We start from the raw sequence: 57,671 nt of genomic DNA, 5'->3' as shown, positions 1-57,671 counted from the left end.
CGCGATGCCCGTCACGCCCTCTTCCGGACGCCCGGGCAGGATCCGCACGCCCACCCGGCGCCCCGTGTGCAGCCCGTGACCGTCGATCACCAGCGGCCGTGCCAGCGTGCCCTGACGCGTCGCCCAGCCGGACGGCGCGCTCATCGCGCGACCTCCAGCGTCGGCGACGCCTGACCCGCCACGGGCGCCTGCCGCGCATCGAGCATCGCGCGCGCTTCGCCGTCGATCGCATGCTTCGCCGCGAGCGCCGCGACGGCCTCCTGCGCGGCATCCGTCGCGGAACCGGCATCCGCATCGGTCGACGCGCCGATCGAATCGACGATACGTCCGGCCAGCGTCGTCACCGACGCGCCTTCGGCAATCGCCATCACCGACAGCTTGACCTCGAACGCTTCCTCGACCGCGAGGCCGAGTTCCATCCCCATCAGCGAATCCATGCCCATGTCGAGCACCGACTTGTCGAGCGCGATGCGATCCGGCGTCATGTGCAAAATCCGCGCGATCTGCGCCTGCAGCGTCCGCGCCACCAGCGCGATCGCTTCGTCGCGCGGCAACGCCAGCACTTCTTCCCGCAACTGCGTGCCGCCGTCGCGCGCATCACCGCCGCTCGCGTGCGATTGCAGCAGCGAATACCGGCGCGCCTTCGCGGCCGGCATCCCGCGCGCTACCGCGTGCCAGTCGAGCCGGACCACGGCCTCGCCGGCCGCGCCCGCGACCAGCGTGCGTTCGAGCGCGACCATCGCTTCGTCGGACGTGATCGACGCACCGCCGATCCGCGACTGCAGCGCCTCGCGCGTATCCGCGTGGCGCGCGAGGAAGCCGACGTCCTCGAGCGGCCCCCAGGCCATGAACGTGCCCGGCAATCCCGCCGCGCGACGATGTTCGACGAGCGCCTCGAGGAAGGTGTTGGCCGCGACGTAGTTCGACTGCCCCGGATTGCCGAGATAGGTCGTCGCCGACGAATAGACCACGAACAGGTCGAGCGACAATGCGCGCGTCGCGCGATGCAGGTTCCACGCGCCGGCCACCTTCGGTGCGAGCACCGCGGCCATGCGCGCATCGTCGAGATTGCGCACGAGGCCGTCATCGATCGACATCGCGGAATGCAGCACGCCCTTGAGCGGGCTGCCGCGCCGGACGATCGCATCGATCATCGCGTCGACCGCCGCGGCGTCGGTCACGTCGCACGACACGACATCGACCGTGACGCCGAGCGTCGTGCGCCAGCGCTCGACTTCCTCGCGTGCGGCCGCAGCGAGCTCGCCGGAACGGCTCGCCAGCGTCAGCCGGCGTGCGCCGCGCTCGACCATCCAGCGCGCGCTCGCGAAACCGAGCCCGCCCGTGCCGCCGACCACCAGGTACGTGCCATGCGGATCGAGCGCGAGCGAGCCCGCGCGCGTAACGCCGCGCGTCGGGGCCGGCGTGCCGGACGGATAGGTCACGAGCACCTTGCCGATCTGGCGCGCCTGCTGCATGTAGCGGAACGCATCTTCCGCCCGTTCGGCCGGAAACGCGCGATACGGCAGCGGATGCAGCACGCCCGCCTCGAACAGCGCCATCACTTCGCCGAACAGGCGCGCGGTCAGTTCCGGCAACGCCCCCATCAGCTGGTCGGCGTCGATGCCGAAATAGCTGATGTTGTTGCGGAACGGCCGCAGCCCGATATGGCTGTTTTCATAGAAGTCGCGCTTGCCGAGCTCGAGGAAACGACCGAACGGCCGCAGCGTATCGATGCTGCGCACCATCGCTTCGCCAGCGAGCGAATTCAGCACGATGTCGATGCCCTGGCCGCCCGTCAGCGCGCGAATCTCGTCCGCGAACGCGAGGCTGCGCGAATCGAGCACGTGGTCCGCGCCGAGCAGGCGCACGAACTCGCGCTTCTCGTCGCTGCCCGCCGTCGCGAACACTTCCGCGCCGAAGTGGCGCGCGAGCTGGATCGCGGCGATCCCGACACCACCCGCGCCGCCGTGCACGAGCACGCGCTCGCCGCGACGCAGACGCGCGAGCTCGACGAGTGCGTAGTACGCGGTGAAGAACGTGGTCGGCACGGTCGCCGCTTCCTCGAACGACAGCCGCTCGGGTTTCAGTGCGATCGCTTGCGCGCGCGTCCTGACGCGCGTCGCGAACGAAGCCGGCGCGAAGCCGAGCATCGCATCGCCCGGCGCGAATGCCGTCACCGCGTTGCCCACCCGCACGACGCGGCCGGACAGTTCCATCCCGATCGTCGCGCCCGCGAAGCCGGTCTCGACCGCTTCATCGGACAAGAGCCCCATCGCATACATCACGTCGCGGAAATTGAGGCCGGTGGCAACGGGCTCGATCTCCACCTCATCGTCACCCAGCGGGCTTTCCGGCAACGCGAACCATTCGAGATTGCGCAACGAGCCCGGCGCGTCGAACGCGAGCACGGCCGCACGCGCGATCGCACCATCGTTGCGGGCCGCGGCCTGCGCGGCGGTCAGCATGCGCGGCACCTGCCGCCCGTGTGCGCCCAGGACGACCTCTTCCTCGACCGCCGCGCCGGTCAGCTCGCGAATCAGCGCGTCGGGGATCCGGTCCGCAGCCCGATCGACGTCGATCAGGCGACACGCGAGTTCGGGATGCTCGTTCGCCAGCACGCGACCGAGGCCCCACAGCGTGGCCTGTTCCGGATGCGCATTCGCGGTCCCGGCGAATGGCGCGCCGCCGCGCGTGACGACGGTCAGCCGCGTGGCCGCGTTCGGCTGCGCACCGAGCGCGCGAACGAGTTCCGCAAGAGCGATCACGCCGTTACGCTGCGCGGCCATCAGGCCATCCCCCGTCGCCGATTCGGCGAGCGGCGTTTCCGGCGCGCAGAAGACGACATGCGCCGGCCGCCCGGCCGGCAACGACGCGATCGCATCGGCCGCGTGCGTGACGTCGACGATATCGGCCGGATAGCCCGCGCGCGCCAGTGCATCGGCCAGCCGCCCGCCGAAACTGCCGGCGGCATCCGGTGCGTGCACGACGAGCCATTGCTCGCTGCGTGCAAGCGTATCGAGATCGCTCGGTTCCTCGCCGCGTTGCGCGACAACGGCGCTCGCGGGGTTGCGCGCGATGACGAACGTCGGCGTGCCGTCCAGATCGAGCGATTGCTCGACATGCCGCACGACATCGACGAAACCCGCGCGTTCGAGCGCCGCATCGAGATCCGCCGGCGCCAGCGGCACGGGCGCATCGGCTTCCGTCGACGAAGCCTGCGCGCCGAATACGATGTCGGAGAAACGGCCGCGACGCGACTCGGCCAGCAGCAGCAATCCGCCCGGCGCCAGCCATGACCGCATTGCATTCAGCGCGTCGGCCACATCGTGCCGGCCGCTCAACGCGCGGTTCGCGACGATCAGGTCGTAGGGGCCGGCTTCGTCGGCCGCCAGCGACAATCGCTCGCCCGACTGCAACGCAACCGTGCGCACCGCCGCTTCCGCATCGGCGTCGAACCCGGCGAGTTGACCGGCAGTCGCCGCAATTGTGTGATCGCAGCGCGCGGCCGCGAGATGCATGCCGAGCGTCTGCAGCACGTCGCCGTCCGTCGCGCCCAGCTCGAGCACACGCAACCGGCGTGCGGGTTGCCATTCATCGACTGCCTGCTCAACGCTTGCGGTCAGCAACGCGTGCACGTGCTGCCACGTCGGCGATGCGGCCAGGAGTTGTTCGACCAGGCTGTGCCCGGTCGGCGACAGCAGGCGGGCGCCGTCCTTCGCGCCATTCAGCACGTCCGGCAACGCCGCGCCGCAATGCGCGAGCAGCGTCAGCTCGGCCACGTGCCCCGGCGATTCGGCCAGCAGCCCGCGCCACAGCTCGTCGAGCGGCGGCAACGCCGCGCACGCCGCGTCGTCGCGCACGAGCAGCGCGCCATCGCGATGAGCGAGACCGTCCTCGACCAGCATGTCGGCAAGACGTGCGGCCAGTGCCTCACGCCCGGCCGCCGGCTGCCATGTGCCGCGGAATGCGCCGAGCGCATCGAACGCGCGGAGCGCGTAGAGGCTCGTTAGCACGTCGAGCAGCGGCAGGATTTCGGTCAGATGCTGCGTCCGGCGGCCGGCGTGCCCCGCCGCATCGAGCCGCGCGACAGCATGCGCGAGCAACGCGTCGGGGGCCGGCAAACCGGCTGCATTGACGTCACCCGGCAGCGGCACTTCTTCAAGGCGGTAGACGAAGCGCGCGGGCAGGTTCTGCCGGCGGCCGACGAGGTCGACACGCCGGAACCGGCATGCGCCGAGCCGCGCGACGATCGCGCCGCGCGCGTCGAGGAATTCGAAATGCGCGACGATCGAATGCGGGCTGTGCCGGTCGATCCGCACGAGCACCCGCTCGACCGTGTCGCCGCGCAGATAGTCGACCCGGCCGATCTGCACCGGCACGTAAGCCGGATGCTCGCCTTCGCGCGCGCGCGCCGCCAGCAGTGCGAACAGCGGATGAAACCCGCTGTCCATCAGCGCCGGATGCAGCAGATAGGCGGACAATGCCCGCGCGTCGCCGCATGCTGCCGGCGCGGCAACGTCGGCCAGCGCCGCACCGTCATCCGCGGCGACCCGCACGGTGCGGACCCAGCGGAATGCCGGCCCGTAGCTGAGGCCGATGGCCGCCGTGTTTGCATACAGCGTGTCGCCGTCGGCCGCGGGCACCGTGAGCAGACGATCGAGCGCGTCGGACGGCACGACGCTCGCATCGCCGAGCGTGTTGCCGCTTTCCAGCATCCGCCCCGTCACGTTCAGCGTCCATGCACCGTCGGACATCCGGTCGCGCGTCTCGATCGTGAAGGTCGCGGTACGCGGCTCGATCACGAGCCGGAACAGCTTCGCATGCTGCGGCTGGAATACCACCGGCGTGCGGATCTCGACGTTTTCGAGCGCCGCATCCGGCGTATCAAAGAAGGTGCGTGCCGCGGCGAGCGCCATCTCCACGTACCCGGCACCCGGGAACGCCACGCCCCCGTCGACGACGTGATCGGCCAGCATCGGCAGCTTCGCCGGATCGAGCTGGTTTTCCCACGCGAATGCGTGCTCGTGCAGGCGATAGCCGAGCAGCGGATGCTCGCGGCGACGATTGACGAGGCCGTAGCCTTCGACGGTCGGCGTCAGCCAGAAATGGTCGCGCTGCCATGGATAGGACGGCAATGCAGCACGCGCTTCGCCCGGCGCGAAGCGGTCGGGATCGACGCTCGCACCGTGCGCGATCGCCGCGAGAACCGCTTGCCGCAGCGTCGCCGCACTGCCGTGATCGCGCTTGAGCGTCGGCAGCGCCACGCCCGTCGCGCCGGCGGCCGCGAATGCCTGCTTCACGTACGTGCGCAGGATCGAATGCGGCGAGACCTCGACGAACAGCCGGACGCCCTGCTCGATCAGATGCGCGATGCCGTCGCCGAAGCGCACCGGCTCGCGAATGTTGCGCCACCAGTAGCGCGCATCGAGCTCGGTGCCGGCCAACGCGCCGCCGGTCACGGTCGACACGAACGTGCCGTTGCCCGGCTGCGGCCGCAGGCTCGCCAGTTCGGCCAGCACGACCGGCTCGATGCGGTCCATGTGGCTGCTGTGGAACGCGTAGTCGAGATCCAGCATCTGGAAGAACTTGCCGCTGCCGCGCAACGCGGCCTCCAGTGCCTGCAAGCCCTGCAGCTCGCCCGCGAGCGTCACCGCGTCAGGGCTGTTGATGCCCGCGATCTCGACGCGCCGCGCCAGCCCGTGGCGCGCGATCAGTTCACGCGCCGCCGCATCGCCGATGCCGACGGCCGCCATCCGGCCGCTGCCGCGCGTCATCGCCTGCGCGCGGCTGCGGATCTTGATCACGCGAACCGCGTCGGCGAGCGACAGCGCACCCGTCACCCACGCCGCGGCAATCTCGCCGACGCTATGGCCGATCGCCGCGTCGTAACGCATCCCGCGCGCGTCGATCACGCGAATCATGCCGACCTGGATCGCGAACAGCAGCGGCTGCGCGTTCTCCGTCGCGGCGAGCCATTCGGCACCCGCGCCGGCCAGCCATTCCGCGCTCGGGCCGCCGCGCATCACGTCGACGAGCGACGGGCTGCCATCGGCGCACCACAGCGCGTCGACTTCGTCGAGCGCCGCGCGGAACACGGCGTTCTCCGCATAGAGTTCGTTGCCCATCCCGACCCACTGGCAGCCGTTGCCCGAGAAGACGAGCGCGGTGCGGACCGCGTCGGCCGGGGCCTGGCCGGTTGCCACGCAGGCCGGCAGCCCTTCCGCTGCCGGCTGGGCCAGTGCCGCAAGCGCGGCGCGGCCTTCGGCTTGGTCGGCCGGGGCGACGATTGCGCGATGCTCCAGCCACTGGCGCCGACGTGCGGCTGCAGCGGCCAGCGCCTGCCAGTCGCCGCCGTTGTCGAGCATCGCCAGATAGCGGCCCGCGAGCGCGCCGAGCGCATTCGCGCTGCGCGCGGTCAGGACGAGCGGAGACAGTTGCGCGTGCATCGGCTCGGGCGCGGCCGTCGATGGCTCGTTTGCAGCCGGCGCCTCCGTCAGCACGACGTGTGCGTTCGTTCCGCCGAAGCCGAACGAGTTGACGCCGATCGTCAGCGGCGTGTCGCCCGCGTCGAGCGGCATGTAGCGATCGACGACGCGCAGACGCCCGCCGTCGAAATCGATCCCGGGATTGGGCGTGACGAAATGCAGCGAGCGCGGTACCGCACGGTGCTTCAGGCACAGCACGGCCTTCAGCAGCCCGGCCATGCCGGATGCGGTCTCGAGATGGCCGATGTTGGTCTTGACCGAGCCGATGAGCAGCGGACGATCTGCCGGGCGTTCGCCCGACACGACGTCGATCAGCGCACGCGCCTCGATCGGATCGCCGACCGCCGTGCCGGTGCCGTGCGCTTCGAGATACGCCAGCGACTGCGGATCGATGCCCGCGCGCGCGTACACGCTGCGCAGCAGCGACGCCTGCGCGGCCGCGCCCGGCACGCTGATGCCGCCCGGCGTGTGGCCGACCGAGTTCACGCCGGAGCCGGCAATCACCGCGTGGATCGTGTCGCCGTCGGCGAGCGCGCGATCGAGCGGCTTGAGCAGCACGAACGCGCCGCCTTCCGAGCGGACATAGCCGTCGCCGGTTGCATCGAACGTGCGGCAACGGCCGCGCGGCGACAGCATCGACGCCTTGGAGAAGCTGACGAAACCGAACGGGTGCAGCAGCAGGTTGACGCCGCCTGCGAGCGCCACGTCGGCTTCGCCGGACTGCAGCGCCTTGACGGCCTGGTGGAGGGCAACGAGCGACGACGAGCAAGCCGTGTCGACGGACATGCTCGGGCCGCGCAGGTCGAACAGGTAGGACACGCGGTTCGACGCGATGCTCAGGGTGTTGCCGGTCGCCGAATATGGATCGATCACGTTCAGGTCGTCCATGTTGCGGTTGCCGTAATCCATGCTGGCGGCGCCGACGAAGACGCCGCAGTTGCTGCCGCGCATGTCGGCCGGGCGCACGCCCGCGTCCTCGAACGCTTCCCATGCGAGTTCGAGCAGCAGGCGCTGCTGGGGGTCCATCTGGGCCGCTTCGCGCGGGGAAATGCCGAAGAACGCGGCATCGAAGCCGGCGACGTTGTCGACGACGCCGGCCGAGAACGTGTAGCTCTTGCCCGGCTCGCGCTTGGACGGGTGCTGGTAGAAATCGGTGCCGAAGCGGTCGGCGGGGATTTCGGTGACTGCGTCGCGTTCGTCGCGCAGCAGTTGCCAGAAGTCGCCGAGATTGTTCGCGCTTCCGGGAAACCGACAAGCCACCCCAATTATTGCAATCTTACTGTTCATCTTTTATGTCGCTTTCTCGGATGCGTGCGGCTGTTCCGCGCGATTTCCGTCATCTTGTACCACATGCAGCAGCGCCACCCCAAGCTCTTCGGCTGCCAAATTCCGGCATTCGGGAGCATCTGTGCCGTAATTTCGCCAAATGAAGTAGTCGCTGGTCTGTGGAGAAACGCCCAGCTTTTCGAATACGTGAGGTAACGCGGGAACATGGTCGCCGTAAAAGCAAACGACTGTTTCACGATCGCTGGCGCGCAAATGATCGAGCAAGCGGCCGATCATTGTGTCGGCGTTTTCAATATGGCGAAGGTATGCAGTCAGGTCGCGCCAGGAAGTGCCCTCGCCCAGAGTATGCCTTGAAGACGATTCCCCAGGCAAAACCTGCTCCAGATGCAGCGGGCCGTGATTTTCCATCGTCATCGCGAACACGAATTGCGGCTTGTCGCGTGCGGCTTCCAGCTCGGCAAGCACGGCGTCCAGCACAGCGGCGTCGGAGATATACGGGCCCGCTCGCGGCGCATCGGCGAAGTGTTCTATATCGAGAAACTTGTCGAATCCGAGTAACGGGAATACGCGGTTACGCCCGAAGAAATCAGCGTAGTACGGATGAATCGCAACCGTGTTGTAACCAGCCTGTCCGAACCACCGTGCAATCGATGCGCACGCGCGACGCACAAAAGCATAGGGATAAAAGCGCGCGTAGCCCAGCTGCTCATACGCCAGGCCGGTCAGCATCGCGAATTCGGTGCGCATCGTGTTTGCGCCCCACGCCGGCACCGAAAGCTCGCCGTAACAGACCGCCTCGTTCCTTGCCCGATCAAAATGGGAAAGCACGGTGAGGGGGATCGCTGGTGAAATACGTCGTACATCGAACAGCGATTCACTCTGGATCACGATGACGTCAGGGCGCAGCGCCGGCGTGCCGGTCGCGAACGGTCCCGCTTCGACCACGTGCCGGAACGCTTCGAACGTCGCGGGCCGCATGCCGTTCAGCAAGTATGCGATGAATACTGCGAAAAAACCGTGACGGCGCTGATCTTCCTCTGCGTCGAGCACCAATGGCAGGCGAGCTGCAATGTATCGCGCCAGTAAGAATGTGAACGCAACCACGACCGCCAGCGCGAGCACCGGACGCGGCGTGACGGGCGCCTCGGCGAGATAGCCGGCGACGACCAGCACGATCCCTACGCCGATCGCAACTATCTTGCCGGCGCTCAGGAACGGCAGATAGAGCCGCGGATGCGAGAACAACTGGCTGAAGAGGCTGAGGTCGGTAAAAACGAACGGTTCGCGCAGGGATTCATATTTTGCGTTGCTCACGACCGCAACGAGCCCGACCAGCGCAACCGCGACGGACGACGAGAAGATTGGACGCGCAGTGACGAGCAATATCAGCGACGCAAGGAACACGACCGAAAGCACATGCAAAAGCAGCGCATCGGCGCGACGCCGCAATGGCGCGCGCGGAACTGCGATCCGGTCCGGCAGAAACGACGCGCCGGCCGCAGCGGCGAACGCGAGCCAGATTGCGCCCGTCAATTTGCGTCTTCCTTGCCGGGCAGATACGAAAGCTTGTCGAGGATCGCATCGGCCAGCGTGATGGGCAGCACAGTCAGGATGCGCATGCCGAATGCAAGCAGGCTGGGGAACGCGATTTCCGCACGTCCGATATCGAGCTTTCTGCGAATATATGCGGCAGCCTGATCAGCAGTCCACATGAAAGGCTTGTCACCCGGAAACACGTCGCTCATCGACGTTTTGACGAAGCCGGGAAGAATGACCGAGACACTGACACCATCGCGCTTCAGAAGCGGACGGACGGAATCGGCGTAGGCCTTGATCGCCGATTTGCTCGCGCAGTATGCGGGCGATATAGCCATGCCGCGAAGGGCTGCCAGAGAGCTGACTGCGGCGATGCGGCCATGCTTGCGGATGCGCATGCGTTCGACAATCGGGAGGACGGTGTGCATCGCACCGTAGAAATTCGTGTCGACGACACTGGTAATACGGTCGAGATCTTCCCAGTCGGATGCGGAGGACAGCGTACTCGCGACGCCGGCGTTGGCGATGAGCAGGTCGATCGGATACTGATCGTCGAAGCGATGCAGCCAGGCGCGAATCGGGCCGGACTCCCGGACGTCGACGATACCGACGATCACGGTCGCACCGCGCGCCCTGCAAGCCGCGGCAGTCGATTCGAGCTGCGCTTCGTTCCGGCCAACGATGCCGAGTACGGCACCAGGCTGCGCGTATGCGAGCGCAAGAGCGCGACCGATACCCGAGCTCGCGCCGGTGACAACAACGTGCCGAACCGACGCCTTAGCCATCCGCACGCTCTAGCCGGGCGACCGCGCCGGCAATGGCCATCGCAATACCGGTTCGGGTGTAGAAATCGCCGTTGATCTGGGTGTGATGCATCACGTAGTCAAGGAACGCGTGATAGAGATCCATATCTGGCGGCACGCCTTCAAGCCAAAAGTCATCGAGATCACCTTGCCAGGTCAGGCCGCTGAAATTGTAGATAGCCGAGCCAAGTGCAACCAGCGGCCGCTTGTGATGCAGCGCGGACAAGCCGACCGTGCTGTTGATCACCACGACCCCGCGCGCATGTTCAAGCAATGTCGGAAGATGGCCGGCATCGATGAAACGAATCCGATTCTCCATGCCTGCGGCACGCGCAATTTTAAGCGAAAAATTCCGATACTCGATCAGGCCGGTATCCAGTGGGTGATTTTTGATCACCAACAACGCATCTTGCGGCGCGTGTCGCGCGAAAGACTCCACAACATGGCTGATCGCTGCTCGAATCCCATCGAAAGACGAATGCACGACGATTTGCGCATCCGAATTCAATTGCAGCGGAAACAGGTAGTAAGTCCGTCCGCTGTCGAGCAACTCGCGCGTAACGCTCTCTGCTTCGCGTCGATGTTTGCGCTGCAGAAGCATCCGAACGGCCAGGCCTGAATATTCGAAGAAGCCGTTTTTCGGTCGGTGGCTGCGATACTTCGGAAACCGGGGCCAGCATACCGTGTTCGCAAAACGATACGTAATGTCGTGGAAGGCACGCTCGTACAGGTTGTAGCCCGTGGCCTCCCACTGCTTGGCGGGGGGCGTTACGCCGCGTTGCTGCAGATACCATGCGGGGTCGCGCGGCAGCAACGAGCGCCCGTTGACACCGTGACGCTCCAGCGTGATCCAGTGCGGTCGAACGTAGCCTTCCTCGAACACGTGGACGCGCAGGCCGTGCGCGGTCGAGACGGCCAGCATCTCGCGATGAATGTCGCGACAGTCGCCGAACATGATGACGTCGGTGATCCCCTCCCGCCGCACGATATCGTCATACCATTGCGGCAAACCCTCGACCCCGCCGCTATAATTTAAAACAGTCCCGACTCCACCATACAGCATGTCTCCACCGCAAAAATTAACGCGGTAGACGGCAAATCCCCTGCTCCGTAGCGCACGCGAGAGTCGATAGAAAAAAAGCGAGGCAGTGCCTTGCAGCACGAGAAACGAGCGCGGCATCTAGGTTATTGAATGGAAGCCAGAAGAAGCACGGAATGTTTGCGCAATGTTATAGAAAGGCAAATGTAATGAACGCAATCTTTCCCGCCAGACTCTGTGGCTGAATGAGGCGACAATGACCGCCGGAGGTGTGGAGGATACCGCATTGCATTACAAACGAGAAATATCTGTCGTCGTCAAAAAAACGACATCTCTCGCCCGTCAAAAACGATTTCGTACGTGCGTCACATTCTTGCGGATGAGCCGCTCGACGTAGGGCCGGCATCCGCCCGCCAATCGCATGTCGTGCCCCCCCTTCGCCGCCTCGTGCATTACTGGACTGCGCAGATGCTGCCCTCACACCGTGGCGAATCCGACATGCCAATCAAGACCGCATCGATCACATGTCAACCGCTCCAGTTCAAGAGTCGGCGAACCACGACGCGCCGTAGGGCACCCCATCATAGGAACGCTTACACGCCGAAACATGTGACGGCACGCCACAAGATCAGCCATTGAAGCTCGACGCGCATGGCTTCACGCCCCCGTCATTCGCCTCAGCCTCATCGTCAAACCCAAGGGACCTTGGTCGGTTACGAGCCCCAACTCCAACTAGGCAATCTTAGAAACGGACTCAAAAGCGACGCATCCAGTTACGTAACCTTCCCGTGAGGGTTTGCGACTTCCTTGCACCCGAGGCCGGCGACACAATCTCCTCGCCCAGATACGAATTACGTTTTCGTGCGCCGTCGACCACGCTGACCAGATCGCGGAGCTGCAAGCGACCCAGGTATTCGTCGGAAAACGCCGGCGTATAGTAAACACAGTCGTCGAAGAAATAGTGCGTTACCTGCGACCAGCGTGACATCGCAGGGTCGATTTGCGGACTTCCCCCGTGCAACAGGTTGGCGCACCAGATCAACGCTTGCCCCTTGCGTGCCTCGAAAGTCTTAATGCTGGCGCCCTTTGCCTCCAACATGGCATCCCAGATTTCCTGATACGGCAACTGCGCCGACTCACTGGACACCCCAAACCCTCGTCGGCCTGCCGTCGCATTGTCGATCATGGGCCAGTTGTGCGATCCGGGAACCAGTTGAAGCGGCCCAGCTTCCGAAGAGATATCTTCGAGCGCGACCCACACCCCACACATGAAGCGTTGAGGAATTGACGAGAAATGCACCGCATCGGTGTGCAACTTTTGCTGAGTACCGACCCGGAAGTTGAGTGTCTGGAACGGGAAAGCAGCCCGACCATACAAGCGTCCGAGCAAATCCAGCATCTGCACGTTGGTGGCAATTGCCTTTACATCGGGGTCGTTTATCCACGCATCCTGGATGCGACCAGCAGCATGAAACACACCATCGTCACTCAGTCCGGTGTCAGCAAACAGCGGAGCCAGGCGTTCACGAATACGTGCAATCCGCGCATCCAGCTCAGGATCGGGAAAATCGATCACCGCGTAGCCGTTACGGTTCAGTGCGCCTGCAATCTCACGCTCTTCAGGTGTCAATTCCGCCTGGGAAATCTCGGTATCGAAAAGTGGCGACTCAATCAACGGAACGCCGGGCAGCAGACGTTTCTTTACATCCATGGATCTTCCTTCGACGTTACTTTATTCAATATACTCCGAGTCGCCATAGAGATGCGCTGGAGCAGCGAACCAAAAACAACCGCATGACACTCATCCCGAAGAAGGCCCTAGACGGCAGGCGGAAGGCACTCAACCCGCTCTCGCGCGCCAAGGCTCATATAATCTCGGAAAATCAGCAATAGTAAAATCCTCCCGATCGAGCGTCAGATTTTGATTGTAATACGGATCATTCAACAGGTCGGTTTTCCACCGGGAAAGCATAAAATTCTTCTCCCGATTGAATCTGGCACGCTTTTCAGGAGACATTTGATCATCCCCTCTACTGTAGGACTCGTAGTGATGCAAAATTGCGTACGGAGTCCACAAGACCCTATAGCCCGCCTCTCGGACACGGAGACACAAATCCACATCATTAAATGCAACCGGAAGATTGTCCTCATCAAAACCACCGATAGCACGGAACACACCTCGGCGCATTACGAGACACGCCCCGGTGACGGCCGAAAAATTTTGCACAAGAAGTGCTCGCCCAGCATATCCCGGATGCGTCGCGGGATATAACCGATGAGCGTGACTCGCGAACCCACCGATGCCCATCACGACACCCGCATGCTGAATAAATCCATCGGCATAAAGAAGTTTTGCTCCCACAGCGCCAATATCTGGACGCAGGGCATGCGAGACCATCTCGCTTAGCCATCCCGACTCGATTGCCTCAACGTCATCATTGAGAAAGCACAATACATCGCCGGAAGCATGCTTTTCTGCAAAATTATTTATCGAAGAATAGTTGAACGGAAAATCGTACCTCAACACGGAGACATTACCTTTCCTTGACAACGACCGAAGAAAATCGATCGTTTCCCGACTTCGACTCTGATTATCTACAACAATAACTTCCAAATTATCATAAACAGTCCCATCGAAGATACTACGCATGCATTTTTTCAACAGCGGACCACCGTCTCGAGTCGGCACGATCACAGTGACCTTGGGCGCGGGCGTTGGAATCGGATATCTCACCCGATAGGTTCCAGTCATCTCTCCGCGGGAAACACTCACCCCAGGCTGATCTCTGAAAAACTCGGAAAGCGCCCGTTCCCTCGCTAGGCATGAGTTACTTTCCACATTCGAATCGGCTGAGCCAGGCTCGCCACGCCGACGAAAATGATAGAGCACGCGTGGAATATGAAAAATCTGAGAAGACGTACTTTCTTTCACACACCTGAGCGCAAGGTCATAGTCCTGCCCGCCCTCGTACTCGGTCCTGAACCCACCTATTTCGCGCACGAGTGATGTTCTGTAAGTAGCCGAGCGAGAAATCTTGTCGGAAGAAAAGAACAAATCCGGATTCCATGAACTATTGAAGCAGACGTTACCACGAACCCCATCTTCATCAATTTCATCGGTATCTGAATAGATTAAATTCAGATTGTCAATGTCGTTGATTTTCTCGACTATGAAATATAGCGCAGCAGCGGAAATAGTGTCTTCCTGGTCAAGAATCGTAACAAACTCCCCCGCCGCCAACTCCAAGGCGCGATTCTTTACAGTCGACACGGACCCGCTCGCACTCAGAAAAGCAACCTTTATTCGACCGTCACTCTCGGAAAGAGACTTCAGATATGAAGCAGTTTTTGGATCGCCATCCTCGCCGACAGCGATACACAACTCCCATTCTTCATAAATCTGCTCAGCAACAGACTGAATGGCTGATTTCAGGCGGTCAACCGGCGCCCCACACACGGAAATCAGAATAGAAATCAGTGGTCGCTTTGCCAACGAGCCCATATGCTGCCGAATCGAAGCAACATCAGACTGACGCAGAGTATCAAACTTTCTTACGTACGCGTCGTAATCCAAAGGCACCGAATGGAATCGCAATTTGGCGCAATCCTCATACGCGCGCTTCAAATCAACCAACAAACGCACCCAGGTAATATTATATTTTTTTGCCCGATCAGTATTTTTGAATTTTATTATATCGCCAGCCACCCACCCCATCATTCGGACAATTCTTTCCGCGGCAGATATTTCTGTTATTCGCAGAAAATCCAACCGAACAACACCCTCACTCTGCATGGGAGCCAGACGCAAACGAAGGGTGTCACGCGGAATCTTGATGATATGTTTGATGTTTCCCGCGCGAGTTGCGGGAAGGACAATGGATTCCGCATCCGTAAAGCCCGCACCTGTATCGATGTAGAGTCGAGCCACCAGATGCGCTCCCCGTCGCATCATCCTGGCCTCGACATAGACCCAGCCCGATGGAACAGCTTCGCCCGCGCCATCCGGCTCAAGGTCAAAGACCGGATGATCACCGGTCGACGTCCAGTCGAAAGACGTCGTCCCTGACAAAGCCAGATCCCGAACTGGATTGACCTTGAATCGAACGGTTCGACGAACTATCGACAGGAAGAACTCTTTCATGTTGTCCAAAAGTAGATGAATCTGGGTCGACCATGTAGCAAGCCCGCACACGAAGCACACTCGGCCTGTGGAGGATTATTAATGAGGTGTGCGGCGCACCGCGCAAGCAGGCGCCGGCAGAGACGTGGAAGCCGCTGTCCAACTCAGCGAGACCACGGCGCCCCCGGGGCCAGCACTCGCTAGAGTACACACACTGTCATGCAATTGTTCCCCGCGCCCGACTTGTGCGAGCGGTCGAAGAACATTTGGATCAGTTCCGGGCAAGCATAAACAAGTCGCTTGCCCGGAATCTATACTCAAGTCGCGGTCACGCTAGGCGCATTGAGCGCGAGGCGCCTGAGCGACGCGACCCGCGGCGGCCACGCCAACTGACAGTCGAATCGGTCCAGGGACAGGTTCGGGTTATAGGCGGGGTCATTCGCGATCAAGTCCGGCCAGTGTTGGCGCATGTAATCGATCTCTCGATTAGCCCGAGCGATCTTCTCCACGGTATCGTCCCTGCCTCGTGTTGCGGACTCGTGGTGATACAACACAGCATGCGGCGTCCAGAGCACCGTATAGCCCGCCTGTCGAACGCGGAGGCAAAAATCGACGTCGTTGAATGCAACTGCGAGATCGTGCTCGTTCAATCCACCCAGTTGCAGATATAGCGATCGCCGGACGACGAGGCATGCACCGGTTACCGCGGACAGTGACTGCGTCGTTACCGCGCGCGCCTGATATCCCGGTTCATCTCGACCCAACCCGCGATGCAGATGATCGGCGCAGCCGCTGAGCCCGACTATGACCCCCGCATGCTGAACGGTTCCGTTCGAATAGAGAAGCTTGACGCCGACAACGCCGACTTCCGGACGCAGCGCGTGTCCCATCACTTCGTCGAGCCAATCGCCGTCGATGATCTCCACGTCATTATTGACCAGGGCGACGAACTCGCCCCGGGCAATATCTATTGCACGATTGTTGAGAGCGGAGTAATTGAACGGCCGATCGTCCCTGAGGATACGTACACCGTGGTCGATCGAAAGCCTCTCCATATAGTCGAGCGTTTCCGGGTCGTCGGAGCCATTGTCGACAATGATGATTTCGAAGGCACGATAGCGAGTTTTTTCGATAATCGAATTGACACAGCGACTAAGTAACTGGAGCCCGTTGCGCGTAGGAATGACGAGCGTGACGAGCGGCACCTTCTCCGGCAATGGATACTGTATGTGCCTGCCGTAATCCGTCGACGAAACCGTTGCTTGAACACCGGCCCGCGACAGGTGACGTACGACTGCCATCCGGCTTGCATCGCGCGCATTGCGCCGGACAACCGGATCTTGAATTGAATCGGATTCCGCACGGGAGTGATAAAGCACACGCGGAATGTGCAGGATCCTGTCTCGGCTCGTATGCGAAAGACAGCGAAGTGTCATGTCGTAATTCGACGCTGCCCCGTGGCGCTGATCCCGCCCGCCAGATGACACGAAAACTTCCGTTCGGTAAGCACCTAGACCGGTAAACAGATCCGAGGAGAGCATCAGATCCTCGTTCCAGTCGCTTTTGAAACGGGGGCTGTGTCGAACTCCGTCGACGTCAATACAGTCTTCATCCGAATAGATCAAGTCGACATCGGGGCGTCGGTTAATCGAGTCAGCCACGACATACAGGCCGTGCTGCGGAAGTACATCGCATTGCCCCAGAAACACGACCCAACTACCACTTTCGGCGAGTTTTCGATCAAGCGTCGAATGTGTCTCCGTCAATAACTGACCGGAAATTACGCGGATGCGAGAATCAGCACGAAGGTCGCGCGGAATCATTTCAGAGCGGTCGGAGCTAGGGCGTCGATCAACAACCAGCAGTTGCCAGTGCGGGTAAATCTGAGCCGAAACCGAACGAATTGCCGCCTCCAAATGCGGCAACGGTGCGTCGGACACCTCCATGCCAATCGCGAAGACCGGACAAGTCGCGAAGTAACGCAGATTGTCCTTCATGACACGATACGTGTCTGAGCTCGGCGTATCGAAGTGTCGAACCCAGTCTGGGTATCCAACCAGCAGTTCAGATTCATCGAACAGGCCGCAGTAGTCGCGCCATGCCCGTGCAAGATCGACCCGACTGTGACGAACCTCTGTCAGTTCGTAATCATCGCCGCATGGCTTGTACTTGGGGTGCAGCGCCTCCAGTTTGGTCATGATGCGCGAACGGGCAAACCGCGTCGTTACCCTGACAAGGCGAAACGTATCGATTCGGTCGACAGACGGATCATCGAGATCAAGCTCAATTTCGATCGTTCCACGCGCCGGGAGATATACAAGCCGCTTACTGACTTGCCGGGCGCTGAGCTCCATTGCAAGCACGGCAGAAAGCGACCCGGCGTTCAGCTTTAACCGGGCCGGCACCTGCGCCACCTGACCATTCACACGAAGCTCGATCATGTACCAACCTGGCAGCAATTGGACATTGATCAAATAAGCCCGGGATCTCGGCCGATTGTCCGGCACATGCGTTTCGGCATCCGGCAGATCGACCAAGAAAGGCATCCCCCACGTCAGGCGCAGGGCATTGAAGTCAAACATGAACTTGCGCAGAAAGCGACTCAAAAGTACTCAGCATCCTTGAAAGCAGGAGCCGCGCCGTCCTTGCCGGACACCATTGCCTCACCGGAGATGGGCCATTCGATCGCGAGCGTCGGATCGTCCCAGCGGATCGCTCGTTCAGCATCCGGATACCAGTAATCGGTGGTCTTGTACAAAAACTCAGCTGTGTCGGAAACGACAACAAAACCGTGCGCAAAACCTTCCGGAATCCACAGCTGCCGTTTGTTCTCCGCAGACAGCATGACACCCACCCATCGACCGAACATCGGCGAATCGCGACGAATATCGACCGCGACATCGAACACTTCCCCTGCCACTACTCGAACCAACTTTCCCTGCGCGTGATTGATTTGGTAGTGCAAGCCTCGTACGACGTTCTTCGCAGATTTCGAATGATTGTCTTGCACGAACTCAATGGAGCGCCCAATCGCTTCTTCGAACACGCGGTGATTGAAGCTCTCGAAGAAGAAGCCACGCGCATCACCGAATACTTTCGGCTCGAAAATCTTAACGTCCGGAATGGCAGTCGCTATTACATTCACCGGGCTTTTCCTTCTTTCAGGATATTCTTCAGGTAACGGCCATAGCCGTTTTTGCTGAGTGGTTGCGCCAGACGTTCAAGTTGCTCGTCGTCGATATAACCGAATCGATATGCAATCTCTTCGACGCACGCAATCTTCAATCCTTGCCGATGCTCCATCGTTGCAATGAAGTGCGAGGCCTCGAGCATCGAATCGTGCGTGCCGGTATCGAGCCATGCAAAACCACGCCCCATGGTCTGCACATTTAGCATGCCATCCCTCAAGTACAGAGCGTTAAGATCGGTAATTTCCAGTTCGCCGCGGTGCGACGGCTTCAACGATTTCGCAAAGTCCACCACCTGCTGATCGTAGAAATAGAGCCCAGTCACCGCGTAGTGCGATTTCGGAATCTCTGGCTTTTCTTCGATACTGATCGCTTTGCCGGACGAGTCGAACTCGACAACACCATACCGCTCCGGATCCTGGACATGATAGGCGAAGACCTGTGCGCCCGACGTTTGGTCGGTCGCCCCCTTCAAGAGACCACCGAGATCATGACCATAGAAAATGTTATCGCCAAGAATCAGCGCCGAAGAGTCGCCGTCGATGAAGGACTCACCCAGCAGGAACGCTTGGGCAAGCCCGTCCGGGCTGGGCTGTACCTTATATTGCAAACGGATCCCCCACTGCGATCCGTCACCCAACAATTGCTCGAAGCGAGGCGTATCTTGGGGTGTCGAGATGATCAGAATATCCTGAATTCCCGCTAGCATCAGCGTGCTCAATGGATAATAGATCATCGGTTTATCGTAAATTGGCAGCAGTTGCTTGCTGATCGCTTGTGTCGCCGGATAAAGACGGGTACCCGACCCTCCAGCGAGAATAATGCCTTTGCGCTTCATGCTTAGTTTTTTCCGAGTCAGCCATGCAGTTGTTCGAAGACGTGGTCAACGCCATTTCGCCAATCGGGAAGTGTCATTCCGAACGTGGACGTCAGTTTGCTGCAATCCAGACGAGAATTCATGGGTCGCTTTGCAGGAAGCGGATACTCATGCGTCGCGATTGGAACGATATCGGTCGAGCGCAACTTTAGATCAAGGCCTCGCGCTTCTGCAAGCGCCACGACGTGACGCGCGTACTCGCACCAGTTCGTTTCGCCAGATGCCGCAAGGTGGTATGTACCGAACGCAAAGTGTTCACGATCGGCAAAATAACGGGCAATGAGATGAGCCGTCACATCGGCGATCAACGCGGCCGAGGTCGGCGCGCCCGTCTGATCGGCCACGATGCGAAGCTGATCCCGCTCCCGAGCAAGGCGCAAGATCGTCTTGAGAAAATTTCCGCCATGCGCGCCCACTACCCAGCTCGTCCTAAGAATCAGGTGCTGCGCGAAGGCCTGCCGAACTGCATTTTCCCCTTCGCACTTGGTCGCCCCATAGATAGATTGGGGATTAACCGGTGCATCTTCGCGATACGACGCCGCACCGGTGCCTTCGAATACATAATCAGTCGAGTAGTGAACAAGAGGCACATTCCGCACTGCCCCCCATTGGGCCATCGCGCCGGGCGCTCCGGCATTGACTGCCCTGGCCAACTCCGGCTCGCTTTCGGCCTTGTCGACCGCCGTATAGGCGGCAGGATTGACGATCAGATCGGGTTGATGGAGATCCAGCGCCGCAACAAGATTCTCGGGATCGCCCAGGTCCACGTCACGCCGGGTCAACGCAATCACCTCTCCAAGCGGAGCAAGCGCACGTCGCAATTCGAAGCCGACCTGTCCATTCGAACCCGTAATCAAGATCCGCGGCATCATCATTCTCCGTAGTGGTGGTCGATCCAAGTGCGATACTGACCACTCGTGACGTTCTTCACCCACCCCTGATTCTCCAGGTACCACTCAACGGTCTTGCGGATACCGGTATCAAAGGTTTCAGCGGGCTTCCAGCCGAGTTCGCGTTCGAGTTTGCGAGCGTCGATTGCGTAACGGCGATCATGACCCGGTCGATCCTGTACATAGCTGATCTGCGTCGCATACGCCTGGCCGTCATCGCGAGGCTGCAGTTCATCGAGGATCGCGCAGATCGTATGCACAACTTCGATGTTCCGTTTCTCGTTCCAGCCACCAACGTTATAAGTCTCGCCGAGCGCACCATTGGCGAGAACGGTGCGAATTGCAGAGCAGTGGTCTTTGACATAGAGCCAGTCACGAATCTGCTCGCCATCGCCATAGATCGGCAACGGCTTGCCCGCGAGCGCATTCAGGATGACCAGCGGAATCAGCTTCTCGGGAAAATGGTACGGACCATAGTTGTTTGAGCAATTGGTGGTCACAACCGGCAAACCATACGTATGGTGCCAGGCGCGCACCAGATGATCTGATGCCGCCTTGCTCGCCGAATAGGGACTGTTCGGTTCGTACGAGTTAGTTTCAGCGAACGGCGGATCATCGGCTCCAAGTGTGCCGAACACCTCGTCGGTAGAGACATGCAGGAAGCGAAATGCCTGACGCTCGTCTGCTGCAAGGTCTGACCAGTAGGCACGTACCGATTCGAGAAGATTAAACGTACCGACAACGTTCGTCTGAATAAAATCGCCCGGGCCATGAATCGATCGATCCACATGCGACTCAGCCGCAAAATTGATCACAGCACGCGGCCGATATTCGGAAAGCAGCTTCGAAATAAGCTGACGATCACCGATGTCACCACGTGCAAAATGATACCGTGCATCACCATCCAACGATTTCAGCGTTTCAAGATTTCCGGCATAAGTCAATTTATCGAGGTTAACAATAGCCTCATCAGACTGAGCCAACCAGTCAATAACAAAATTCCCACCAATAAACCCTGCCCCACCCGTAACAAATAACACTCGCCGCACCCTTTTAAGTTCTATCGAACATTGGCACTCGAAAACTCAACATCAAGATCATGCAATCATCGCACATCCGCCATCAAGTTCACATGCAGCACCACATCGAATTCAAATCATCTGAAACGGAGAAAAATATCGCTACATTTCACAAATAGCATTACACCAAATCTCGCCACCGTCGCCAGAATAATCTCAGTCAACACACACCATCACAACCCGGCAACATACGAGTGACGGCCGCGTGACATTTAATACCGCCGCCCACATTCTCGCATCACCTCCCTATGCGCGTGGCCACGGCGTGACCACGCGGATTATCTAAAATATGCGAGACGTAGCCGGGTAACGTAGTGCGCTCTAGCTCACATCTCGAGATTGACTTTCCTTCCATCCATGCATTCTTCCTCGAACGAGGGCATCGATAGATTTGAGTCTTCGCTTCAGCACGCTCTCCACGATCCCGTTCTCCCTTGCGTAGCGACGATCTATATCGCACATTTGCGCAATCACAGAGGATGCATCGGTGTGCAATTTAATTCCAAACTCTGCTGCCCAAAACTTCCCCTCAGCCATCGCAACCTTGAACGTGTCCTTCTCAGACAGATCATGCGAATGGAAAACGACGGCATCGTCGACGTAGGCCTTTTGATATCCAGCCTTGATCGCGGACGCAGACCATACGTAATCCTCACCCCACTCAATATCCGGATAAGGCAAATCCTTCCACACGCGACGGGACATTGCCGAATTATTATCCGAGTAAAAATACGCCAGCATGCGCCACGTAATACTTCCTCGGAAATAATGACTAGGCAGACCAACCGACGAATCTATGACCGATGGCAATAATTTCAAATTATCAAAATGACCTTCGATATCCCTCGACACAAAAGGTCCATGTGTCGGATATGCCCGATGTCGCCCCGTGACACCAGCCACACGATCACCTTGTTTGAAACCTCGGACCAACGAGGCAAGCCACGCATCATTGGCCGGCATGGCATCTTGCGTCAAAATGGCAACATAGTCACCGTCGGTCATCGATATCCCGAGGTTTCTAGTACGTCCATGCTGGAAATCTCGCTTATCAATTTGATGAAGTCTCACCTTCTTCGAACCAAATTTTCCAACAAGCCCCGGAGTGCCATCGGTTGATGAACTATCAATAACCAGCACATCATATTCAAAATCCGCCTTCTGACTAACGACGGAGTTCAAAACCGCCTCGAATTCCTTACCGGCGTTATAAGTCGGAATAAATACCGAAACCTTCGGCTTCGAAATGAATGCCGGCGCGAAGATCTTCGACGAGACATCACCGAACCCAAGATCGCGCAACTTCTCAATTATCGACGCCTCGACCTTGCGAGCACTTCCTTCCCAAGATTTATCGCGAATAAACGTGAATCCATTTTCACGCTGGCGATTCATCTTATCAGGATTATTCAGCAACTCCTCAATCGTATCAGCAATACCATATGGAGTCGGCGGCGCAAAAGCCACCTCATCGTTCTTAAAAATCGCACGAGTGCTTGGAACATCCAATTCCACCACCGGCAATCCACAAGCAATCATCTCTAGAGGAATCAGAGAATAATTGGTTGCCGAGTAAACTAATCCAATATCCGAGGATTGATACAACACAGCAAGTTGTTCGTGAGACAAAACACCATGCTGCGTGCATGGAAAATCGTACGGAACGTCAATATTGTGCTCACCAAAAAGATGAACGTGGAATCGCCTACCGGATTTCTTGAGTCTTTCCAGTGCAGCAAACCCCAATTCGACTGCCCGCCTCGGCGTATACGGACGCGCATAGAAAGCAATTTGCACTTCCCGAGCCATCGGAAAAGCACCGCCACTCCCGGACGAAACCGGAAAATATATTTCGTGATCTGCAGCCAAATCCCAACTGCGAGACCAGCATCCCCGTTCCTTCATGAGGCCATCAAGCCAGTCGCCAGCGCACAAGGCCGAGAACCCTAAATCATAGGTGCTTTCTGCGACCAAGCGATTTGCACCAGCCGGATGAAAATCAGGCTCAAAATCCTGAATAAAATAAAATCTCTCTTTGAATTTCTGAGCTTGACTGACCGGGAATGCCGTCCAGCAATCAGTCGCAATAATCACATCTCCGGACAACTGTCGAACATCTTCAGGCAGATAAAGAACGGAGACATTTGATCCGATTTTTACATACCAATCAATAATTTGCTGCCGAGCCACTTCCTCATTTGGAATATGGTTAGCATTTTGAACCCATATTGTTTGTTGGTGCCCAAATTCCTCAAGATATTTAACCATTCGGAAAATGGTCATATGCCCGCCAGCCCCCTTGCCAAAGCTTGGGATGACCCAATGAATATCGAGGGACTTGCTATTGAAACTACGGCTAGGAGGAGCCAGCGGACGCGGAGGATGGACAGCGCGAACGCTGTCGCGTGGCCATGCATCCGTCACAAACGAACTGCCAAAATCCCGCCCAGGCCCTGGAAGGGGTTCTCCTACCGAAGTTCGAATCGGCGTTGAGTACGCACAGACAGAATACCCGTTGGCCCGCACTTGCGCGGGTATCACACGCTCCAGTGCGTGCGCGAATGTGCCATCAACTTGACCGTCTTCCGACTCAAAAAGCTCAACGTCATTAATTTTCTCGATCAATGAATCCAGTGAGCTCGTTCGATACCACGCCATCGAACCCGCAGCAAATTCCGCAGAGCAATATTCCTCGTCAATCTCGAGAAATCGAAGAGCGCTCTTTACACCTTCGGTATTAGCGTTGGTAATGATGAATTTTTTAATATCGTAATAATTCTCCGGGTATAACGCACCCAGATCTTCATTACGAGCAAAATTACCAAGCACCGCCGCGACTAAATCCTTGCTACCCATGGTTTGGTCGTAAATATATTTACGCCACGCATCACCCCAAGAAATATGCTTACTTCGCTTGGTGTGCAGATGCAAAACAACGTCGTACTTCTTCCATACGTCAGCGCATCCGACAATAAAAGGCGCTATATCACGCCCTCGATTCTGAACCAGGATAACGTCGTTACTAAAATGAGGAACGTATTGCGTCAAATATTTGGAGCAATACTGCCGGTCCGCCTCGGTACACACAGTTACAACAATATGACTCCCCTCAGGAAAATTCAAAATCCCGGCGCAAACTTCGCCAAGCAGCTCCGGATAGAAGCAATGAACGTGAACGCAAACCGACAGGCTGACAGCCTCATCGTGCGGCAGGCCAATAACTTTCGAATTCTCCGAGCGGGTCGTGAGATTTGTGCTACGCCCAACGCTCAGATAGTGAACAAGCGGATTTATATCATTCCGCCCTTCTAGATATGTATTCTTATAAAAAAATGCATCAAAATCGGGGCGAGGGTTTCTATCTTCCGCAAACCCGTGATTCATGTAATGGATGTACGGATCCATTCCCGATGCCTTTACATCGGGATACGTCGAAATATAATATTCTTGATCAAACTCGGAAGAACACAACTTTGCCACTGAGTCACTGGAATCCTCAGCAACCACTTCCGGCACCACAACCTCAGGCATAACAATCTCTGGCATCACAACATCGGGAATTGAAATCTCGGGAATCACAACTCCCGGCGTAACTTTCTTGTTTGTCGACTCAGATGCGACTGGAGGCAATGCACGCCTAGCCTTCCAATTGTAATCACCATACGCCCGGATGCAGAATTCGGCCAAGTCTACCGAACCAGCTTGCACATAAGGGTGTGCAGCCAAAAATTCATTTCGATCAAACAATGGTGACGGACTACGCCCTTCTTTCCAACCATTCGTCAAATAGTGAAGCAATGGATTTATTTTGTGCTCCGCAACATCACCATATAATTTCAGATAATAAGCGGCATCGAAAAATTTTGAAGGATTCGCCAATGAGTGTGCCCAATTCTCCAAATAATGTCGAACAGGATCCCTCGCCGCGGCCAACCCGAACTCCCTGGCATAATCATCCGCATCAAAAAGGGGGGATCCCTTTAAGACATCAATTTTCCATTTACTGACGCTTTTTCCAAAAAACATGGCACCCTCAAAAGACATTTAATTGAATGCTTTTATCAAAACGCATTACGCCATACAGCACGGACTGGAGAATGTAATTTTTATCATCGTCGGCGACCAAGCATACAAAAAAATTCACCATAATCACCAGACTCGTCACTCCGGCCTTCCACTTCCCCGAAGCATAAATATGCTACATATTTGCCAGAACACCCGACATTCAATTTTCGAAAAACGCCAGCATTAACGGGAACCCGCCAGTCCTGCGCCTCACCCCAATCGACCAACTTCAACGAACACCAATTTTTCGCTCGATCTCCACAACACAGATATATCTACGATGCGGAGTGACATCACTCAATCGACGCCCCCCCCAAAAAGATCAAAGGGAGTGGTACATATTGATTGCGTCTTCAACCGTATCGCAAACCTTAAGCACCCCACCATCCAAAACAGCAGCATGATTGCAATGATTTCGAATGAGATCTATCTGGTGGGCAACGATAATCATTGCACGGTCGCCACGCTTCTCAAATAACTCAACATTACATTTTTGCTGAAACCGATGATCCCCAACCGACATACCTTCATCAATCAGAAAGCAATCGAATTCAATAGACATTGATATTGCAAACGCCAATCGCGACGCCATACCAGACGAATACGATTTAAACGGCTCATTCAAATACGCCCCGAGCTCAGCAAAATCCTCAACCAGCGCAAGCGTTTTTTGATAATCAACATCGTACACGCGAGAAATCAATCGAACATTATCCTTACCGGTCAAACTACCCTGAAACGTGCCTCCAAACGCCAGCGGCCAGGAAACCGACATGTTTTTAATGATTTCACCGGAATGCGGATGATCCGAGCCGCTAATAATTCGAATTAACGTTGACTTCCCCGCACCATTTCGGCCGAGAATACCCCATCGCTCCCCCGCCTGGACACGCAGATTAACGCCTTTGAGTATTTCCCGATGCGATCGCCCGTGATGGATCGGATAACGTTTTGTTACATTCCGCAACTCAATCATATTATCCTTAATTCAACTGAACTCGCCGAATGGCAAGATGCATGATCGAAAGAGAAAAGAGCGTAAAAAACGACAGAACCGCCACCGTGTAGCCCAGATTATAAAATGTCGGCATCCTGTCACCATAATAGCCGTGATGGAAATATTCGACCGCATTAATCAATGGGAAGTACAACATCAAGTCAATCAATTTCGGAGGAAGCGCATACAGAGGAATAAACACCCCCGAGAACGGCACCATCAGGTAGAGGATAATGTGCGAAATTTTATCGATCGACTCACTCATCTCCGACAACGCCGCCATCGTTATGACAAAGCTGAACGAAAACCAAATTATTAGAAAATACCCAACGATCATCTCCAACACGTCCGCCGGAAACTGACAAATACCTATTACGATCAAAATTACAAACAAAACAATGAACGAAGCAGTGGCGCCGGCAAATTCAAGAATAATTCGCGAATACAATATATCAAACGGCCTAATCGGCTTGTGATGTAGCAGTGTGCGATTTGACTCAATCGCCTTCATCATTCTATTTGTCGCATTTCGCCAGAAAAGCACCGTCGGATAACTAACTGCCAAGAACTCCGCCACCGAATATTTGGTGCTTTTTTCGGCGTGGCTAAAAATCACCATCACCCCAACGACAAACATTGCGGGCTCGGCCATAATCCACAATACACCGAGCCCTTCCCGACCAAAGCGGGTGATCATTTCACGCATAACCAATGCCCAAATCACTCGGATTTGGATACGCAATTGATGCCGAAAGGTCGGAGGACGGTGCTCAGCGGTCATAGTGCTCTTTTACTCCACCAATAACGATGGTTAACACGCCCCACAAGATCAAACCAAACAAAAAAGTGGCGAGAATATTGCGCCCACGACGAGGGCTCATCGCATGGTCTGGCAAGCTGGGTTCAGAAATACGCTCGAGGTAGAGCTGCTTGCGCTCAGCCTCGACACGAGCTTGATCCAGCATCGTTATCGCCCCAGCGAGAATCTTATCGGCGACATCCTTTTCAAGCGTCAGACGTTGGAATTCGGCAGCCTTACTGGCCAAAGATCCGCCTCCTTGGCCCCCTGCAACGCGCTGATTTACTTGATCGATTGCCTCCTGCAGCAATTTGGCACGGTCACGCAAAGTCGGCAGCCCCGGATTCGCAGGTGACAACCGCTCCATTTGAGCAATCTGTACACGGGTTGCAATCAAATCATCCTGCAATTTTCCAACCTGTTGCAATGGAATAGTCGACTGACGTTCCGGGTCGATCACTCCTGCAGTGTTTCTATAACGCGCCAGCGCCAATGTGGCGATGCGATCGTATTCTTTGGCCTGATCCACATCGCGCTGGGCCGCATTGATCAGATCGGAGCGAGCGCGCACATTCATTTGATTGATGATCCTCTCGCTCAACTCCAACAAGCGTTTATTCATAGTCCACGCAAGATGTGCATCGTATGCATGAGTATTCAAGGTCACGATAGGCGAGTCGGTATCTACTTTTGCATCTACAATTTTATTGCCGTAGTAGAGATAAAACTCCTCCAAACTATCACCGAACCCAAGCACGGAGAACCGATTCATGAAATCAATAGACCCGCTTTGAAAGGCTGATTTTATGCGCTGCTCCTGATTCAGCACCGTCATCGCGTCGCGAGAAAGAATATACTTTTGAACCGTATATGCATCTCCCTCAGACTTAGAAAATCCACCAACCCCTTTCAGCAAGCCACCCAATCCGGATACGCTGCTCTGCTGCGGGCTACGAATCAAAAAACTACTGGTGGATGTATATTTATCGCTCGCAATAACTCCAAAATAAATAATTGCGACACCAGTAGGAATAACAACTGTCAGCCAAAATAAACGGTTAATGCGCTTCAGAAATTTCATAGTTATTTGAACGTCTGAACACCAGACACGATCGGATAGGCAACGGAGAACACCAGGTTCAGCACTTTCTGCAGCTCGGCCACCGGCGCATTGGAAACATAGAGGACGTCCTTGTTGTCCATCATGAAACTCTGCGCCACGAAGAACGAATCAGGGTCCTTCAGATTAATGTGGTAGATAACCGGGACTTTGCCATTTGCCGTCGTTCGTACCGGCTGATTAGGCCACTTCAGCGCCTGCTGATCTTCCAACCGGAAAATGAATACGCCCTGTGCATCCGAACGCGAGTCTTGCAGGCCACCCGCCCGCGCCAACGCCTGCGCCAGCGTAATGCCCTGCGCCTCGAAATTGATTTCCTCGTTCTTGCCGGTCGCACCAAACGCAGTAAAGCTGTAGGGCTGGAACAGTGCGGTGACAACGTCACCTGCCTTCAGCGGTACATTCTGGCGCGGGTCGCGGATCACCGTTTCGAGTGGCTCCAACGCGACGGTCTCGCCGCGCGTCACCTGAATCATGGTCTTGTTGATCGGCTGCTTCGTGCCGCCGGCCGCGGCGAGAGCGTCGAGCACGCGTTCGCCACGCGCACTCAGCTGCATGCGCGTGCTGCTCGATACGTCTCCCACCACGGTGACGTATGAGGTTTCGTTCCGCGCCAGTTGCACCAGAACCTGCGGGTCATGCGCGATATTCTTGAGACGCGCTGCGATATAGGCCTGCAATTGGCTTGGCGAACGGCCCGTTGCCTTGATGGCGCCAACGAACGGCACGTGGATGTTGCCGTTGCCGTCGATCACTTGCGTCGGCAACTTGGTCAGCCGCGCGCCAGTCGGTACACCACTGGGCGTCGGTGCGTCACTCGTACCACCGCCAAACAGAGTGGCAGGCGGCGCCTCCCAAATCGACACCTCGACCACGTCGCCCACACCCAACTGTTGCTGAAACGCCGAGTTGTCGCCTAGTGTTGCAGCAAAATCCGTACTTTTGCGGCCGGCATAGAGTTGCCGCGCCACCTGATCGGTCACATCAACAACCTGGATTCCTTGCGAACTGACTTGATTTGTGCCGGCACCACTGGCATTAATCTCGGAACGACTCGGCCCGGACGTGGGAATGGATCCACACGCAGCCAAGCCAATGGTGCCGCCGATGGCAGCAGCCAACCACACACTGCGATTTAAACTCTGCATTTAACAATCCAGTCATTCAAAGGCCGCCGGATTTTACCGCACAATGTAAGATGTACCGGTGAATTTACCGGCATGGCGCATCCGAAACACCGATGGGTACCCTTGGGGTTCCTCGAGTTTTCGCCGTCCAGCAGCCCTGGCTTACGCGCAGCCGAACCCTTTGCCCGCTAAGACGCGAGCCGGTCTGGCACAAACATGGGCGGTTCCAAAATTCCATTGCTGCTGCGCGCAAGGGCACGAGCAAATCGGTAAATCTGACCTCAAGCTTCCGTTGTGTTTGGCATACTCGGCGCTTGTGCTGATCAATCGACGTACACGCGCGAATTGTCCCGCCATCCGAGATGCCATAGAATTACCCGGCGGAATTGTTGCATGAGCCATCGGGCTTCGGCAAACGGAAACATTTTTCATTTCCGCACGCACAACCAAATTTCATCTGCGTGACAAAAATACTTCTAGACGTCACTCGTCTTGCCACCCGATTTTATGATGGCCTGATCCCCACCGGGGTAGACAGAGTGGGACTGGCTTACATCCGTCGATATGGGAACCGTGCACGCGCAGTCCTGAGTGAACGCGGTTTTTCCATCGTTTTAACGGAAAAAGCCTCGCAGAAGACGTTCTCCTTGCTGCTGTCGTCCGATCGAGACCGATGGGCAGTGCGCAGAATAGTTGCTTCCGCGTTGCTAAACGGGCTTCGATCGGCAACATTCGATCGCGCAATTTTGTTGCATACAAGTCACAACGGGATGGAGTTCACCCGATATTATCGAGCGATGGCGCAACGCAACGCGCGCTCGGTCTTCATGGTCCACGATCTGATTCCGCTGACGCATGCGGAATACTGCCGCCCTGGCGTGGACGCATCGCATCGTGCCCGCATCCATACAGCACTCCGACATGCGAGTGGCCTGATCAGCAATTCACAGGCGACCTACGACGAATTGGCGAACGAGGCCCGGCAAGCGTCGCTTCCGCTCCCGCCAGTCGTCGTCGCTCCACTCGCACCCGCCGTGGAACCTCATCCACCGAGCCCGGCTCCGATCGATGGCCCGTACTTCGTGATGCTCAGTACGATCGAGCCGCGCAAGAACCACTGGTTCATCTTGCATGTCTGGCGGCGCCTGGTCGAACAGTTGGGGGAAACCGCCCCCAAGCTCGTGGTCATCGGTCGGCGCGGCTGGGAATGCGAGAACGTCGTCGATATGCTGGAGCGCTGCACAACGATCCGCGGTGCGGTTATCGAAGAATCGGATTGCAGCGATGAACGACTGCACGCATGGTTGCAACATGCACGAGCGCTCATCTTCCCGTCGTTCGCCGAAGGCTACGGGATGCCGCTCGTCGAGGCACTGATGTTGAGCGTGCCGGTACTCGCCAGCGACTTGCCGGTCTTTCACGAGATTGCATCGGACATTCCCGATTATCTCGACCCGCTCGACGGGCCGGGATGGCTTGCACGGATTCGCGAGTACGCTCGCTCGGACAGCAGCGAGCGCGCGAATCAGCTCACGCGGATCGAGCGCTTTCGAGCGCCGACCTGGGCCGAGCACTTCGATCGCATCGATGGCTTCCTCGATTCGCTCCGGTAAATGATTCCGGCACCTACTGAGCACTCGATGACGTCCGAATCCCGGTCATTCGATGCAAGTGCAATCGCTCGCGGCAAACGCATGATCGGCTGGCTGACCGGAAAGTCACCATTCGTGTGGATCGATTCGTGGCTTGGCGTCGCGCTTGCCCGAACGTCCGCGTCGATCGGACGTACCGTGTACCCTGCATGCCCCGGTCCGATCTTCGCCCGGCACGCAACCCACGCACCGCCTCTTTCATGGTTCTGCGTTCCGTCGGATCTGGTTGCGCGCGGTGGACTGGTCGCCGCACTCGAACGTCTGCTCGAGGCCACGCCTGTCACCGACACGGACAAGCGATGCCGCGATCTGATGCGCCGCGTGCTCGATAGCGACGCGTTGCACGTTCGCCATCAGATAGCCGAATTACCGGATGCATGGCACGAATCCGGCGGTGGCAAGCGCATTGTGCTGATCGACGAACGCGAGACCTCGCATACCGACGTCTGCACACGGGCAGCGCTGCGCCAACGGAATTTCGCTGCGATGGCGGATGCGGCGTGTGCTGTGCACCCCGATGCAGCCCTATGGATCTTGCGCTCCGCCGATGCGGGTGCTGGCAACTGGCTTTCGACGAAAACCCAGCTGCACGGAAATGCAAGAGTTCTCGAAGTCGCGCACTCCTTGCGGGACGTACTGCGGCATGCCGACGCCGTCCATGTCGTGGGAGCGTCTGAGGGGATGGCGGCGCTTCTGGCCGGCGTCCCGGTTCACGTGTTCGGCACCCCCTACTACGCAGGCTGGGGACTGACGCAGGACCACACCGCGATGCCGGAACGCCGTGCGCGCCCCTCCGTAGACGCATTATTTGATGCCGTTTTCCTTCAGCGCGCGCGCTACCTTGACCCGGCACGCGGCACACAAGGCACGCTCGAAACCGCACTCGACTGTATCGAACTGCAGCATGCCGTCGCCGACCGATACAGGGATCTCGGACGGGTTGCCGGCGTGCGCTTCCAATGGTGGAAGCGGCCATACGCCACGCCCTACCTGTCGGCGGGAGGCGGAACGTTGCGTTGGATCGCGGATCCACGCGACACCCACACCGACGAACACGCGGCAATATGGGGGGGACGATCGGCCGAAGGCCTGCCCGCCGGCGTCGCCCATGTCCGGATCGAAGACGGCTTTATCCATTCGACCGGACTCGGCTCGGACATGTCGCCGCCGTGCAGCCAGGTCATTGACCGCCGCGGCCTGTATTTCGACGCGAGTCGTCCGAGCGATCTGACCGTCATCCTCAATCAGACCACGTTCGACGAAGCGGAATTGCGGCGCGCGGCAGCGCTCAGGCAGGAAATCGTTCGGCTCGGGCTCACGAAATACAATCTCGGCCGCCAGGCGCCGACATGGCACGTCCCTCATGACAAGCGTGTCGTACTCGTCGCCGGCCAGGTCGCGGACGACGCATCGATCCGCCTGGGAACCGGCACGATAGCTACATCGGAAGCATTGTTAAAGGAAGTACGTGCCCGCCGGCCGGACGCATTCATCATTTACAAACCGCATCCGGACGTACTGTCCGGCAATCGCGCCGGGCTCGTCGACGCGGAACACCTCGCGGACATCGTCGATGCGGCCGCGGATCTCATTTCGTTGATCGACGTGGCGGACGAGCTGCATACGCTCTCGTCGCTCGCCGGCTTCGATGCCCTGATGCGCGGGAAGGAAGTCCATACCTATGGCCTGCCCTTTTATGCTGGCTGGGGACTAACGCACGATGCGCTGGAACAGCCGTGGCGCGAACGCCGACTGTCGCTCGACATGCTGACGGCCGGAGTGTTGCTCCGTTATGCCATTTATTGGGACTGGCAGCTCTCGCTGTTCACGACACCCGAAGCAATCGCCCGGCAACTCGCGCCGAATGCGGCCCGGCCGCTCGAGAAAATACGCGGAAACCGCGCCCGACCACTCGTCAAGGCAATACGTTGGTCGCGCAACGCGATACGTTATGCCGGGTGGCAGGGGCGGCAATACGTTCGCGACTGAGCGATGCGCTGATTCCGTTCAAACCAATCTAGGTGCCAACTGCAAAGAAGGCCACCCTCCGACGGGCTGTACACTCATACGTATTGCCCGATTTGCACTGCGTCAAACTCCACAAAGCAGGTTGCCGGGCACGCACAGGTCAGGTTATAAAAATGCCATCCGGTGCATGCGCCGCCCTTTCTACCCCTGACTTCGGAGAACGCATGATCGATCTCGACACAGCCCAGCAATTCCTGATGACCCGCGGTCTCGACTTCGGCCTCAACCTCCTCGCCGCGATCGTGTTGTGGTTCATCGGCCGCTGGGCGATCCGCATCGGCACACGCCTGCTCGGCAAGGTCGTGCGCCGCAGCGGCAAGGTCGACCCGACACTGACCGACTACCTGACGTCCGTCGTCGGCGTGCTGCTGACTATCTTACTGATCCTCGCGATCCTGCAGATCTTCGGCGTGCAGACGACCTCGTTCGCCGCCCTGCTCGCCGGCCTCGGCCTCGCGATCGGTACCGCCTGGGGCGGCCTGCTCGCGCACTTCGCCGCCGGCGTGTTCATGCAGGTGCTGCGCCCGTTCAAGATCGGCGACGTGATCAGCGCAGGCGGCGTCACGGGCACAGTGAAGGAGCTCGGCCTGTTTGGCACGACGATCGTCACCGCCGACAACATCGTGACGATCGTCGGCAACAACAAGATCTTCTCGGACAACATCGCGAACTACAGTGCGACGCCGCACCGCCGCGTCGACCTGACCGCGAAGATCGCGAACGGCGTCGATGCGGTCGACGCGATCAATCGCCTGAAGACGTCGATCCAGCAGATCCCGAACGTGCTGACCACCCCAGCGCCGGACGTCGGTGTGCTGCAGTTCACGCCGGAAGGCCCGTTGCTGTTCGTACGCCCGTCCACGGCACCCGAGAACTACTGGCAGGTATATTGCGACACCAACCGCGTGATCATCGAGACGTTCCGCGACGCGCAGTATCCGACGCCCGAAACACCGGTCTCACATCGCACGGCTTGACGGTGCAATCCGTCGATGCATAAAAATTGCTCGACGCAGCCACTTCAGTTTGAGGTCAAACCCGTCGTTATCCGAGAGAAGGGGCGATACTTCCTCAGCCGCCCCTGAACCTTGTTCCCTGCCTTGTGAAATAAGACTCCGGTGCAAAAAATGACGTGGCAGTCGCCGCAAGGCGCTGGAAAACGACCGCAGCCGCAGACGTAGAGTTGGCTATCACCGCCTCACTTACGGTACCTTACAGAAATTGAAACACCACCTTCTCGTCGCCGGCACCGGTCGTGCCGGTACAAGCTTTCTGGTCGAATACCTCACGGCATGCGGCCTCGATACGCACCTCGCGAGAAATCCTGAAGATCGGCTCGACGAGAATGCCAATGCCGGACTTGAGGATTTCCCGACAGGCGACGCCAATCTTCCCTACGTCATCAAGTCTCCTTGGCTTTACGAATTTGTCGACGAACTGCTCGCGCGCGACGATATCCAAGTTGACGCCGTCATCATCCCCATGCGGGATCTTGTGGAAGCAGCCACGAGTAGAGTAGTAAACGAACTGCGTGCGCGTCTCGGGCGCGAAGACATTCCCGGTGAATTGACACGCTGGCACACGTGGGGGGTCGTGCCAGGGGGCACTGTCTATTCGTTGAACCCGATCGATCAGGCGCGCCTGCTGTCGATGGGATTCCACCAGGTCATTCATGCCTGTGTAAAGAAGCGCGTGCCGCTGATCTTCCTGGAGTTTCCGCGCTTCATCACTGACGGCAAATACCTCTATGATCAATTGCGACCGGTCCTTGCCGGGATCGATTCTTCTGCGGCAATACGCGCGCACGCCCAAACCGCCCAGCCCGACAAAGTGCGGATCGGCGGCGAACTCGCAAATTCAGCGAACATAGCAAAGGGTGACCTCTTTCCGAACTTCGATGCACTTGATCGGGTAGCGCTTCACCGAGAGATTACCAACGCGCGGCGCGATCGGGATATCCATCGCGCCGAAGCAGAACGCTTAAGATCCCTCATCATCGATGTAGAGCAAAGACTGGGGGAGGGAATCCTTTCGAGCGCGCGGATCCAGTTGTTTGTGGATAAAGGCAATGGCTTTTCCGAAGAGCACTCGTCAAGTCAAACTATCGATCAGAAAAAGCGATCCGCGAGATATGTCTTTAACGTCGATCGTGCCATCGACATCAAGACGTTGCGGCTCGATCCTATCGATGATTCTGCAGTCCTAGTCGTTGAAGATGCAATCCTCGTCGGGCCGAATGATTCGATCAGCTTGATGGGCAAGCTGACTTCCAATTGTTCATACAGCGCCGACGGCATTCTCTATTTTGAGAGTAAAGACCCCCAGATTATCTTCGACGACATCCCGGTTAATTCCTCAGACCAACACGTGGTCCGGTTTGAATTTCAGATTAACTTCCTCAAGACCGGCGTAGACGCGCAGCTTGCCTGTGCGAAGCTCGCAAACCAGCACGGTGAAACCCGGACACGAGAGCTGGAAGCCCAGGTAACGCAGTTACAGGGGGCATTACATGCGCACGTCAGCGCGCGCGAAGAACAGACCAGGTTGACGCAATCCCTTGAAGACGCTCATCGGCAAGCCTTGCAGACGATGCAACTGGAACTCGCGCGACGCGACACCGAGCATGCAGCGGCGATGGAACTGCTGAAAGCACAATTCGAGACTGCAACGCGCAGTTCGGACGAGCAGCATACCCGATTGACTCAATCTCTTGAGGATGCCCACCGGCAAACTTTGCAGGCATTGAAGCAGGATCTCGCACAACGCGACACTCAGCACAACGCGGCAATCGAATTGCTGAAAGCTCAGTTCGAAGCAGCAGCGCGCATTTCGGAAGAGCAGCAGACTGCGCTGGCGCAAGAATACAAAACGACAAACGCCGCCTTGACGGCATCCCATACAACCGCGCTTGAGCTCCAAGCGGAAAAGCAACGTGCTGCTCACGAATCGGCGATAGACTCCCTTCGCTCAGCCCATCAGAATGCCATTCGAGCAATTGAGGATCGGATTCGCGAGGTCATCGAACAGCAAATCGTTGAACTCGTCGCGTTCGATAGTACGATTTTGAGTTGGTTCGCGAGCGCGGAGTCCATGCTCGATCAATTCGACGGATTCACCGAATTGCAACGACTGCGGCCGATAGACGTAGCAGCAACCACTGAGCCGGATCTCCCTCAGCAGCCCGCCGTTCCCGAACTGTCAGACGCTCCGGCGACGCGTTCGCTAGGCTTCCATAACGAACATGCTTCGTGCAATCCGGATGCACTGTCAACCGCTCTCACCAAACTAGCATCGGAATTTGCCCAATACGAGCCGAGTTCTCGCGGTAGCCAATCGAGTCTCGGTAAACGCTACCTCGCAGCTCTTGCTTCGCTTCGACACGATCACGCGCATGCCGCGGAGCAGTTCGCGACTCGAAACCACCAACTGCTGACATGCCAACTGGAAAATCTTGCACAGGCAGAGCGGAAACACGGGAACGAGGTAAAGGACCTAATGGAACAGATCGAGGCACTTGAAGCAACCATTGAAACCATTCGGAAATGGAAGGGCTTCCGAACCGTCGCTTGGCTGAATGAGCGAAGCAATTAAGCTCCCCCGAACGCGTTGGCAGTCCGGCAGCCAACACGTCACTGAGCAGGCTAAAGTAAGACGCGGCGCGCCCGAGCCTCACGCCTCAAACAGCAGTGCTCTCAGTCGCCGCAGCCCGGAACGGCGATGCCCTTCCTTGCCCCCAGACAACCGTGTCAGTCCGTTCGGCACAACGATCTTCAACGCCGAATCCAGCAAATCTAGACCATGCTGATCAGCCGGCACCGGACGAAAAAAAAGCGTGGCACCCGCCACGCTTTTTCATTGAACCAAAAAGAAAACGAACCGCTCCCCGCTCAGCGCCCGCCCGTCTTCTGCGCGTTATCCGACCGCCGCCCCCGCACCAGCTTCCACACCGCGCCAAGCGCGACCGGCACGACCGCCGCCCCGATCCCGACCAGCACGATCACGTTCAGGTACTGGCGGATGAACGGGATGTTGCCGAAGAAATAGCCGAGCAGCACGAGCAGCAGCACCCACACCAGCGCACCGATCACGTTGAAGAGCTGGAAACGCGCGGCGCTCATCGACGACGCGCCCGCGACGAACGGCGCGAACGTGCGCACGACCGGAATGAAGCGTGCGAGCACGATCGTCTTGCCGCCGTGCTTGTCATAGAACGAGTGGGTCTTCTGCAGCGCGGCGCGATCGAGGAAGCGCTCGAGCACCGGGATATGCGTATTGAACACCTTCGGGCCGATCCAGCGGCCGATCATGTAGTTCACCGTGTTGCCGGAAATCGCCGCGACGAGCAGCAGCACGATCAGCAGGCCGACATTCATCTCGCCCGTCGCCGCGAACGCGCCGCCGATGAACAGCAGCGAATCGCCGGGCAGGAATGGGAACACCACGAGCCCCGTCTCGCAGAACACGATCAGGAACAGCACGAGGTAGACCCACGCGCCGTACTGCCGGATGAAATCGCCGAGGAAGGCGTCGATATGCAGGACAAGGTTGACGAAATGAAGCAGCGTATCCAAATGCGATTCCTCGAAGGCGATAGGGCCGGAACGGCCGAAAAAGGCTGAAGCGCCCACCGGTCAAGGCCGGGCGTGTTACGGACCCATGATACCGAAACTACCTTAAGGCTCCGTGAAAAAACGTAACCGCCGGTCGCCCCGGCACGCATTCGCCGCCTCGCTATAATTCGGCCATGTCCGATATCACCGAAACGGCCGCGGGCGCCGCGCCCGCCCCTGCTCCGCGCCCGCTGCGCGCGATCCAGCCCCTGCCCGACCAGCTGATCAGCCAGATCGCCGCCGGCGAGGTCGTCGAACGCCCGGCGTCGGTCGTCAAGGAGCTGCTCGAAAACGCGATGGACGCCGGCGCCAGCACGCTGCGCATCGTGCTGGAAGAAGGCGGCGTCAAGCGCATCTCGATCACCGACGACGGCTGCGGGATTCCGCCGGACGAGCTGGCGCTCGCGCTGATGCGCCATGCGACCAGCAAGATCCGCTCGCTCGAGGAGCTCGAAGCGGTCGCGACGCTCGGGTTCCGCGGCGAAGCGCTCGCGTCGATCGCGTCGGTCGCCGAGATGTCGATCACGAGCCGGACGGCCGATGCCGCGCACGCGATGAAGATCGACGCGCAGACGGGCGTGCTGTCGCCGGCCGCCGGCGCGACCGGCACGACGATCGAGGTGCGCGAGCTGTACTTCAACACGCCTGCGCGGCGCAAGTTCCTGAAGAGCGAGCAGACGGAGTTCGGCCACTGCCTGGAAATGATTCGCCGCGCGGCGCTCGCGCGGCCGGACGTCGCGATCTCGGTGCTGCACAACGGCAAGGCGGTCGAGCACTGGAATGCGACCGAGCCGGCGCAGCGCGTCGCGAAAATCCTCGGCGACAGCTTCGCGACCGCGCACCTGCCGCTCGACGAGCAGGCCGGCCCGCTCGCGGTCTACGGCTGCGCCGGCCTGCCGACCACAAGCCGCGGTCGCGCCGACCAGCAATACTTCTTCGTCAACGGCCGCTTCGTACGCGACAAACTGCTGACGCACGCGGTACGCGCGGCCTACGAGGACGTGCTGCACGGCGACCGCTACCCGTCGTACGTGCTGTTTCTGGACCTTCCGCCCGAAGCCGTCGACGTGAACGTGCACCCGTCGAAGATCGAGGTGCGCTTCCGCGATTCGCGTTCGATCCACCAGTACGTGTTCCATGCAGTCCAGCGCGCGCTGGCGCGCCACGCGGGCGCGTCGCCGGAAACCACGGCGGGCGGCCATGCCGCACATATCGAACCGACGCCACGCGGGCCTTCTTCGTTCCTGGATACGCCGCTCGGCCAGAGCCAGGGCCACGCAACCAGCAATGGCGGCAGCGGCTTCTCGCCGTCGTCGTCCTCATCGTCGGGCAACACGTGGATGCGCCAGGCGCGGATGACCCAGGGCACGCTGCCCGTCGCGCAACCGCTCGCGCTCTATGACGCGCTGTTCGGCCGCAAGGACACGGGCGCGGGCACGCCGGACGGCACGACGACCCTCGCACGCGATTCGGCCGACGCGCCGAACGCACCGCTGTCGGGCTTCACCGCGTCGCCGATCGCGGCGACCACGCACGACGAGCAGCCGCTCGGCTTCGCGCTGGGCCAGATCCACGGTATTTACGTGCTCGCACAGAACGCGCACGGCCTCGTGATCGTCGACATGCACGCGGCGCACGAGCGGATCCTGTACGAACAGTTCAAGAACGCGCTGGCCGATCGCTCGGTCGCCGTGCAGGCGCTGCTGCTGCCGATCTCGATGACGGCCACGCCGGTCGAGATCGGGACGGTCGAGGAAGAGCGCGACACGCTCGAATCGCTCGGCTTCGACCTGGCGGTGCTGTCGCCGACGACGCTCGCGATCCGCGCGGTCCCGGCGCTGCTTAAGGATGCCGACCTGCAGTCGCTCGCGCGCGCGGTGCTCGCCGATCTGCACGCGTTCGGCGGCTCGCGCGTGCTCACCGAGCGTCAGCACGAACTGCTCGGCACGCTCGCGTGCCACCACGCGGTGCGCGCGAACCGGCGCCTGACGCTCGACGAGATGAACGCGCTGCTGCGGCAGATGGAAGCGACCGAACGCGCGGACCAGTGCAATCACGGCCGGCCGACGTGGTATCAGCTCACGCTGAACGATCTCGACCGCCTCTTCATGCGCGGCCAATGAGCGCAGCACAGCACGCCACCCCCAGCCCGACGACGATCGCTTGCCTGCTCGGCCCCACCGCATCGGGCAAGACGGCCGCGGCGCTGGCGCTCGCCGCGCGCCGCCCGATCGAGATCGTCAGCGTCGATTCGGCGCTCGTCTACCGCGACATGGATATCGGTACCGCGAAACCATCGCTCGACGAGCGCGCGAGCGTGCCGCATCACCTGATCGACATCATCGATCCGGCCGACGCGTATTCGGCCGCGAGTTTCCGCGCGGACACGCTGCGCCTGATCGGCGAGATCGCCGCGCGCGGCCGCACGCCGCTGCTCGCGGGCGGCACGATGCTGTACTACAAGGCGCTGACGCAGGGACTCAACGACCTGCCGGGCGCCGATCCGGACGTGCGCGCGACGCTCGATGCCGAAGCCGAGCGCGATGGCTGGCCCGCGCTGCACGCGCGGCTCGCGCAGGTCGATCCCGACACGGCCGCGCGACTCGCGCCAAACGATTCGCAGCGGATCCAGCGTGCGCTCGAAGTGTTCATGCTGAGTGGGCAGCCGATGTCGGTGCTGCTTGCCGCGCCGCGCCGCACCGACGATGCGGCCGCCGCTTACCGCTTCGTGCCGGTCGCGCTCGAACCGTCGGATCGCGCGGTACTGCACAAACGGATCGCGCAGCGCTTCGACGCAATGCTCGACGCGGGCTTCATCGACGAAGTCGAGCGGCTGCGCCGTCGCGAGGACCTCCATCCCGACCTGCCGTCGATGCGCTGCGTCGGCTACCGGCAGGCGTGGGAATTCCTCGACGGCGATACCGACTACCGGACGATGCGCGACAAGGGAATCTTCGCGACGCGCCAGCTCTGCAAGCGCCAGATCACCTGGCTGCGCGCGATGCCGGAGCGGATCGTCGTCGACTGCATCGCGCCGGACTCGACGGCCCGCGCACTCGACGCGCTCGAACGCGTGCTCGACGGCCGCACGCCGGACTGACCGCGTCAGCCGCGCTTGCGCGTTGCCAGGCGCGCGCGGGCGCCGTCGACGATCAACGCAACGCCACGCTCGAACGCTTCATCGCCGCCGCGCGCGCGCAGCGCGGCCCAGCCCTTTGCGAGCAGCGGATACTCGGCCGCGTCCGGCAGCGGCGCATCGGCGTCGCCGTCCGCTTCCGCCTGCTCTTCCAGCACCCATCCGACCACGAAGCGGCCCAGCGCATACATCACGTCGACCGCCTCGTCCGGCGCGAAACCCGCATCGCCGAGCAGCGCGACCTTGCGTTCGATCGAGCCGAAATGCAGCGCGCGCGGCCGCGTCCCGGCATGCAGGCGCGCGCCGTCGCGATAGGCCAGCAGCGCACGACGGAAACTGCGCGCGTTGTCCAAAAGCCAGGCATCCCACGCTTCGCCCGGCCGCGGCAGCGACGCATCGTGACGCTCGAGCATGATCGCCTCGGCCATCGCATCGAGCAGTTCACCCTTGTTCTTGAAATGCCAATAAAGCGTCGGCGACTGCACGCCGAGCCGCTCGGCGAGCTTCCGCGTCGACAGCCCGTCGATGCCGACTTCGTCGAGCAGGTCGAGCGCCGCGCGCAATACCGTGTCGCGCGTCAGCCGCGCCCCTGTGTCCTTCATCTCTATCACCGATAGGGAAAGCTGTGGAATAATCGTCACTCTATCACCGATAGAGTCACGCTCTTGAATCCGTCCCTGATTGCCATCCTGGCCACGGTCCTGCTCGACGCGATCGGCGTCGGGATCGTGATGCCGATCCTGCCCGGGCTGCTGCGCTCGCTCGCCGACGCAGGCAGCACCGATACCCACTACGGGATCCTGCTCGCGCTGTATGCGTTCGCGCAGTTCCTGTGCGCCCCGCTGCTCGGCGCGCTGAGCGACCGCTTCGGCCGCCGGCCCGTGCTGCTCGTGTCGCTCGCGGGCGCTGCGCTCGACTACCTGCTGATGGCGCTCGCGCCGACCCTCGCGTGGCTTTACGTGGGGCGGCTGATCGCGGGCATCACCGGCGCGAACGTCGCGGTCGCGACTGCCTACGTCACCGACGTCACCGCCGAACCCGATCGCGCACGACGCTTCGGCCAGCTCGGCGCGATGATGGGCATCGGCTTCATCGCGGGCCCGCTGATCGGCGGCCTGCTCGGCGCGCTGCATCTGCGCGCACCGTTCGTCGCGGCCGCCGTGCTCAATGCGCTCAATCTCGTGCTGGTCTGGCGTGCGCTGCCGGAATCACGGCCGCCTTCGGCCCGCGAAGGCCATGCGGTTGGCGCGCTCAATCCGTTCGCCAGCCTGCGCCGGCTGACCGGTGCGCCCGCGCTCGCCCCACTGATCGGCATTTACGTGATCGTGGCGCTGGTGTCGCAGGCGCCCGCAACACTGTGGATCCTGTACGGCCAGGAGCATTTCGGCTGGTCGACGCCGATCGCGGGGCTGTCGCTGGCGGGCTACGGCGCGTGTCACGCACTCGCGCAGGCCTTCGCGATCGGGCCGCTGATCGCGCGGCTCGGCGAGCGCCGCGCGCTGGCTCTGGGCCTCGCGGGCGACGCGCTCGGGCTCGTGGCGATCGCGTTCGCGACCGCCGCGTGGGTGCCGTTCGCGCTGCTGCCGCTGTTCGCGGCGGGCGGCATGACGCTGCCGGCCCTGCAGGCGATGCTCGCGCGGCAGGTCGACGATGCGCGCCAGGGTGAGCTGCAAGGCGCGCTCGCGAGCGTGTCGAGCCTGATCGGCGTCGCGGGGCCGCTGGTCGTCACCGCGACCTACGCGGCGACCCGCGCGACGTGGCCGGGGCTCGTCTGGGCAGCAGCCGCGCTGCTTTATCTGCTCGTCCCGCCGTTGCTGGCCGGTGCGCGGCCGGCGGGCGCGGCACGGCCGTCCGCATGAGCGTCGGCGGGCACCGCCGCGCTCACTGCGCGAGCGTCACCAGATTCGCGTCGCGCACGAGCTGCCAGCGGCCATCGGCCTTGCGGAAGATCGTCAGCGTATGGCCCGACCGGCGGATCGTCTCACCGCCCGGCGGGGTCGCCTCGATCTCGATGAAATTGCGCATGTACGCCCAGTCGCCCAGCACGCGCAGTTCGTCGATCCGGTAACGGCCGTCGATCGTCGGCGCGTTGCCGCCCCCGGCGTTCGCGTCGCGCGACGCGGCCGCAAACGCCGCCTTGTCGAACGGCGGCTTGCCGGCCACCATGAAGATCGCGTCGTCGGCGATCAGGTCGAGCACCGTCGCCAGGTCGCCACGCCGGCTCGACACGAACCAGTTGTCCACGAGCTCGCGGATCGCGCGTTCGTCTTCGGTCATCGTCGTCCCTCCTTCATCGGCGCGCGCCCGTACGCCACGCAACGCCCGAAAAAAAACCGCCCGGATCGACTCCGGGCGGCTTTCCTTGCTGCATCTGCTGCAGGCAGTGCGTCAGACCACGACCGTCTGCGCCTCGCCTTCGCGGGTCGCACGCACGGTGCCGATCTTCCACACCTGTTCGCCGGCGGCGGTCAGGTCGGCGATCGCTGCGTCGGCATCGGCCGCCGACACGATCACGGCCATGCCGATGCCGCAGTTGAACACGCGGTGCATTTCCGCATCGGCGACGCCGCCGTGCTCCTGCAGCCACTTGAACAGCGGCGGCAGCGGCCATGCGTTCTGGTCGAGCTCGGCGGTGAGGCCTTCGCGCAGCACGCGCGGAATGTTCTCGACGAGACCGCCGCCCGTGATGTGCGCCATGCCCTTCACCGACAGCTTCTGCATCAGCGCGAGCAGCGGCTTCACGTAGATGCGCGTGGGGGCCATCAGCGCGTCGGCCAGCGAGCGGCCGTGGAAATCGGCCGACAGGTCGGGGTTCGCGCGCTCGATGATCTTGCGCACGAGCGAGAAGCCGTTCGAGTGGATGCCGCTCGATGCGAGGCCCAGCACCACGTCGCCTTCGGCGATCGTGCTGCCGTCGATGATCTTGCTCTTCTCGACCGCGCCGACCGCGAAGCCGGCCAGGTCGTATTCGCCGTCCGGGTACATGCCCGGCATTTCGGCCGTTTCACCGCCGATCAGCGCGCAGCCCGACAGTTCGCAACCCTGCGCGATGCCCTTGACGACCGTTGCCGCGGTGTCGACGTCGAGCTTGCCGCACGCGAAGTAGTCGAGGAAGAACAGCGGCTCGGCGCCCTGCACGAGGATGTCGTTCACGCTCATCGCGACGAGATCCTGGCCGACGGTGTCGTGTTTGTTCAGATGAAACGCCAGCTTGAGCTTGGTGCCCACGCCGTCGGTGCCCGATACGAGCACGGGCTCCTTGTACTTCTTCGGCACCTCGAACAGCGCGCCGAACCCGCCGATGCCGCCGAGCACGCCGTCGCGCAGGGTTTTCTTCGCAAAAGGCTTGATCTTGTCGATGAGTGCGTCGCCCGCGTCGATGTCGACACCTGCGTCGCGATAGGACAGACCCTGAGCGTCGGGAGCGGATTTCGGAGGATTCATGGGGGAATGCGAGAAGGTCGGTAAAATGCGATTTTACCCGAAGCCGGCCCGTTGGCCGGAATTCCCAGCACTGAATCGTCAGGGATTGCATCTTGGTCAACACGTCCCCGTTTTCATCGCCGAGCGAACCGCGCCGAAACCGGCGTGGCGCCGTGCGTGCGGCCGCGCGTGAAGCCCGTGAAGATGCGGTTCCCGGCGCGTGCCCGGCGTACGGCGCGCGTATTTTCAACCGACCCGCATTGTGACTGTTGTGTCCCGTCAACTGACGCTCGATCTCGGCACGCCGCCGCCCGCCACGTTCGACAACTTCATCATGAACGAGGAGAACGACGAGCTCATCTCGCGCCTGCAGAAGCTCGACCTCGCGCTCGCGGCGGGCCCCGTGCCGGATCGGTCGTTCTACATCTGGGGCGAGCCCGGCTGCGGCCGCACCCATCTGCTGCAGGCGCTCGTGAGCGACGCGTCGTACGGCTACGCGCGCTACCTGACGCCGCAGAGCCCGCTCGGCGCGTTCACGTTCGACCCGCGCATCGGCATCTACGCGATCGACGACTGCGACCGGATGAGCGACACGCAGCAGGTCGCGCTGTTCAACCTGTTCAACGAAGTGCGCGCGCACCCGTCGAGCGCGTTCGTCGCGGCGGGCCCCGCGGCGCCGCTCGCGCTCGACGTGCGCGAGGATCTCCGCACGCGCCTCGGCTGGGGGCTCGTGTTCCACCTGTCGCCGCCGTCCGACGCCGGCAAGATCGCCGTGCTCAAGCTCGCGGCGAAGGAGCGCGGAATCGCGCTCACCGACGACATCGCCGCCTACCTGCTGACCCATTTCCGCCGCGACATGCCGAGCCTGATGGCGCTGCTCGACGCGCTCGACCGCTTCTCGCTCGAGCAGAAACGCGCCGTCACGCTGCCGTTGCTGCGCCGCATGCTGGCGCGTCCCGGCGACGACATCACACCACCGGGCACGGGCCCGAACCGCTTCGAGTAAAATGCGCTTCCATGACTAATCTGGCACTCTTTGACCTCGATCACACGCTGATCCCGACCGATAGCGACCACGAATGGGGCCGCTTCATGGTGAAGCTCGGCATCGTCGACGCGGAAAGCTTCTCGCGTCAGAACGATCAGTTCTTCGCCGACTACAAGGCCGGCAAGCTCGACATCCACGCGTACCTCACGGCGATGATCACGCCGCTCGCGAAGTATTCGCGCGCGCAGCTGGCCGAATGGCACGATCAGTACATGCACGAGGTGATCCGGCCCGCCATGACACCCGCGGCACTCGAGCTCGTGCGCAAGCACCTCGATGCGGGCGACCTGTGCTGCGTCGTGACGGCGACCAACGAATTCATCACGCGCCCGATCGCGTCCGCGTTCGGCGTCGACACGCTGATCGCCTGCGAGGTCGAAACGACCGACGGGCATCCCGATTCGCCATACACGGGCCGGCCGACCGGCACGCCGAGCTATCGCGAAGGCAAGATCGTGCGGACCGAAGCGTGGCTCGCGTCGCTCGGCAAGCAATGGAGCGACTTCCCGCACACCTATTTCTATAGCGACTCGCACAACGACATCCCGTTGCTCGAGAAAGTCACCGACCCGATCGCGACCAACCCTGACGACACGCTGCGTGCGCATGCAAGCAACCGCGGCTGGCGCATCCTCGATCTCTTCTGAACGTCGTGATCAAAAAATTCATCCGCAAGCTGCTCGGCCAGGACGAAACCGAGCAAACCTCTCCCGCAACGGCCCCGGCCGACGAAGCGGCCCCGGCTACCCCGCGCGCCCCGAAGGGCGCCCGCGGCGGCGGCGCGAAGAAACCGCGCAGCAACCATGAACCGACCGTCGTGCCGGCCAGCGTGCACGGCATCAACCCGGCGCTGATCTCGAAGAATGCCGTGCGCGTGACCGACACGCTGCAGCAGGCGGGCTTCCGTGCCTTCATCGTCGGCGGCGCGGTACGCGACCTGCTGCTCGGCATCGCGCCGAAGGACTTCGACGTCGCGACCGACGCCACGCCGACCGAGGTGCAGCGCCTGTTCCGCCGCGCACGCCTGATCGGCCGCCGCTTCCAGATCGTGCACGTGCAGTTCGGGCAGGAGCTGATCGAGGTGTCGACGTTCCGCGCGCTGGTCGATGCGCCGCCCGAGGCGGCCGCTGCCGAGCCGCCGAAGCGCCTGAAACGCGACGAGCTCGATCGCCGCACGCACGCGGTGGACGCGAGCGGCCGCGTGCTGCGCGACAACGTGTGGGGCGAGCAGCACGAAGACGCTGCGCGCCGCGACTTCACGATCAACGCGATGTACTACGACCCGTCGACGCAGACGGTGCTCGACTACCACGACGGGATGGCCGACGTGCGCGCCCGCCTGTTGCGGATGATCGGCGATCCGGCCACGCGCTTCCGCGAGGATCCGGTACGGATGCTGCGCGTCGTGCGCTTTGCAGCCAAGCTCGGTTTCGAGATCGAGCCGCATACGCGCGAACCGATCAACGCGCTCGCCGACCTGATCAACAACGTGCCGGCCGCGCGCCTCTTCGACGAAATGCTGAAGCTGCTGCTGTCGGGCCACGCACTCGCGTGCCTGCAGCGGCTGCGCAAGGAAGGCCTGCACCACGGGCTGCTGCCGCTGCTCGACGTCGTGCTCGAACAGCCGCAGGGCGAGAAGTTCATCACGCTCGCGCTGAACAACACCGATGCACGCGTGCGCGCCGGCAAGCCGGTCTCGCCGGGCTTCCTGTTCGCGACGCTGCTGTGGCACGACATGCGCCAGCGCTTCGAGCAATACACGGCCGAAGGCGAAATCCCGGTGCCGGCGCTCCATCGCGCGATGGACGACGTGCTCGACATGCAGACCGAGAAACTCGCGATCCACAAGCGTTACTCGGCCGACATGCGCGAGATCTGGGGCCTGCAGCTGCGCCTCGAGAAACGCTCGGGCCGCAGCGCGATGCGGCTGCTGGAACACCAAAGGTTTAGAGCGGGGTATGATTTCCTCCTGTTACGCTGCGAATCCGGCGAGCTCGATATGGAAGTCGGACAGTGGTGGACGGATTTCATCGAAGGCGACGCGGCCGCTCGCGAGGCATTGCTCACGCAGGGCGGCACGAAGGAAAAATCGCCCCGCAAGCGGCGCCGCCGCGGCGGCGTGCGAAACCGCAAGCCGGGTGAAGGTGCCGCCGAGCCGGCACCGGACGCCTCGGGCGGTTCCGACGACTGACGCGCTCGCCGGCGAACGACGTAGGAAGTGATGCCATGACGGTTGCATATATCGGACTGGGGGCGAATCTCGGCGATGCGCGCCAGACCCTGAAGGACGCGGTGGTGTGCCTTGCGCAGCAGCGCACCATCTCGATCCTCGGCAAATCGAGCCTGTATCGCACGGCGCCCTTCGAAGCGGGCGGCGACGACTACTACAACTGTGTCGTCAAGCTCGACACGACGCTGTCGGCCCGCGAGCTGCTCGCGCTGTGCCAGAAGATCGAACATCACTTCGGCCGCGAGCGCCCGTACCGCAACGCGCCGCGCACGCTCGATCTCGACATCCTGCTGTTCGGCGACGATTCGATCGACGAGCCCGACCTGATCGTCCCGCACCCGCGCCTCACCGACCGCGCGTTCGCACTCGTGCCGCTCGTCGAGATCGAGCCGGCACTCGACATCCCCGCGCGCGGCCGGGCCGACGCGTTCCTCGCCGCCGTCGCGGACCAGCGCGTCGAGAAGGTGCAGACCTGCCAGTGCCTGATGCAGAAGGCGCTCGCTGCCAGCGAAGACGCCGACAAGAACCGCTGCCGATGACCCCGACTCCCCTCACCGTCACCGCGCCCGACCTGCGCGCCCCGCACCGCTATCTCGTGATCGAAGGCCCGATCGGCGTCGGCAAGACGACGCTCGCGCGCCTGCTCGGCGAACGCTGGTCGATGCAGGCGCTGCTCGAGCGCCCGCAGGACAACCCGTTCCTCGAACGCTTCTATCGCGACACCGCACGCTACGCGCTGCCCGTGCAGCTCTCGTTCGCGCTGCAGCGCGCGCAGCAGGCACGCGAGCTGATCGGTGCGCTCGACACGGGCCGCCCGGTCATCGCCGATTTCATGCCGCAGAAGAACGACATCTTCGCGCGGCTGAACCTGCCGGAAGACGAGTGGCAGCTCTACCGCTCGGTCGCGACGCACGTGGACGTGCCGCAGGCGCCGTCGCCCGATCTCGTCGTCTACCTGCAGGCGAGCCCCGAAGTGCTGTTCTCGCGCATCCAGAAGCGCGGGCTGCCGATGGAGCTGCAGATCAGCGATGCGTACCTGCGCTCGCTCGTCGACGCGTACAACGAATTCTTCTACCACTACGACCGCACGCCGGTGCTGACGGTCGCCGCGGAACACCTGAATCCGCTGGATTCCCCCGAAGATCTCGCCCTGCTGGTCGAGCGCATCGAGACGATGCGCGGCCGCAAGGAATTCTTCGTCAAGGGCGAGACGACGCGCTGACGCGTCCTCGCCTGTCGTTCCTCACCCATTCGAACCGGATTTCCCATGACCTATCTCCAGGAATCGAGCCGGCCTGCCGTCACGGTGCCCAAGCTGCAGGCAATGCGCGACGCCGGCGAGAAGATCGCGATGCTCACCTGCTACGACGCGAGCTTTGCCGCACTGCTCGACCGTTCGGGCGTCGACGTGCTGCTGATCGGCGATTCACTCGGCAACGTGCTGCAGGGCCACACGACCACGCTGCCCGTGTCGCTCGACGACATCGCGTATCACACCGCCTGTGTCGCCCGTGCGCAGCCGCGCGCGCTGATCATGGCCGACCTGCCGTTCGGCACGTACGGCACGCCGGCCGAGGCATTCGCAAGCAGCGTCAAGCTGATGCGCGCCGGTGCGCAGATGGTCAAGCTCGAAGGCGGCGAATGGCTCGCCGAGACGGTCCGCTTCCTCGTCGAGCGCGCGGTGCCCGTGTGTGCGCACGTGGGCCTCACGCCGCAGTCGGTGCATGCGTTCGGCGGCTTCAAGGTGCAAGGCAAGACCGAAGCCGGTGCGGCGCAACTGCTGCGCGACGCGCGTGCGGTCGAAGCGGCCGGGGCGCAGGTCGTCCTGCTCGAAGCCGTGCCGACACTGATCGGGTCCGAGGTCACGCAGATGCTGCGCGTGCCGACGATCGGCATCGGTGCAGGCGCCGACTGCTCGGGCCAGGTGCTCGTGCTGCACGACATGCTCGGCGTGTTCCCCGGCAAGCGGCCGCGCTTCGTGAAGGATTTCATGCAGGGCGAGCCGAACATCCAGGCGGCCGTCGAAGCGTATGTGCGCGCGGTGAAGGACGGTTCGTTCCCCGGCCCCGAGCATTCGTTCTGACGTCCGGCGCGGTGCCGGCGATGCGTTCGCCGGCGCCTCGATGAAAAAAACGCGACGCCCTTTGCGGGGCGCCGCGTTTTTTCTTTCTCACGCTGCCGGCAGCGGTCGATTATCCGCCGGTTACTTCAGTACCGCGTCGAGCGCGCCGCGCAGCGCATTGGTCAGCAGCAGCGCCTCCGCACGCGCGAGATCGTCGCGAGTCACGACCCGCTCCGTCGCGCCGAACGCACGATCGTCGAGCAGCACGCCACGCATCACGCCCGGCAGCACGCCGGACTCGAGCGGCGGCGTCACCCACTGGCCATCGAGCTTCACGAACAGGTTCGAGCGCCCGCCTTCCGTCACCTCGCCGCGCTCGTTGACGAACAGCATGTCGAAGCCGCCGAGCGCCTCCGCCGCCTGCCACGCGCGATCGTATTCGGCGCGGCGCGTGGTCTTGTGCAGCAGCAGCGCATCGCCCGCACGGGTCGGCGCGAAGCCGTGCGCGGACGCCAGCAGCACGCCGACCGGCCCCGCCGGCAGCGGCTTGAGCGGTGCCGTGACGATCTCGATCGTGCCGTCCTTCGCGAGCGCAAGCTTCATCCGGTAAGCGCCGTCGCCGTCGAGCGCCGCGCAGCGCGCGTCGATCTCGCGCCGTAACGCATCGGCATCGAAGCGGAAGCCGAACGCATCCGCGCTGCGCTGCAGCCGCGCAAGATGGCGATCGAGATGCCGGATGCCGTCCGCACGCGTGGCGGCCGTCGTTTCGAACAGCTGGAAGCCGGGATCGGCGTCCGTCAGGAATCGCGCTTTCAATTCGCACTCCGCATATTCGTCGGCCGCGACGCTGTCGAGCACGATGCCCGCGCCGACGCCCATCGTGCCGCGGCGCCGGGCGGCGATCACCGACGCCGGATGGCGTGCCTCGGCACCCGTCGCACCTTCGCAGTCAGCGCCTTCGCTGACAACATCGAGCGTCAGCGTACGGATCGCAACCGACAGGCAGAAATTACCGCAACCGGCCAGGCGATCGCCCGGCGCGTCGGAATCGGCGCGTTGCTTCGCAGCGTCAAGCCAGCCGATCGCGCCCGTATAGAGCCCGCGCGGCGTCGACTCGATCGCGTCGATCAGTTCCATCGTCTTGTGCTTCGGCGCGCCCGTGATCGATCCGCACGGAAACAGCGCACGCAGCATCTGCGCGAACGTCGTCCCGTCGCGCCAGCCGGCCTCGACCGTCGACGTCATCTGCCACACCGACGCATACGGCTCGACGGAGAACAGCGCCGGCACGCGGACCGTGCCGGTGCGCGCGATCCGCGACACGTCGTTGCGCAGCAGGTCGACGATCATCACGTTTTCCGCGCGGTTCTTCGGATCGTTCGCGAGGAACGTGGCCGCCGCCGCATCGTCGCGAGGGTCGGCCGAACGCGGTGCCGTGCCCTTCATCGGCCGCGCGCGCAGCACGTCGCCGTGCTTCTCGACGAACAGCTCGGGCGAGCACGACACGACCCACGGTCCGTCGGGCAACGCGATCAGCGCGCCGTAGCGCACGGGCTGGCGCGCGCGCAGCCGCCGGTACAGCGCGAGCGGCGTGCCGAACACGTCGAAGTTCAGCCGGTACGTGTAGTTGACCTGATACGAATCGCCCGCGCGCAGCGCGTCGTGCACCGCGGCGATCGCCGCATCGAACGCATCGCGCGACACGCTCTTTTCGACATGCGCGACGCCCGCGATCGACGGCGCGCCGCCGCCATCCTGCTGCGCGAGCCACGCGTCGACTTCGTCGCACGACAGGCGCTCGCAGCGCGCAAACAGCAAAAAGCGCAGCGGGGCATGGCCCGGCTGCGCTCGTTGCAGGTTGCGTCCGAATTCGTAATCGCCGACGACGACCGCATGCAGCCCGTCGCGCAGATCCTGCGCCACGGCCGCGTCGACCTCGTCGAGCCGAGTCGGATCCGTGCACACGCGTTCGCGCACGAACCCCGAATACAAACGACTCGACCGCGCGAGCGCGGTCGAGTCGCAATCGTCCAAGAGCGCGAATGACGCGCTCTCGTTGCCTTCAGTCATGCTGTTACTCGAGTTACTCGAAGAAGCTCTTCACACGGTCGAACCAGCTCTTGCTCTGCGGGCTGTGACGCGCGCCGCCCTCGGCCAGCGATTTCTCGAACTGCTTGAGCAGGTCGCGCTGGTTGTCGGTCAGCTTCACCGGCGTCTCGACCTGCACGTGGACGTACAGATCGCCCGCGATGCTCGAACGCAGCCCCTTGATGCCCTTGCCGCGCAGGCGGAACGTCTTGCCCGACTGCGTGCCTTCCGGCACCGGGAACGACGCACGGCCGGCCAGCGTCGGCACCTCGATCTCGCCGCCAAGTGCGGCGGTCGTGAACGGGATCGGCATCTGGCAGTGGAGATCGTCGCCGTCGCGCTCGAACACCGAATGCGGCTTGATGTGGATCTCGACGTACAGGTCGCCCGGCGGCCCGCCGTTGATGCCCGGCTCGCCGTTGCCGGCCGAGCGGATCCGCATCCCGTCGTCGATCCCGGCCGGGATCTTTACCTCGAGCGTCTTGGTTTCCTTCACCTTGCCCGACCCGTGGCAATGCACGCACGGCTCGGGGATGTAGGTGCCCGTGCCGTGGCACTTCGGGCAGGTCTGCTGGATGCTGAAGAAGCCCTGCGACATGCGCACCGTGCCCTGGCCGTGACAGGTCGGGCAGGTTTCCGGCTTCGTGCCGGGCTTCGCACCCGACCCGTGGCAAACCTCGCACGACACCCAGCTCGGCACGCGGATCTGCGTGTCGTAGCCGTGTGCGGCCTGCTCGAGCGTGATTTCCATGCTGTAGCGCAGGTCGGCGCCGCGATACACCTGCGGGCCGCCACGGCCGCCGCGCGCGGCGCCGCCCGCCGCCTGGCCGAAGATGTCGCCGAAGATGTCGCCGAACGCGTCCGCGAAGCCGCCGAAGCCCTGTGCGCCCGCACCGCCCATGTTCGGATCGACGCCCGCGTGGCCGTACTGGTCGTACGCTGCCCGCTTCTGGCCGTCCGACAGCATTTCATAGGCTTCCTTCACCTCCTTGAAATGCTCTTCCGCATCCTTGCTGTCCGGATTGCGGTCAGGGTGATACTTCATCGCAAGCTTGCGATACGCCTTCTTGATTTCGTCGTCGCTCGCATTCTTCGCGACGCCCAGAACCTCGTAGTAATCCCGTTTCGCCATATCGATTCACTGTGCCGCCACGCATCGCGCACGCGGCGGCTCCTTTCGCCTGCAGTAAAGTCTCTCGACTCGTCTGGAGCTGCGCCCGCCGCGGACGGCGCGTGCAGCACCCGCCAAAAAACAAATGTGCCCGGAGGGCCGCGAAGCCCGCCAGGCGTGGAGTCGATCCGGCCATCCGGAAGGAAAGACAGACCGCTTGTCAGCCAACCCGTCAGCCGCGCCGCGCGCGGGTGGCGCGCGGCGTGCGGCACCGGGGCAACCCGGCTTAGTCCTTCTTCACTTCCTTGAACTCGGCGTCGACGACATCGTCGGCAGCCTGTTGCGCACCGCCCGCGTGGGCCGCGCCTTCCGCTGCGCCCGCCGCACCGGCCGCCCCTGCTTGCTGGGCTTGCATGTCGGCGTACATCTTTTCGCCGAGCTTCTGCGACACCTTGCCGAGCTCCTCGACCTTCGCGTCGATCGCAGCCTTGTCGGCCGACGAGTCCTTCAGCACTTCCTCGAGCGACTTCAGCGACGCTTCGATGGCTTCCTTCTCGCCCGCGTCCAGCTTGTCGCCGTACTCGGTCAGCGCCTTCTTCGTGCTGTGGACCAGCGCGTCGCCCTGGTTGCGCGAATCAGCCAGCTCGCGCAGCTTGTGATCTTCCGCTGCGTTCGCTTCCGCGTCCTTGATCATCTGGTCGATTTCAGCCTCGGACAGACCCGAGTTCGCCTTGATCGTGATCTTGTTTTCCTTGCCGGTCGCCTTGTCCTTCGCGCCGACGTGCAGGATGCCGTTCGCGTCGATGTCGAAGGTCACTTCGATCTGCGGCACGCCGCGCGGTGCCGGCGGGATGCCTTCGAGGTTGAACTCACCGAGCAGCTTGTTGCCGGCTGCCATTTCGCGTTCACCCTGGAACACCTTGATCGTCACGGCGCCCTGGTTGTCGTCCGCCGTCGAGTACACCTGGGCATGCTTCGTCGGGATCGTCGTGTTCTTGCTGATCATCTTCGTCATCACGCCGCCGAGCGTCTCGATGCCGAGCGACAGCGGGGTCACGTCGAGCAGCAGCACGTCCTTGCGGTCGCCCGACAGGACCTGGCCCTGGATCGCCGCGCCGACTGCGACGGCTTCGTCCGGGTTCACGTCACGGCGCGGATCCTTGCCGAAGAATTCCTTCACCTTCTCCAGCACCTTCGGCATGCGCGTCTGGCCGCCGACCAGGATCACGTCGTCGATGTCCGACACCTTGACGCCTGCGTCCTTGATCGCGATGCGGCACGGTTCGATCGTGCGCTCGACGAGGTCTTCCACCAGCGCTTCCAGCTTCGCGCGGGTGATCTTCAGGTTCAAGTGCTTCGGGCCCGACGCGTCAGCCGTGATGTACGGCAGGTTGATTTCGGTCTGCTGGCTCGACGACAGCTCGATCTTCGCCTTTTCAGCGGCTTCCTTCAGGCGCTGCAGCGCGAGCACGTCCTTCGACAGGTCGACGCCCTGCTCCTTCTTGAACTCGCCGATGATGTAATCGATGATGCGCTGGTCGAAGTCTTCGCCGCCGAGGAACGTGTCGCCGTTGGTCGACAGCACTTCGAACTGCATTTCGCCGTCGACGTCCGCGATTTCGATGATCGACACGTCGAACGTACCGCCGCCGAGGTCATACACGGCGATCTTGCGGTCGCCCTTCTCGGCCTTGTCGAGGCCGAACGCGAGCGCAGCCGCGGTCGGCTCGTTGATGATCCGCTTGACTTCGAGGCCCGCGATGCGGCCGGCGTCCTTGGTTGCCTGGCGCTGGCTGTCGTTGAAGTACGCCGGCACCGTGATCACGGCTTCCGTGACCGGCTCGCCGAGGTAGTCTTCGGCCGTCTTCTTCATCTTGCGCAGCACTTCCGCCGACACTTGCGGCGGCGCGAGCTTCTCGCCGTGTGCCTCGACCCATGCATCGCCGTTGTCGGCCTTGATGATGGCGTACGGCATCAGGCCGATGTCCTTCTGGACTTCCTTCTCTTCGAAGCGGCGGCCGATCAGGCGCTTCACGGCGAACAGCGTGTTCTTCGGGTTGGTCACCGACTGGCGCTTGGCCGGTGCGCCGACCAGCACTTCGTTGTCGTCCATGTAGGCGATGATCGACGGCGTGGTGCGCGTGCCTTCCGAGTTCTCGATGACCTTGACCTGGTTGCCTTCCATGATGGCGACGCACGAGTTCGTGGTGCCGAGGTCAATACCGATGATCTTTCCCATTTTTTCCTAATCTCCAGAAATGCTTGTTTGCTGCGCAAAACCCCGCGTTTTGGGGCGGTTTCGCGCGCCAGAATTCAACTCTGTTCCCGAAATGCGTCCGTCCGGTTCGTTTTCAAGACCCGACGTGCGATGCGGATATTAAATTTTTTCAATCGCTGCCGGCTAGCGGATCGCCCCCGGCGGATTGCCGCCCGCCGCGGCGATTTTCGCGCGTGCCGCCGACACCGCTGCCTGGAACTGCGCGAGGCCATGCCAGCCCGTCGCGCGGCCGAGCCGCTTGCCGCGGTGGAAGAAGAACCACGTCGGCACGCCGTGCAGCCCGAAGCGGCGCCCCAGCTGGTGGTGTTCGTACACGTTGCAATGGAACCACTTCAGGTCCAGCGCGCGGATCGCGTCGGGCTGGGCGAGCATCGCCTTCTTCGCGATCTCGCAGTTGAAGCAGTCGACGCCCCAGAAGAACACCACCGCGAGCGCATCGCCCGCGCCGTCGATCGCCGCGTCGAACGTGCCGGCGTCCAGCGCCTGCATGTCGAACGCGTCGAACGCGGCCGGATCGACGCCGGCTGGCAGCATCGCGACGGCCTTACTTCGGCTGCGCGACGGTGACGAGCGCCGGACGCAGCACGCGGTCGGCGATCATGTAGCCCTTTTGCAGCACGGTGACGACGGTGTTCGGCTCCTGGTCGGCCGGCACCATCGAAATGGCCTGGTGCTGGTGCGGATCGAACTTCTCGCCAACCGGGTTCAGCGCGACGACGCGGCCCTTCTCGAGCGCGCTCGTCAGCTGGCGCAGCGTCAGCTCGACGCCTTCGCGCACCTTCGCGATGTCGCCGGACGTATCGTTGACGGCCGCTTCCAGGCTGTCCAGCACGGGCAGCAGGTGCTCCGCAAAGCTCTCGATCGCGAATTTGTGCGCCTTCGAGACGTCGTCCTGCGCGCGGCGGCGGACGTTCTCGGTTTCGGCCTTCGCCCGCAGGAAGCTCTCCTGCAGCTCGGCGACCTTGGCTTGAGCCTCCGCGAGCGCCGCGTCGGCTGCTTCGGCGGCGGGAGCAGCGCCTTGCGCCGCCTGCTTCTCGCTGCCGATCTCTTCGGCCGATTGGGATGCCGGGTTCTCTTGCGTGTTTTCCATGTCGCTGAAAGTCGATTAGAGGTTGAAGCCAAATCGGCAACCGCCGGACCGTATATCCGGTGGCACCGCACATTGCTGGTGCAAATAAGGGTGAAAACGACGATTTCAAGAGGGTTATTCGCCGGCATTCTCCAATACCGCGAAACAACCGCGCGTCACGCCGGGGCATCGGCCGCATAGTCCGCCAGATCGGGCGAAACGGCCGGTAACAACGCTTACCTGGCAAGTACTAGCTTGGCACAGGCCCGCTGCACTACACTCCACTCAAGCGTCGGAAAAGCGTGTTTACCCCTAGCTGACTGACGCCTGACATCCACCTGGCGCCGTTTTCACCCTTCTTCTCGAGGGGAGTACCATGAAACTGACGTTTGCGATCTCGGTGGTCGCGCTGGTACTCATTGCCGGCACCACCACCATCTGCCTGTCGGGAGCCGTCACCGACCGCACGACCGAATACGGAAGCGCGCGGGCGACGTTCGACCAGATGTTCAGCTCCCACCAGAAAATCTGTCGATGATGCGCCGGTCGCGCTTCGTCGGCCGGCCGTGCAATTCGGCTGCCGGCTCGCGATACGTGCGGCGCCGCTCCAGTTCGGCGAGCCGCGCGGCCCGCCCCGCTTCCGTCTCCGCGTAAAGCGTCTGCGCGACGCTCGCCGGCCCGCGCACGTCGCACACGCCAAGCACGGCAATGTGCCAGACGATGCCGTCGATCGCAATCTCGACCTCGTCGCCCACCCGCACTTCCTTCGCCGGCTTGACCGCCGCGCCGCCAATCTTCACGTGCCCCTTGTCGACCGCATCGGTCGCGAGCGAGCGCGTCTTGAAGAACCGGGCCGCCCACAGCCATTTGTCGATGCGCAGCTTCGCGCCCGGCTCGGTCGAAATCTTGTAATTCATCGCGCTCAACTCACCGTTTCGGGCTGCGCGGCCTTGACCGGCCAGCCCTGCAGATTCTCGGCGACGATCTCGCCGAGCGCACCGATCCACGCGGATGCGCCATTCAGGCACGGAATCCGGTGGAACGCCTTGCCGCCGCCGGCGAGGAACTCGTCGCGCACCTCCATGCCGATCTCCTCGATCGTCTCCAGGCAGTCGGCCGTGAAACCGGGACAGAACACGTCGGCCCGCCGCACGCCGGCCTCGCCGAACTCGCGCAGCGTCGGCGCGGTGTAAGGCTGCAGCCATTCGGCCTTGCCGAAACGCGACTGGAACGTGACGCGGCATTCGGTCGTCGACAGCCCGAGCGCGGCCATCAGCAGCGCGCCTGTCTGCTGGCACTGGTCGTGATAGGGGTCGCCGAGGTCGAGCGTGCGCTTCGGCACGCCGTGAAAGCTCAGCACGAGCTTGTCGCCGGCCGCGAAATCGGGCCGGCCGTGCTGCGCCCAATACTGGCGCACCTGCTCGGCCAGCGCATGGATATAGGCCGGATGGTCGGCGTAGTGCCGCACCGTGCGCACCTCGGGCTGGTTGCGCATGCGCGCGAGCGCGTCAAAGGCGGCGTCGA

Annotated in this window: 42 protein-coding genes (2 of these 42 cut by a window edge); 14 read left to right on the top strand and 28 right to left on the bottom strand. The window is 61.4% G+C overall.

Annotation, left to right across the window (positions count from 1 at the left end; all coding sequences use genetic code 11):
- The 17 genes from CFB39_RS03835 to CFB39_RS03750 all read right to left on the bottom strand — a co-directional run.
- Positions 1-144, bottom strand: partial view of a UDP-3-O-acyl N-acetylglycosamine deacetylase gene (locus tag CFB39_RS03835; protein ID WP_089472213.1) — the start only. Its footprint begins 774 nt before the window's first position; 144 of the gene's 918 nt are visible here — the first part of the coding sequence; it begins with the start codon at positions 142-144; its stop codon lies beyond the left edge, outside the window.
- On the bottom strand, positions 141-7,772 hold the full coding sequence (locus CFB39_RS03830) for a type I polyketide synthase (protein WP_089472212.1): 7,632 nt from the start codon (positions 7,770-7,772) through the stop codon (positions 141-143). Before CFB39_RS03830 ends, CFB39_RS03835 begins: the two co-directional genes overlap by 4 nt.
- 3 nt (positions 7,773-7,775) lie before the next feature.
- Positions 7,776-9,305, bottom strand: a complete 1,530-nt coding sequence (locus CFB39_RS03825; protein ID WP_089472211.1) for an LTA synthase family protein — start codon at positions 9,303-9,305, stop codon at positions 7,776-7,778.
- Positions 9,302-10,093 carry an SDR family oxidoreductase gene (locus tag CFB39_RS03820; protein WP_089472210.1) on the bottom strand — a complete coding sequence of 264 codons (792 nt, stop codon included), beginning with the start codon at positions 10,091-10,093 and terminating at the stop codon, positions 9,302-9,304. The genes CFB39_RS03825 and CFB39_RS03820 overlap by 4 nt, the downstream gene beginning before the upstream one ends.
- Positions 10,086-11,291 (bottom strand): capsule biosynthesis protein, encoded by a 1,206-nt coding sequence (locus tag CFB39_RS03815; RefSeq protein WP_089472209.1) that lies wholly within the window; start codon positions 11,289-11,291, stop codon positions 10,086-10,088. The genes CFB39_RS03820 and CFB39_RS03815 overlap by 8 nt, the downstream gene beginning before the upstream one ends.
- 613 nt (positions 11,292-11,904) lie before the next feature.
- Positions 11,905-12,861, bottom strand: a complete 957-nt coding sequence (locus CFB39_RS03810; RefSeq protein WP_089472208.1) for a phytanoyl-CoA dioxygenase family protein — start codon at positions 12,859-12,861, stop codon at positions 11,905-11,907.
- Positions 12,862-12,990: 129 nt separating this feature from the next.
- Positions 12,991-15,291: a glycosyltransferase family 2 protein gene (locus tag CFB39_RS03805; protein WP_089473214.1), complete on the bottom strand. Its 2,301-nt coding sequence runs from the start codon at positions 15,289-15,291 to the stop codon at positions 12,991-12,993.
- Positions 15,292-15,587: 296 nt separating this feature from the next.
- A complete protein-coding gene (locus tag CFB39_RS03800; protein WP_089472207.1) occupies positions 15,588-17,876 on the bottom strand; it encodes a glycosyltransferase family 2 protein in 2,289 nt (762 codons plus the stop codon).
- Positions 17,873-18,415, bottom strand: coding sequence for a dTDP-4-dehydrorhamnose 3,5-epimerase (rfbC, locus tag CFB39_RS03795; RefSeq protein WP_089472206.1), 543 nt, complete (start codon positions 18,413-18,415; stop codon positions 17,873-17,875). Before rfbC ends, CFB39_RS03800 begins: the two co-directional genes overlap by 4 nt.
- Positions 18,412-19,296, bottom strand: a complete 885-nt coding sequence (gene rfbA, locus CFB39_RS03790) for a glucose-1-phosphate thymidylyltransferase RfbA (protein ID WP_089472205.1) — start codon at positions 19,294-19,296, stop codon at positions 18,412-18,414. The genes rfbC and rfbA overlap by 4 nt, the downstream gene beginning before the upstream one ends.
- A gap of 17 nt (positions 19,297-19,313) precedes the next feature.
- The gene (gene rfbD / locus CFB39_RS03785) at positions 19,314-20,204 is read right to left on the bottom strand and encodes a dTDP-4-dehydrorhamnose reductase (protein WP_089472204.1); all 891 of its coding nucleotides are present in this window, start codon (positions 20,202-20,204) and stop codon (positions 19,314-19,316) included.
- A 2-nt stretch (positions 20,205-20,206) separates the two neighbouring features.
- The gene (gene rfbB / locus CFB39_RS03780; RefSeq protein ID WP_089472203.1) at positions 20,207-21,265 is read right to left on the bottom strand and encodes a dTDP-glucose 4,6-dehydratase; all 1,059 of its coding nucleotides are present in this window, start codon (positions 21,263-21,265) and stop codon (positions 20,207-20,209) included.
- Between the two features lie 360 nt (positions 21,266-21,625).
- Positions 21,626-25,348: a rhamnan synthesis F family protein gene (locus CFB39_RS39190; RefSeq protein WP_144030228.1), complete on the bottom strand. Its 3,723-nt coding sequence runs from the start codon at positions 25,346-25,348 to the stop codon at positions 21,626-21,628.
- A gap of 343 nt (positions 25,349-25,691) precedes the next feature.
- Entirely contained in the window at positions 25,692-26,345 is a 654-nt protein-coding gene (locus CFB39_RS03765) for an ABC transporter ATP-binding protein (RefSeq protein WP_089472202.1), read from the bottom strand.
- A 7-nt stretch (positions 26,346-26,352) separates the two neighbouring features.
- Complete coding sequence (locus tag CFB39_RS03760) at positions 26,353-27,147, bottom strand: ABC transporter permease (protein WP_089472201.1); 795 nt, start codon at positions 27,145-27,147, stop codon at positions 26,353-26,355.
- On the bottom strand, positions 27,137-28,246 hold the full coding sequence (locus CFB39_RS03755) for a hypothetical protein (RefSeq protein WP_089472200.1): 1,110 nt from the start codon (positions 28,244-28,246) through the stop codon (positions 27,137-27,139). Before CFB39_RS03755 ends, CFB39_RS03760 begins: the two co-directional genes overlap by 11 nt.
- 2 nt (positions 28,247-28,248) lie before the next feature.
- A complete protein-coding gene (locus tag CFB39_RS03750; RefSeq protein WP_089472199.1) occupies positions 28,249-29,433 on the bottom strand; it encodes a polysaccharide biosynthesis/export family protein in 1,185 nt (394 codons plus the stop codon).
- A 440-nt stretch (positions 29,434-29,873) separates the two neighbouring features.
- On the opposite strand from CFB39_RS03750, the gene CFB39_RS03745 reads away from it, so the two are divergent.
- The 4 genes from CFB39_RS03745 (at position 29,874) to CFB39_RS03725 (ending at position 36,683) form a co-directional block, all read left to right on the top strand.
- Positions 29,874-31,025, top strand: a complete 1,152-nt coding sequence (locus CFB39_RS03745) for a glycosyltransferase family 1 protein (protein WP_089472198.1) — start codon at positions 29,874-29,876, stop codon at positions 31,023-31,025.
- Between the two features lie 27 nt (positions 31,026-31,052).
- A complete protein-coding gene (locus tag CFB39_RS03740) occupies positions 31,053-33,053 on the top strand; it encodes a capsular polysaccharide biosynthesis protein (protein WP_089472197.1) in 2,001 nt (666 codons plus the stop codon).
- A gap of 203 nt (positions 33,054-33,256) precedes the next feature.
- Positions 33,257-34,069 (top strand): mechanosensitive ion channel family protein, encoded by an 813-nt coding sequence (locus tag CFB39_RS03735; protein WP_089472196.1) that lies wholly within the window; start codon positions 33,257-33,259, stop codon positions 34,067-34,069.
- A gap of 244 nt (positions 34,070-34,313) precedes the next feature.
- On the top strand, positions 34,314-36,683 hold the full coding sequence (locus CFB39_RS03725) for a hypothetical protein (RefSeq protein ID WP_144030227.1): 2,370 nt from the start codon (positions 34,314-34,316) through the stop codon (positions 36,681-36,683).
- A gap of 296 nt (positions 36,684-36,979) precedes the next feature.
- Here CFB39_RS03725 and CFB39_RS03720 read toward each other — a convergent pair whose 3' ends face one another.
- A complete protein-coding gene (locus tag CFB39_RS03720) occupies positions 36,980-37,663 on the bottom strand; it encodes a DedA family protein (protein WP_174973294.1) in 684 nt (227 codons plus the stop codon).
- 173 nt (positions 37,664-37,836) lie between these two features.
- On the opposite strand from CFB39_RS03720, the gene mutL reads away from it, so the two are divergent.
- Positions 37,837-39,825 (top strand): DNA mismatch repair endonuclease MutL, encoded by a 1,989-nt coding sequence (mutL, locus tag CFB39_RS03715; RefSeq protein ID WP_089472192.1) that lies wholly within the window; start codon positions 37,837-37,839, stop codon positions 39,823-39,825.
- Entirely contained in the window at positions 39,822-40,802 is a 981-nt protein-coding gene (miaA, locus tag CFB39_RS03710) for a tRNA (adenosine(37)-N6)-dimethylallyltransferase MiaA (protein ID WP_089472191.1), read from the top strand. Before mutL ends, miaA begins: the two co-directional genes overlap by 4 nt.
- A gap of 5 nt (positions 40,803-40,807) precedes the next feature.
- Here the strand turns inward: miaA and tetR are convergent, their stop codons facing one another.
- Positions 40,808-41,440, bottom strand: coding sequence for a tetracycline resistance transcriptional repressor TetR (gene tetR, locus CFB39_RS03705; RefSeq protein ID WP_089472190.1), 633 nt, complete (start codon positions 41,438-41,440; stop codon positions 40,808-40,810).
- Between the two features lie 63 nt (positions 41,441-41,503).
- Between tetR and tet the strand changes: the two genes are divergently transcribed.
- On the top strand, positions 41,504-42,697 hold the full coding sequence (tet, locus tag CFB39_RS03700) for a Tet(A)/Tet(B)/Tet(C) family tetracycline efflux MFS transporter (RefSeq protein ID WP_089472189.1): 1,194 nt from the start codon (positions 41,504-41,506) through the stop codon (positions 42,695-42,697).
- A gap of 22 nt (positions 42,698-42,719) precedes the next feature.
- Here tet and CFB39_RS03695 read toward each other — a convergent pair whose 3' ends face one another.
- Both CFB39_RS03695 and purM read right to left on the bottom strand, forming a co-directional pair.
- Positions 42,720-43,115 carry an SgcJ/EcaC family oxidoreductase gene (locus tag CFB39_RS03695; RefSeq protein ID WP_089430631.1) on the bottom strand — a complete coding sequence of 132 codons (396 nt, stop codon included), beginning with the start codon at positions 43,113-43,115 and terminating at the stop codon, positions 42,720-42,722.
- Between the two features lie 111 nt (positions 43,116-43,226).
- On the bottom strand, positions 43,227-44,282 hold the full coding sequence (gene purM / locus CFB39_RS03690; protein ID WP_006484927.1) for a phosphoribosylformylglycinamidine cyclo-ligase: 1,056 nt from the start codon (positions 44,280-44,282) through the stop codon (positions 43,227-43,229).
- A gap of 250 nt (positions 44,283-44,532) precedes the next feature.
- Between purM and hda the strand changes: the two genes are divergently transcribed.
- The 6 genes from hda to panB are packed head-to-tail and all read left to right on the top strand — an operon-like array spanning position 44,533 to position 49,622.
- On the top strand, positions 44,533-45,267 hold the full coding sequence (hda, locus tag CFB39_RS03685) for a DnaA regulatory inactivator Hda (protein WP_006484992.1): 735 nt from the start codon (positions 44,533-44,535) through the stop codon (positions 45,265-45,267).
- 11 nt (positions 45,268-45,278) lie between these two features.
- On the top strand, positions 45,279-45,956 hold the full coding sequence (locus CFB39_RS03680; RefSeq protein WP_089424564.1) for an HAD family phosphatase: 678 nt from the start codon (positions 45,279-45,281) through the stop codon (positions 45,954-45,956).
- 5 nt (positions 45,957-45,961) lie between these two features.
- Positions 45,962-47,500 carry a polynucleotide adenylyltransferase PcnB gene (gene pcnB / locus CFB39_RS03675; protein WP_089424563.1) on the top strand — a complete coding sequence of 513 codons (1,539 nt, stop codon included), beginning with the start codon at positions 45,962-45,964 and terminating at the stop codon, positions 47,498-47,500.
- Between the two features lie 35 nt (positions 47,501-47,535).
- The gene (gene folK / locus CFB39_RS03670) at positions 47,536-48,078 is read left to right on the top strand and encodes a 2-amino-4-hydroxy-6-hydroxymethyldihydropteridine diphosphokinase (RefSeq protein WP_011351029.1); all 543 of its coding nucleotides are present in this window, start codon (positions 47,536-47,538) and stop codon (positions 48,076-48,078) included.
- On the top strand, positions 48,075-48,761 hold the full coding sequence (locus CFB39_RS03665; protein WP_089472188.1) for a deoxynucleoside kinase: 687 nt from the start codon (positions 48,075-48,077) through the stop codon (positions 48,759-48,761). Before folK ends, CFB39_RS03665 begins: the two co-directional genes overlap by 4 nt.
- Before the next feature lie 45 nt (positions 48,762-48,806).
- Complete coding sequence (gene panB / locus CFB39_RS03660; RefSeq protein ID WP_089424560.1) at positions 48,807-49,622, top strand: 3-methyl-2-oxobutanoate hydroxymethyltransferase; 816 nt, start codon at positions 48,807-48,809, stop codon at positions 49,620-49,622.
- Positions 49,623-49,742: 120 nt separating this feature from the next.
- On the opposite strand, the gene CFB39_RS03655 is transcribed toward panB, so the two are convergent.
- The 5 genes from CFB39_RS03655 to grpE all read right to left on the bottom strand — a co-directional run bounded on the left by CFB39_RS03655 (position 49,743) and on the right by grpE (position 56,168).
- Complete coding sequence (locus CFB39_RS03655) at positions 49,743-51,671, bottom strand: chorismate-binding protein (RefSeq protein ID WP_089472187.1); 1,929 nt, start codon at positions 51,669-51,671, stop codon at positions 49,743-49,745.
- A gap of 13 nt (positions 51,672-51,684) precedes the next feature.
- A complete protein-coding gene (gene dnaJ, locus CFB39_RS03650; RefSeq protein ID WP_089430628.1) occupies positions 51,685-52,821 on the bottom strand; it encodes a molecular chaperone DnaJ in 1,137 nt (378 codons plus the stop codon).
- Between the two features lie 265 nt (positions 52,822-53,086).
- Positions 53,087-55,039 (bottom strand): molecular chaperone DnaK, encoded by a 1,953-nt coding sequence (dnaK, locus tag CFB39_RS03645; protein WP_089424556.1) that lies wholly within the window; start codon positions 55,037-55,039, stop codon positions 53,087-53,089.
- A 162-nt stretch (positions 55,040-55,201) separates the two neighbouring features.
- On the bottom strand, positions 55,202-55,612 hold the full coding sequence (locus CFB39_RS03640) for a thioredoxin family protein (protein WP_089472186.1): 411 nt from the start codon (positions 55,610-55,612) through the stop codon (positions 55,202-55,204).
- A gap of 10 nt (positions 55,613-55,622) precedes the next feature.
- Positions 55,623-56,168, bottom strand: a complete 546-nt coding sequence (gene grpE / locus CFB39_RS03635; protein WP_089424554.1) for a nucleotide exchange factor GrpE — start codon at positions 56,166-56,168, stop codon at positions 55,623-55,625.
- 355 nt (positions 56,169-56,523) lie between these two features.
- Between grpE and CFB39_RS40105 the strand changes: the two genes are divergently transcribed.
- On the top strand, positions 56,524-56,685 hold the full coding sequence (locus CFB39_RS40105) for a hypothetical protein (RefSeq protein WP_006476841.1): 162 nt from the start codon (positions 56,524-56,526) through the stop codon (positions 56,683-56,685).
- Here the strand turns inward: CFB39_RS40105 and CFB39_RS03625 are convergent.
- Together CFB39_RS03625 and hemH are read right to left on the bottom strand one after the other, a co-directional pair.
- Positions 56,657-57,064 (bottom strand): RNA-binding S4 domain-containing protein, encoded by a 408-nt coding sequence (locus CFB39_RS03625; protein WP_011351021.1) that lies wholly within the window; start codon positions 57,062-57,064, stop codon positions 56,657-56,659. The two genes, CFB39_RS40105 and CFB39_RS03625, sit on opposite strands and share 29 nt — an antisense overlap.
- A gap of 5 nt (positions 57,065-57,069) precedes the next feature.
- A protein-coding gene (hemH, locus tag CFB39_RS03620) for a ferrochelatase (protein ID WP_089472185.1) crosses the window boundary here: on the bottom strand, positions 57,070-57,671 show its 3' portion. It continues 463 nt past the right edge of the window; only the last 602 of its 1,065 coding nucleotides appear in the window; its start codon lies beyond the right edge, outside the window; the stop codon is at positions 57,070-57,072.

It is taken from the genome of Burkholderia sp. AU6039, from assembly GCF_002223365.1.
Taxonomy (GTDB): Bacteria; Pseudomonadota; Gammaproteobacteria; order Burkholderiales; family Burkholderiaceae; genus Burkholderia.
Note: the sequence above shows the minus strand (reverse complement) of the source record. Positions and strands in the feature narration are given on the sequence as shown.

Coding starts and splice junctions, on each gene's coding strand:
- CFB39_RS03830 (WP_089472212.1), bottom strand. CDS start 7,772: ATGAACAGTAAGATTGCAATAATTGGGGTGGCTTGTCGGTTTCCCGGA.
- CFB39_RS03820 (WP_089472210.1), bottom strand. CDS start 10,093: ATGGCTAAGGCGTCGGTTCGGCACGTTGTTGTCACCGGCGCGAGCTCG.
- CFB39_RS03815 (WP_089472209.1), bottom strand. CDS start 11,291: ATGCCGCGCTCGTTTCTCGTGCTGCAAGGCACTGCCTCGCTTTTTTTC.
- CFB39_RS03810 (WP_089472208.1), bottom strand. CDS start 12,861: ATGGATGTAAAGAAACGTCTGCTGCCCGGCGTTCCGTTGATTGAGTCG.
- CFB39_RS03805 (WP_089473214.1), bottom strand. CDS start 15,291: ATGAAAGAGTTCTTCCTGTCGATAGTTCGTCGAACCGTTCGATTCAAG.
- rfbA (WP_089472205.1), bottom strand. CDS start 19,296: ATGAAGCGCAAAGGCATTATTCTCGCTGGAGGGTCGGGTACCCGTCTT.
- rfbD (WP_089472204.1), bottom strand. CDS start 20,204: ATGCCGCGGATCTTGATTACGGGTTCGAATGGACAGGTCGGCTTCGAA.
- CFB39_RS39190 (WP_144030228.1), bottom strand. CDS start 25,348: ATGTCTTTTGAGGGTGCCATGTTTTTTGGAAAAAGCGTCAGTAAATGG.
- CFB39_RS03765 (WP_089472202.1), bottom strand. CDS start 26,345: ATGATTGAGTTGCGGAATGTAACAAAACGTTATCCGATCCATCACGGG.
- CFB39_RS03760 (WP_089472201.1), bottom strand. CDS start 27,147: ATGACCGCTGAGCACCGTCCTCCGACCTTTCGGCATCAATTGCGTATC.
- CFB39_RS03755 (WP_089472200.1), bottom strand. CDS start 28,246: ATGAAATTTCTGAAGCGCATTAACCGTTTATTTTGGCTGACAGTTGTT.
- CFB39_RS03750 (WP_089472199.1), bottom strand. CDS start 29,433: ATGCAGAGTTTAAATCGCAGTGTGTGGTTGGCTGCTGCCATCGGCGGC.
- CFB39_RS03740 (WP_089472197.1), top strand. CDS start 31,053: ATGACGTCCGAATCCCGGTCATTCGATGCAAGTGCAATCGCTCGCGGC.
- CFB39_RS03735 (WP_089472196.1), top strand. CDS start 33,257: ATGATCGATCTCGACACAGCCCAGCAATTCCTGATGACCCGCGGTCTC.
- mutL (WP_089472192.1), top strand. CDS start 37,837: ATGTCCGATATCACCGAAACGGCCGCGGGCGCCGCGCCCGCCCCTGCT.
- miaA (WP_089472191.1), top strand. CDS start 39,822: ATGAGCGCAGCACAGCACGCCACCCCCAGCCCGACGACGATCGCTTGC.
- tetR (WP_089472190.1), bottom strand. CDS start 41,440: ATGAAGGACACAGGGGCGCGGCTGACGCGCGACACGGTATTGCGCGCG.
- CFB39_RS03695 (WP_089430631.1), bottom strand. CDS start 43,115: ATGACCGAAGACGAACGCGCGATCCGCGAGCTCGTGGACAACTGGTTC.
- purM (WP_006484927.1), bottom strand. CDS start 44,282: ATGAATCCTCCGAAATCCGCTCCCGACGCTCAGGGTCTGTCCTATCGC.
- CFB39_RS03680 (WP_089424564.1), top strand. CDS start 45,279: ATGACTAATCTGGCACTCTTTGACCTCGATCACACGCTGATCCCGACC.
- folK (WP_011351029.1), top strand. CDS start 47,536: ATGACGGTTGCATATATCGGACTGGGGGCGAATCTCGGCGATGCGCGC.
- CFB39_RS03665 (WP_089472188.1), top strand. CDS start 48,075: ATGACCCCGACTCCCCTCACCGTCACCGCGCCCGACCTGCGCGCCCCG.
- panB (WP_089424560.1), top strand. CDS start 48,807: ATGACCTATCTCCAGGAATCGAGCCGGCCTGCCGTCACGGTGCCCAAG.
- CFB39_RS03655 (WP_089472187.1), bottom strand. CDS start 51,671: ATGACTGAAGGCAACGAGAGCGCGTCATTCGCGCTCTTGGACGATTGC.
- dnaJ (WP_089430628.1), bottom strand. CDS start 52,821: ATGGCGAAACGGGATTACTACGAGGTTCTGGGCGTCGCGAAGAATGCG.
- dnaK (WP_089424556.1), bottom strand. CDS start 55,039: ATGGGAAAGATCATCGGTATTGACCTCGGCACCACGAACTCGTGCGTC.
- CFB39_RS03640 (WP_089472186.1), bottom strand. CDS start 55,612: ATGCTGCCAGCCGGCGTCGATCCGGCCGCGTTCGACGCGTTCGACATG.
- grpE (WP_089424554.1), bottom strand. CDS start 56,168: ATGGAAAACACGCAAGAGAACCCGGCATCCCAATCGGCCGAAGAGATC.
- CFB39_RS40105 (WP_006476841.1), top strand. CDS start 56,524: ATGAAACTGACGTTTGCGATCTCGGTGGTCGCGCTGGTACTCATTGCC.
- CFB39_RS03625 (WP_011351021.1), bottom strand. CDS start 57,064: ATGAATTACAAGATTTCGACCGAGCCGGGCGCGAAGCTGCGCATCGAC.